The organism is Bacillus sp. JKS001846, assembly GCF_900176455.1.
Lineage (GTDB): Bacteria > Bacillota > Bacilli > Bacillales > Bacillaceae_G > Bacillus_A > Bacillus_A cereus.
On record NZ_FWYG01000001.1, the window covers coordinates 2,500,812 to 2,558,482 of the forward strand.

A 57,671-nucleotide genomic window follows, 5' to 3' on the forward strand; every position below is an offset into this window, starting at 1 on the left:
AAAACAAAATGATACGAAAGCAACTTTTTTCTTAATTGGTGCAAATGTAAAGCAGTATCCGGATTTAGTAAAACGTGAAAAAGCAGAAGGGCACTATGTAGGTATGCATAGTATGACACACAATTCCAAGAAGTTATATACAAATGGCGAGTATGTCAATGAAATGAAAGAAGACCAGGGGTTAATAGCAAATATTATTGGTGAATCGCCAAAACTAACACGCCCTCCATATGGTTCTTCGCCTGGATTAAATGAAGCACTTCGTAATAAGGTTGTAGAAAGTGGTTTAAGAGTTTGGGATTGGACGATAGATACTTCAGACTGGAGATATGGTAACATGCCAGTGGATGCTGCTGCGGCAAAAATTGCTGAAAGTGTAATTACAGGTGCAACAAAGTCCAAAGAGATTATTTTAATGCATGATATTCATCCACAATCTGTTGCAGCAATACCAGCAATAATAGAAGGATTAAAAGCAAAAGGTTATGAATTTGAAGCATATCATGAAGATGAGCATTTTTCGTTAAACTTTTGGCATGATAATCGTATATAGCATAGGAAGAAATGAAGTTGACTTATAAAAAAGAGTTCTGTTGCATATATTTCAAAAACACTTGTAGAATTCGAGTTTTTTGAAAATGCAGGTGTAATATCTCGTTATAATTCTTTGTCAAATGTTTGTAATTTATCTTAAATCATGTGATTCATAAAAAACGTTATTTTTTCTAATCTAGCTTATTTAGAAAGAATAACGTTTTTTGGTACTGTCTAAACAAAACAAGAGATCAAAAGGCTGCAAAGCGCTTTTTTAGGAAAGTGTTGCGGCCTTTTCATGTTTCAAAGCCACGTGTAATAACAGTCGATAAGAATGCGGCTTATTCTATAGCAATTGAGTAGTTGAAAAAAGAAAAAAGAAAAAGGCATACCTGATAGTAAGCAACTTAGACAACAAAAGTACTTGAATAATATAGTAGATGGACTTGTAACATAAAATACGATTCCGTTATATATATGTTTTATTCTCTTTTACTTTGTTTTTGCACCAGAACCAAAATACAAAGGGAGTAAGAAGAGCTACGTAACCGTCAAGAGAAAATAAAGAAAGAGACAGAAGAACGACAATATATTCAAATACAGAAAGCGTAGCTATATAGAAAAAAGCGCTATGGAACAAATGAAACTTGTATCATGTCTATATATTGAAACCATATTAAAAGTGAGGGCAGTTTTATGTTTATTCAAATAAGTTTGAGGTGTGGAAATGGAACAGAAGTTTACTGGAAAATGTAATCATGACGAGCTCGACTATGTTATTAAAGACTATTGGCAAGATGTATGGAATTATTCATTTATTATTACGAAAGATCCACACTTATCAGATGATATCACACAAGATGTCTTTATAAAGGTTTTTAAAAATTGGAATTCATTTCGAAAGGAGTCATCTATTAAAACGTGGATATTAAAAATCACAAGAAATACAGCAATAAACTATTTAAAATCCTCCTATTTTAAAAGGATATCTTTAATAGGATTTTTTAGTGACGATAAGCAATCCCTGTCAGCAGAACAACAGTTTTTTAAGCAAGAGGAACTAAATGAAGTGTGGGATGTTGTATTAAAACTACCTAAAAAACACCGTGAAATACTAATATTAGACGCAAAATATGAATTATCTTATGAAGAAATGGCTGAAACATTAGGTGTGTCAATTGGAACAGTCAAATCTAGATTAAGTAGAGCGAGAAGTAAAGTTTCAAAACTAATAGGGGAGGGAAGAAGTGATGAACAGTAAAAAAAATCCTGACTGGTATAGTAAATTGAAAAAAGGACCAATGGAGCATCGGAAAGATGAAGAAGAATATATTGATAAAATAAAGCAATCGGTATATCAAAATAGTGAAGTAGATTCTGTAACATATAAGAGACCATTTCGAAAAAAAGCATTGCCTGTTGTAGTTGTTTTGGTTTGTACAATGTTATTTTTCATTGTTCAACAACCTTGGCTTGATGATAATAAATCACCGGTACAAAGTAGTACTCAAATTGAGCCGAAAACAAAAGATGAATCTGCTCAAGATCCATCATTGAAACAATTTATGAATGATTTATATCAAAGTACAAATTCAAAAAATGAAAATGATTTGTATAGAGTATTAAATGATGAAGTTCTATTTAAAGGGAAGAGTTATAAGAAGGATGAATTGAAGTTTGATGAAGATATTTTTCATGAGTTGCAAGTCGCTCTTACAATGGGGGGAGAGTTTGCAAATGATACAAAGAAAGTATATAAAGTACCAAGTGGAATGACAGAAAGTAACCAATCAAAGCGAGACCATTATATATATGTAACTGTTACTGGAAATAAAACGAAAATTTTAGCTGAACCAAAACGAGAATCACAAATTTTATATGAAGTATCTAATGAAATTGTAAAAGCTTGGATTCCAGAAAAAGTGCAGAATGATGAATATATGAAAATATCGACATTTAACGGCAATACTGGGTATGTACAAAAAGAGTATGTTTTAACTGATATTAAATATTCATTTATGTTCGAAAAGAATAATGAAGGTATATGGAAAATAATAAATATAGATTCTATATGGTAAAAGAGGAAGGTTCATTAAAGTGAACCTTCCTCTTTATTTTTATTTTCGTTTTGAAGAGTATTCCAGTACTCTAAAATTTCTGATGTAACGAGAGCGGCAATGTTTTTTTCTGAATTACTACCAGGAATAACGACAGAAACGGCAATTTGTGGATCTTCCGTAGGAGCATACGCAATGAAAAGAGAATGATTTATCATTTTTGCTTGCTCATTCGGAGAACCTGTACTACCCGTTTTACCTGCGACATGAAAGGGTAAATTTTTAATCTCCTCTATATTCTGACTCATTCCCTCTTGCAAGACACTCCAAAATTCCATAGGATAACGATTTGAACTTTCTAAAATTGGTTTAAACTTTTTTGTTTCCTTACCGTCCTGACCAATAATCGCACTTACGATTTGAGGTTTATATTTATCACCTTTACTTGCCAAAGTTGCTGCATATTGAGCGAGTTGAAGAGGGGTATGCACTTCATTTTCTCCCCAAGAGGCATTTAATAAAGCGGAGATTCCCTTTTCAAACGTATTAGATGGATGGAATTCATATTGTCCGTCTTCTTCAAAGGGTAAATCAATCCCGGTTTTAGAACGTAGGCCGAATTGCATTAAATAATCTGTCCATATATGTGCCACTTTTTCTATATTCCCATTATTTTGGTTGAATAAGGGCAGAGCTACTTTTGCTGTCATAAATGTGTTAGATGAATTAATGATAGCCTGCCTCGGTGTAATCTCCCCTGTTGGTGTTCCAGGTGCATTCGAAATGTTATTTTGATTATCATACTGAAAAGTACCTTTATCTAAATAAGTATCTTCAGGTTGAAAAAGCTTTTCGCTTAATCCAATTAAAATAGTAAGCGGCTTTATAGTAGAGGACATATTTACATAAGATTCACCATACTTTAATTTTTGAATTGTTTTATTTTGCAAAAGTGATTTAAAGTTTTCATTTTTAGATGATACATGTGTATTTGGATTAAATACTGCCGAGTTGGCCATAGTTAAAATTACGCCAGTTTTTACATCGCTCACTACAGCATAACCAGCTTTAGCATCAGGTATTTTCTTAATTTGAGATCTTAATGCTTCCTCTGTTTTTTGCTGCAAGTTAGAGTCTAAGGCTAGCCGGACATCTTTTCCTTTTTGTACGCTTTGAATGTTCCAGAAGAACTTTTTATTACCAATCTTAAAAATAAGAGTTTTTCCTGGTTTTCCTTTTAAATCATTTTCATATTGTAGCTCAATCCCACTTTTTCCAACAAGCATATGGTTTGAATTAAGGTCATTTTCTACATACCCAATTACTTGTGAACCAATTTCATGTTTAGGATAATATCGAATCCATTCATCTTTAATTATTACATTATTGGGTTTATTTTTGTTTATGAATGCAAGTTCGTTCTCAGTTATATCAGAGTATAACGGTATATCATTCATAGTCTGCTTTTTACAAGATTGTTGTAATTGAGATTTTATGTTCTTTGTAGAAATATCATGTTGAAACTCGCTTGAAAATTGATTAAAAAAAGCTAATGTGTTTGATGTGTCTTGTTTCGATAGCTTTTCATAATTAGAAGTGCAATATAGAGACTTAACTTTCTTATTTGTAGCTAGTATTACACCATTTTGATCAAAAATCTTACCTCTTTCAGCTGAAGAAGTTGCGATAGTAATTGAAATGAAGTTGATTTTTAATAAAATTAGTAAAATCAAACCTACAATAGAAAGAACCGCAAAAAATCTCCATTTTTTTGTATGTAACATATAACCCTCCCTTGTGTAGCCTATTTCATCTTATATTTAATTATTTTTTTTGTAAATGTGGAACAACTTTATTGTTTAGGTTGTCTATTAAGTATTACAGCATGAAGAAAGGAATAATTAGTATGAAAAGTTACTAACAAGTCTATTTATAAGTTTAATATGAGTCATTATACAGTTTAGCATTTCTAATGTAAGCAACAAAAAATAGAGAGAAAAACAAGAAGGGCGATTTATCAATTACTGGGCTGTACCCTATGCGCATCAAGCTAATATTTTCAGGAACCCCCAAAACAATAATTCTATCTCTTGACAGTTATTTATGTAAATTCAGCTCGTATTTTTGAACGACATGACGATTTTATCTTATTCAGCCTTGTTTAAAATTACTTCCCTAACGGATAAATCCTACATCTGTTGCGAGCCTTTGAAAATTCAAAGCTTGATTGTTGTATTAGTAATCACTATATAAAATGCATATGTACAAAATTATATTCATAAAAACAGAGGTGTAAAATGAACATTATTTTCAATCTAATCGCTAGTTATGCGATTCCTACGATACTACTCACACTCTTGTTACTACTTGTATTTGTTTTTAGTTATTTTGTAGTATACAAAAAGATATATAAAAGAGAAAAAAAACTAACTGTAAAACAAATTATATTGTTTGTTTTAATAACAGGATACTATTCCCTTGCATTATCAGCTACTTCATTTGGTCGTTCAGATGATATGGCCTTTGCAAGAACCATTGATTTTGATGTACTTAGTGTTTATAAAAAAGCATGGAATACATTTTCATTTACTTCCTTTTTCCATATCATTGTGAATATAGGTATGCTTTTTCCTTTAGGAATTTTATTCCCTTTATTTAGTAAGGTTTTTCAAAAAACAAAATGGATGTTAATGATCTCAATTATAGCAAGTTTATTGATTGAAATTCTTGAATTTACACTGCAACGAGGAAGTATGGAACTAGCAGATTTACTTCATAATACTTTAGGCATGATGCTAGGATATTCTGTGTTAAACATAGTTCTTATATTTTTGAAAAAAAATGAAACAGATACAAAAATAATCAAATATTTATATCTGCCCATTACAGTAAGTTTCGTCGCACTCGGAATAATGATTTCGTATCAAATGAAGGAATTTGGAAATATGCCTATTGATCCTATTACCAAAAATGATATGTCTCAAGTTACTATAAAGACATCAATAGAGTTAAAAGATGAAGGGGAAAAAATGCCTGTTTACAAATATTATGGTACAAAAAAATCACATGTTCGAGATGTTGAAATTCTTTCACCAAAGGAAGCATTCCAAAAACTGAAACAAGGAGAATTTGATCCTATAGGATCTTTCAAAGCAGGTGATACATTATTCATCACAAAATATAATATAGATTACTATACTGATACAAAAGGTTTCGCACAGCCTATATATGTTTTTGAAGTTGACTTAAATGGTAGGGATAGTTGGTTTCAACCTATTTCTGCAAAGAAATAACGTAATTTGGGTTTTGTTGCAAGTCTTTTAAGAAATAAACAGAGATCTGAATGTATGAAGAAATATTATGAAGAGCATGAGGATTGGTATGAAAATGAGACGGAAGCAGTTAAGCAACGATATGAGTGGTTAGAAGAAGAGTACCGACTTGAAATAAAATCGTTTGAAGAATTGCAATATAAAACAATTACTGGAACAGATGGAGAAGATAGATAGATTCATTAGTGACTTTGGTGATTATTTTAAACATTACTGCAGTGGTAGGTTTATCACTACACGTTCTTGTATACCAACCTATGAAAAGGATTTGAAACGAATTTAAAAGAGACCTTCAAATAAAATAATTATATTTGAGGTACCATCACATCGCTATTGAGCTAAAAAAATATATCCATAAAAAAATACGCTATTCTTTCTGTAGAATTATAGAAAAGGATAACATATTTTTTCTTTTTGAGGAGATTTCTTTTTATTGGCTAGATAGCGATGAGGTACTTCAAAATCTTAAGCTGATGGGCATATATGGTCCCCCTAATATAAACTCAACATTAATTTGAGAAGACTCTTCAAAAAATCTTTTTTGATTATCTAGTTTTTGAAACAATGTACTTGCTTCTTGACCATAATCTCTAAATATACCTCCAGTAACAGGATCGTTTACTTCATTTAACTTTAATTTTTTTCAAGCCATATATTTGCTAATTTACAGATACCTTCAGTAATCTCATGTTCACTTAAGTTTCCTAAACCTAATTGAATATGTGGATATTTAGGTACTTTTTTAACAAAATATTGAGAGCATGGATAAACAGTAACGCCATTGCTAAATGCTTTATTTATCAAATCTTTCTCGCTCATTTGAGTTTTGACCTCAATAACTACATAAATACCAGAGTAGTAACCCTTGATTTTTATATTGTTTTTAAAATGTTTATTTATCTCTTCGCATAGTACTTTTATTTTACGTTTATAAAGAGTTTTCATTTTCCTTAAATGTGTATACCAATATCCCTCTGATATAAAGTGGGCTAGCGTTCTTTGATGAACAGAAGAAGCAGTTTGTTCTAGTAAAGGCCCAATTTTCTCATACGTAGGAAGTAATCGTTTAGGTAATACCATGTAACTTACACGGATTGAGGGTAATAATGCTTTAGAAAATGTGCTCAAATACACAGTTCTATCATTAGAATCTATACTCTGTAAAGAGGGGACAGGTTGATGAATATAACGAAATTCACTATCGTAATCATCTTCAATAATATATCCATTAACCTGTTCAGCCCAGTTAATGAGTTGTAACCTTTCACTAACAGGCATCGTTAATCCATATGGAAAATGATGAGTGGGTGTAACGTATACCAATCTTGTGTCTGTTGTACACAATTGATCAACGTCAAGGCCATTTTCAATAACAGATATAGGTTCCACGGTGAATGACTGTAAGGAAAAAATTTCCCTTGCTCCATTGTAACCAGGGTCTTCTACAGCTATCTTATGAAATTCTTTTTTTAAAAGAAGGGTTAAAATCAATAACAAATGTTGTGTACTGCTACCAATTAGTATTTGCTTATTAACAGCACTTACACCTCTTGATTGAAACAGATAATCTGATATAGCTGTCCTTAACAACATGTCCCCTTGTTTTTCCCCGTAGGAATACATGATAGGATCCATTAAGACTTTATTTGTTAGGCTTCTCCACTTTGCAATAGGAAAGTTCTCCCTGTTCACCGTACCAATTTTAAAATCAATAGTTTTTCTTATATCTTTTTGTCTTTCTCTAGGAGTTATTACAGTAGGCTCATATATAAGTACTTGATTAGACACATTTGCCTGTACAAAATAGCCCTTTTTATTTTCACTTCGTATATAACCTTCTGCTAGAAGTTGTTCATAAGCCACTTGTGTAGTATTTCTACTTACATTTAAAAGTTCTGCTAATTGTCGAATAGAAGGTAGTTTTGTATCATAGGTAATTTTTCCTGATAATATTTGCATCCGTATATAAACATATATTTGCTGATACATTGGAACATTACCACTCTGATCTATATTAAAAATGAGTTCTTTCACTTAATACCCTCCAACTGTCATTTTAAATTATTATAAACTGTACCTTTTATAAATGACAGTAAGGATTAGTATTAAGTATAGGAATTCATACGATATTTTTTAAGAGGAATGATGATAAGTTGGTTAAAATTATGTATTTATTTTGTTTAATTGTTTGGGGACTTAATTTTATTGTAGTTAAGATTCAAGGTACACCAGTTAGTCTAGAACTCTCGTTATTATACCGTTTAGTTCTAACGGCAATCTTATTTTTAGTTCTTATATGGCTTATTAAACCTAATGGAAAACCTAATAGAAAAGATATTCCATTTGTCGTTTTATTTGGCATTTGCAATTTTGCATTGAGTTATCTATGTCTCTATTATGCTACTATAATGAGTTCTGCCGCTATCGTAACTTTGATTTTTTCATTGAAAGTTATTTTAACTCCAATTGCCCTTCGAATTTTTTTGAAAGAGAAGCTACATTCTCGTGTTTTAATTGGAGGAATTCTAGGAGTGCTAGGCGTATGTATTCTTATCTATCCTAATATAAACAGTTTTAAAGGATTTGATGATGTAAAAGGAATTATGATGGCAATTCTAGGTACTATTCTTACAGCGATAGGAGATGCTAGCTCTGCAAGAAATTCAAAACATAAGGTTAATCCCATATATGCAAATTCAATTGGCTTTACAGCAGGAAGTGTATTGATAGGAGCGATTGTATTACTTCAAGGAGAAAAGCTAGTCTTTCCAACATCTATTTCATACTTATCTGCTTTACTATACTTAACCCTAATTGCTTCTTTTGCAGCATGGTTATTCTATTTGAAACTTGTAGATAGAATTGGAGGGGCAAAAGGTGGTTATATGGTAGCACTTTTTCCTGCAATTGGAGGAATAGCTTCTGTGATAATTGGCGAATCAGATTTATCTGTATACTTATTTGCTGGCTGTCTCTCAAGTTGTATTGGAGCTGCTATTGCTTTAGGATTTAGAACAAAATATCAAAATATGGAATTACGGATAAAAAAGACTAGTTAAAAATCAGAATTTAGTGTTGATAATGGTTGGAAGCGGAGCATGGTGATTTATTAGGGGGCACTATACATGCCCATCATGCTAAGGTCTTGAAGTACCCTCTAAACGGAATTTTTACTTTTCTACAGTTATTTATGTGAATTCAATTCGTTTTTTTCGTTTTGGGGTGATTGATTTCTTAGGTTGATAGACATGTGGTGATGCCCATCAACTTAAGAATGGAAAAAAAGTGTACTTTCATTTTGTGGGGTAAAGCATTCCTAAAATAGAAGCATACTCTTAATATTACGCATACCAAATAAACCCTACCGTTTTATTAAAAATCAAGGGAATAGTAATGAAATCCTATATTTATGCGATTGAATATAATGTCACACATTGTATAAGGTAAAAAGGAAAGGATAGATGAACAGAAGAGTATACCTGTTTACATCTATCCTTTTTTATAACAATATGACCACATTTACTACTACAACAAAGATTTTTACCACAACAAATTTTCATATAGTTATTGAACTATTTTTTGAATAACTAAATTAACCCCTTCGTTAACTTTAATTACGAATAAATGGTCCTCTTCACCTTCAATTGGATTAACTACATCTTCATTAAAAGATTCAGCATGTTGTCTACCATATCTATTAAACTAGCGGTTTTTATTTTCCCTGATTCCTTTCCATACCTAAGGTACCCAAAAGTCCACTGGATTCCCGAGGCTACCATCCACATTTGCGTCTTTGAAAAGGCATTTTGTGCCACTAGACATAACTGTAGATTCCTGAACAAGCAAAATCATGAAAATACACACAAAGTTAGATTATCATCCATTACATTACTGTTTTGCTTCGTTCGAATAGAAAAACTCGGAAGAACGCCACTTGTTCGCTATCTCCTCAATGTGATAAGGTGTCGTTCTGCAGCATCCACCTATTAAACGTGCACCTGCTCGGTACCATTCATCAGATTGAATATCCAACGCGTTACATTGTTCATGACCACGCCATGTTTTTGTTTCCGGATTATAAGTTTCACCAGAGTTTGGATAAACAATAATCGGTTTTTTGGTGTTTGCCCTCAACTCTTGGATTGCACCAGTCACAACGGTTACTGGCGCACAATTGATGCCTATCGCTACAATTTGTTCACTTTTCTCAAAAACTCGTGCACACTCCACGAGTTTCATACCTTCACTAATCTCTTTCTCATTTTTTAGCGAAAAGGAAAGCCACGCATATGTTTCTGGAAACTCCCGCAATAATGTATCTAATACTCTTGCTTCTTGCAGGGAAGGGATCGTTTCAAATGCCAATAGATCTGCACCTGCTTCGATTAACGCAGACATTCTCGAACGATGAAAGTCTGCTAATGTTTTATCTGTCACACCATAGCTACCTACATACTCAGAACCATCTGCAAGGTAAGCCCCGTACGGCCCAACTGATGCAACAACCAATGGTTTTGGCCTATTCGTTTGAATATTTTCCTTCCAAAAATCATCTCTTGCCCTTCTTGCAAGTAACACCGTTTTCTTAATTAATTCCAAAGCTTCCTGTTCTTGTATTCCACGCTTGGAAAAACCACTAATAGTAGCTTGATAGCTTGCTGTTATGGCACAGTCTGCTCCAGCACGAAAATAGTCCGAATGAACCTGATAAATTAGTTCCGGATTTTCTAGTAACACACGTGCCGACCAAAGGGGATCGTCCAAATTACATCCATGCGCCTCCAATTCAGTAGCTAATGCTCCGTCAAGAAGCATAATGGAATGTTGGGATAAAATAGCATCAATTGGGTTGGTTTTGTTCGACATAATCTACACCCCTCTTTTTTAGATTTTTTGTTAGATAATAACTTCCATAGCAAAATAAAATAAAAGGTATGCCGCAATATAAGGCAATTCTCTGTGTTGGATCGAATGCAATTCCAATACACGATGCCAGACAAAGGATAAAAGAAGCAATTGGTACTAATGGATATAGTGGTGTGCGATAAATCAAATCCTTTTCAGAATTTCCTTCTTTTAAAAATTGTCTGCGAAATAGGAACTGGGAAGCACTAATACTCATCCAAACTATAACTACTGCTAGACCGGAAATGGAAACAAGTACGATATAGACAGTGTCTGGTGCCACAATACTTGAGAGCAAAGCCAAAGCTCCACCCACCATGCTGAAAATGACGGCGTTGATTGGAACACCTTGCTTCGTCATTTTCCCAAAAATCGGGGATATCGTATTCTTATTAGCAAGCGACCAAAGCATTCTAGAAGAGGCATAAAGGCCTGAGTTTGCCGCAGATAAAATGGCTGTTAAGATAACGAAATTCATTATGTCAGCTGAATATGGCACCCCAATTCGTTCTAGAACTGCAACAAAAGGGCTCTCTAATACCCCTGCATCGGAAATAGGCAATAACGCAGATAAAACAACAATCGTTCCTACAAAAAAGATAATTAATCTCCACAGAGTAGTTCGAATGGCCTTCGGTATCATTTTTTCCGGGTTCGCTGTTTCTCCAGCTGCAATGCCTATTAATTCTGTTCCCGAAAAAGCAAAATTAACCGCAAGCATGGTCATCATAATGGCCGTAGCACCATGAGGAAATAAACCTCCACTTGTAAAATTAGAAAAGAATGGTGCTGCTTTTGAATGAGTCATCGGAAGAAACCCTAGCATTGCCGCTACTCCTAAAACAATAAAAAACACAATAGCTATAACCTTTATCGATGAAAACCAAAATTCGGATTCGGCGAAAAATTTAACAGTCAGGACATTTAATACAAAGATCAAAATGGCAAAAAGAGCACTCCATACCCAAACATTAACCGATGGAAACCATCGCTTCATAAGTAATCCTGCAGCTGTAAATTCAGAACCTAAAGCAACAGTCCAAGTTAACCAATACAACCAGGCTACTGTATACCCTGTACCCGGTCCAATGTATTTAACTGCATAACTATGAAATGCGCCCGTTTCAGGCATATGTACGGAAAGCTCGCCTAAACATAGCATAACTAGATAAACCACTAGCGCACCAACCAGATAGGATAGAATTGTTCCAAATGGGCCAGCTTGTTGAATAGTGTAACCCGAACTTAAGAATAAGCCAGTTCCAATCACCCCACCAAGTGATAGCATGACTAAATGACGTGCTTGCATTTTCCTTTGAAATTCTTGCCCATTTTTGTTCTCCATTTCTACTCTCCTTTAGTTACTATCCAGAAAAAACAAAAGCGCACTCTAAAAAAGAGGGCGCTACTGACAAATAAAAACGGAAGCTCTCATCTATCAGGATTATCACCCGCTGGAATTAGCACAGTGTCTACTTAAGCAGACCTGTTGCTGAGGTTTCATAAGGCCAGTCCCTCCACCTCTCTGGATAAGAAATATTTTTTATAACCTTATCAATCCATTTAATAACTGTCAAGATAATTCTGTTTTTTGAAAAAATATCTATTATAGAAATACAAAAAATAGAGTATTACTATAACTGCAACCCACTCCTGCTCGGGTGTTATTTAAAAATCGAACATACAAAACCTGATTTATTTATGATAGGGTTCACAAGCACTTCCTCAAAATTTAATGCATTTCTAAATATCTTCTTACTTTTTTGGCTATGGGGTCACCATACATAACCATCAACTCAGGAGATTTTAATATCTTCCAATATCATAAAACATTATCCTTTCTAAACAAGTTAAATTAGAAAGGATAATGTTTTCTTATGAATCTCTCGATTCAAGATGAATTATTACCATTTGCAGAAGAATTACAAAGATATGTTACACCTGTATTCCTAGAAGAACTTACAAGAGAAATAGGATTTATTAAGCGAAAACTTAAGTTTTCTGCATCAGAATTAGCTGCTATTTGCATTTGGATTAGTCAACGGGTGGCAAGTGATTCCTTGGTTCGATTATGTAGTAGGCTTCATGCAGCGACAGGCACATTACTTAGCCCTGAGGAACTTAATAAAACTCCTGTTGAAGTTTCTAATTGACTACAAAGTTGAGTAAGAGAGGTAGTAGCGATTTGTTGATTTAACCATACACACAAAGATAAAAAATGGTGCCTATGGCACTTGCATTTTCGTTCCATTCCGCCTGCTTCTATAGCTAATTGATTAAGTGTAGTGGGAGACATATATCGATATAACTCTTCAGCAAATAAAGAAAACTCTTGTTTTTGATGAATATTTATAAAAAGCACGTCACCCTTACTCATTAACATAAGAGAATAGTAACGTGCTTTTAACTTCAAGGATAGTCTAAATCCTTAAGTTGATGGATGTGGGGTACCGCCACATCCATCAAGCTAAAAATGGATTTTCTATGAAATTCCATTTTTTTGTTGTGCCACTAATACCGTTTCTGTTTCGTTATCAGATAAGCTCAAATTTCTTCCTCATCTTAAAGTGGAACAAATTTATTACTTAAATTGTCTATTTAGTACACTTTTTAAATATGAATATATTTCTTAAAGTGACTTCAATAATTTTAAGCAAATCAACAGGAGAATTGAAAGGCAGGAGAATATAGCATGTCAGAAAATTATCGTTCTCGAGAGGAGCGACGACAAGTTAAAAAGAAAAAACAGCCAGCAGCTAAAAAACAAAAACCAAAAGGCAAAACATCATTTTTTCGTAAGTTTTTAATTAGTTGTTTATTAGTTGGTATTGTAGGGTTAGTCACAGGGGTTACTACTTTTTTCGTTATGATCAAGGATGCGCCAAAACTCGAGAAAGCAAAACTTGTTAATCCGTTATCCTCAAAAATTTATGATAAAGATGGGAAATTGATATATGAATATGGGAAAGAAAAACGAACGAATATTATGTATGGTCAAATTCCTAAGTTAGTAGAAAATGCGTTTTTAGCGACAGAAGATGCACGTTTTTACGAGCACAGTGGCGTAGATTTTCAAGGTACTGCACGTGCAGTTTTAGTCAGCCTAAAAGGGGATTACGGCTCTCAAGGTGGAAGTACGATTACACAGCAAGTTATTAAAAATTACTTCTTATCGATGGAAAAAACGTCAAAGAGAAAGGCGCAAGAAATATATTTAGCATATAAGCTAGAACAACAGTATTCAAAACATGAAATTTTAGAAATGTATTTAAATAAAGTTTACTTAGGTAACCGTTCATACGGAATAGCAACAGCAGTACAAAATTATTATGGTAAGGAATTAAAAGATTTAACACTACCAGAAGTTGCAATGCTTGCTGGTTTAATGAAAGCTCCTAATAACTATGATCCAACGAAAGAACAAAATATCAAAAAAGCAACAGAAAGAAGAAATGTTGTACTTAAATTAATGAATCGACATGGTTATATTACAAAAAAGAAATGGAAGAAGCATCAAAAGTTCCAGTAACAGAAGGACTTAAGAAAGCAACTGCACAAAAAGAAATGCCCTATCCAGCTTTTATGGATGCGGTTGTGAAAGAAGTTGAAAAAGAGTTGCCAGATGTTAATATGGGATCTGACGGTTTAGAAATTTATACAACATTAGATCCAAAGGCACAGGATTTTGCGGACAAACTTTTAAATAAAGATATTATTAATTATCCAAATGAGAAATTCCAAGTGGCTTTCACATTTATGGATACGGAAACAGGAGAAGTACGTGCAATTGGTAGTGGGCGTGGTGAAAATAAAGCTGTTTTTAAAGGACATAATATTGCAATTGAATTAAATCGCTCAGCAGGTTCAACGATGAAACCAATTTTTGATTACGCTCCTGCAATTGAATATTTAAAATGGGCTACTTACCATCAAATTGATGACTCTCCATTTAAGTACTCAACGGGACAAGAAGTTAGAAATGCTGATAGAAAGCATTTAGGACCAATTACAATACGTGATGCATTGAAAACTTCCCGAAATATCCCGGCTATTAAAACTGCAAAAGAAGTAGGAATTGATAAATCAAAAGCTTTCTCTGAAAAGCTAGGTATTACATTTAATGTAGCACCGACCGAATCAACAGCGATTGGTACAAATGAAGCGTCACCAACTGAAATTGCAGGCGCTTATGCGGCATTTGGTAATGATGGTAAGTATACGAAACCACATTTTGTTAAGAAAATCGTTTATCCAGATGGTAAATCAAAAAACTTTGAGCCAAAGCCAAAACGAGTTATGAAGGATTCAACAGCATATATGATTACTGATATGCTTCGTACTTTTGTTTCATCCGGTTTAGGTACAACAGCTAATGTAGGTTATTTAGATATGGCGGGTAAAACAGGGACAACAAACTATTCTTTAGAACAAATAGCACAATATAATTTACCAGAAAGTGCAACTCGTGATAGTTGGTTTGCTGGTTATACACCACAATATACGATGGCTGTATGGACCGGATATACAAAGGATAGTAAAGATGATTATATTAGTAGTAAAAATACGAAAATAGCTCAATTGATTTTTAAAGAAATGATGAGTAAGTTTGCTACAGATAAGTCACAATTTAAAATGCCAAACAGTGTAGTTCAAGAAGGTAGCGAATTACGTATTAAAGGTGAGAAGCGTGATTCTTCTCCAAATACGAAAATAGTAAATACGGCTGAACAGCCGAGTGAAAATAAGCAAAAAGAAAAGCAAAAGAAACAAGAAGAAAAGCAAAAGAAACAAGAAGATCAAAAGCAAAGTGAGTCAAACAGTGGTAGTGGCGAAGGAAATACAAAGCCACCAAACAGTGGTAGTGGCGAAGGAAATACAAAGCCGCCAAACAGTGGTAGTGGCGAAGGAAATACAAAGCCGCCAAACAACGGTAGTGGTGAAGGAAATACAAAGCCACCAAACAATGGTAGTGGCGAAGGAAATACAAAGCCGCCAAACAACGGTAGTGGCGAAGGAAATACAAAGCCGCCAAACAACGGTAGTGGCGAAGGAAATACAAAGCCACCAAACAATGGTAGTGGCGAAGGAAATACAAAGCCGCCAAACAGTGGTAGTGGCGAAGGAAATACAACACTGCCAAACAATGGGGATGGCCATGGAACGCCAATGCAACCAAGTAATGATGGGAGTTCAGGAGAGCATCCAGCCAATAATAGTTAATAAGTAATATGAAGATATTGTTGGTCCTTTTGCAAATTTTAAAAAAGCATAAATAGATTAGTAAATGAGGAACAACGTTTAGGAAGTAGCTACTAGTCGTTGAAGTACATTGTAAGTCGAAAGGGTGAAGTCTCTTTATATAGTACCTTTTAAATGAAAAATGCGCTATTCTTTCTGTAGAATCATAGGAAAGGATGGCGTTTTTTATGTCTGTTTCTGTGTCTGACGAATTACAACTATTTGCTCAAGAGATTCAAAGTTTTTTATCTCCAAATACCTTACGGGATCTTGCTAGAGATGTTGGTTTTGTACAACGAGTGAACCGGCACTGACAGATATATCGGTGGAGATAAAACGTGGCGAGACTGTGGGAATTATCGGTGGTACTGGTTCAGGCAAATCTACATTTGTGAACTTGATTCCGAGATTTTATGACGCTACCTCTGGACAAATACTCGTCAATGGAATTGATGTAAGGAATTATAGTCTACATGAGCTACGCGGCGAGATCGGAATCGTTCCGCAGAAGGCACTGCTCTTCACAGGGACGATTGCCGATAATATCCGCTGGGGCAACGAATTAGCTTCGGATCAAGAGGTCAAACGGGCAGCTACCATTGCCCAGGCCGATGAATTTATAACGAAAATGCCAGAAGGCTATAACACTTTGTTATCCAGGGGCGGACTGAATCTGTCGGGTGGACAGAAGCAGCGCTTAACAATCGCTCGGGCAATTGTTGCCAGTCCCGATATTCTCATCCTTGATAATTCTTCGAGTGCACTTGATTTTGCCACAGATGTAGCGTTAAGAAGGTCAATCCGGGAAAACAACCAGGGAATTACGGTAATCATCGTCTCGCAGCGGGTTAGCACCGTGCAGCAGGCGAATAAAATTATCGTCATCGAAGACGGACGGATTGCTGGCATCGGCACTGATGCCGAACTCAAGCGAGATTGTAGTGTCTATCAAGAGATTTGCCGCTCACAGTTGCGCTAATGAGGAGGTAGGACAACAATGAACATGAAGCAAACATGGGGAAGACTACTAATTTATACAGGAAAATATAAAAGGTATACAATCTGGGCCTTCATTAGTGCGATTATTAGCGTAGCTTCCAGCTTAATCGGTCCATTTATGATTGGGATTACGATCGATCATATGGTCGGCAAGGTGCTGTTGAGTTCGCGGATATCTTCAGACTACTTATACAGCTTAGTCTGGTGTATCTCATCGGAGGCTTGTTCGGCTGGTTGTTGACATATCTTACGAATCGGCTTGCTAATCAAACAGTAAACGATTTGCGCAGCGAAATGTTCGACAGGCTGAATGTACTGCCACTGAAATATCATGATAATCATCCGCAAGGGGACAGCATCAGCCGATTCGTAAACGATATGGATGCCATATCGGACGGGTTGCTGCAGGGATTCTCCACATTATTAACCGGTGTTGTTACAATCATCGGAGCGATTGCGCTCATGTTGTATACGAATCCGCTCATGACCATCGTCGCGCTGTTATCTGCACCAGTGACTTTCTTCGTAGCGCGGTTCATCACGATGCGCTCCCAGCAGCTATTTCGTGATCAGGCCCGCATATTGGGTGGACTGAATGGCTATGTCGAGGAGATGATCGGCGGGCGGAAGGTTGTTCAGGCCTTCCGTTATGAAGATAACTCTTTTGCGGAGTTTACAGCACGAAATGATAAATTGTATCACACAGGGGTAAAATCACAATTCGTCAGCTCTCTGTCGAATCCATCCACCCGTTTGGTGAGCAATGTTACCTTCTCAATCATCGCCTTAATTGGGAGTATTATGGTCATTATGTCTAGAATATCGGTCGGGGGATTATCGAGTTTCCTGATTTATGCCAACCTGTTCGCTAAACCGTTCAACGAGATTACCGGAGTAATTACACAGTTGCAATTAGCTACGGCCTCGGCGCAACATATCTTTCAGGTACTTGATGAATCGGCGGAGTCACCGGAGGCTGAAGATGCAGTTCATATCCCAGCTAAGCAGGGGACGATTACATTCCATCATGTGAAGTTCGCTTACCAGCCTGACCGTCCCCTTATTACCGATTTGAACCTAGTTGTTGAACCAGGAACACGTGTCGCAATCGTGGGACAGACGGGTGCTGGCAAGACAACATTAGTGAATCTGTTAATGCGATTCTATGATATTGATGCCGGTGAGATTGCGATAGATGGTATTAACATTAACGATATGGCCCGTGACAGCTTACGCCATACTTTTGGGATGGTGCTACAGGATACTTGGCTGTTTGGTGGGACAATCCATGACAATATCGCCTATGGGAAACCGAATGCTAGCCAGGATGAGGTTATAGCAGCCGCTAAGGCAGCTAACGCCCACAGCTTCATCAAGCGGCTGCCGAAGGGCTATAATACAGTAATCAACGGCTCCGGCGACAGCCTGTCCCAGGGACAGAAACAGCTCTTGACAATCGCTCGAGTTATGCTGGTTGATCCGCCTATGCTAATTCTCGACGAAGCGACGAGTAGCATTGATACGCTGACGGAGATTCGTATCCAGGCGGCGTTCCTGAAGATGATGGAAGGCAGAACGAGTTTCGTTATCGCTCACCGTCTGTCGACGATCCGTGAGGCAGATATGATCCTCTACATGAAGGACGGGGATGTCGTCGAAAGCGGGAGTCATGAGCAGCTGCTGGAGCGGGGTGGGTACTACGCCAATCTGTATAACAGCCAATTCGCGGGTGTGAATGGTTAGTAGACTATTTGTAACATTATTCCGAAAGTGCTCACGATGCGTGGACCGGGTCTTGGCCTAAATAATTTCCATCATTTTATACTATATTTATCATATGTATTAGAAGATGGTGCAACATTAAAAATTAACTCTGATACAGTGTAGTCATATTGTATCAGAGTTTGTATTATTTTATAAAAAAACATAATATATTCAGTTGAATAAACTTTGCTGTAATGAATAATAAGAGTAATCAAGGTGTTTCAGTAAAAACACCTATTGCTTTTTTTAACTTATTATTTCTCCCCATAAATAATTCTCCCTTCTATCCATTCGGAAGAAAAGGAGGCGATATAACAAGGAATTATTGTTTGAACTTTTAAAAGAAATTGCCGGAGCAGTTGTGCGTGAGCTTTCAGCCTACATATTAAGATAGCAAATGCAAAAAAGATAACAAAAAACCCGCGCTTCACCGACCAAAGTACAAGCGTGGGTCTAAAAGAAAAAGGTAATGCATAATAACAACCACCTTGACAGTAGCAGTTATGAGACGGGATGTGTCCAGCATTTCGCCTATTTTATTTTATCATTATAAAGAATGAAGCAATAAGGCGTCTAACCGCAAGGACTGCGGGGTTAGCCTAATCAATTAGAGTTCGATAGAACTCTTTACTTAGGAATCCCCCACTTCTAAACGAAGTGAAAGTGGGGATAGTTCAATATATTGTAAATAGAAAGAGGATTAAATTTAGGAGAAAATTTGCATCTTGTAACTACAGTTTACTTTGCTGTAGAGAAACAAAAAAACACTTTTTTATTCAATAATTCCAATTTCTAGAGCCTTTTGAACAGCTTCTTCTTTGTTAGAGACTCCTAGCTTTGTATAAGCTGTAGAAGCATAATTTCTGACCGTACCATTTGACAAATATAACCTTGATGCTATGGTAGTGTAACGAAGTCCTTTTGCTACTAGCTGTAATATTTCTATTTCCCTAGCTGTTAGCTCATAAGCGGTTGCTTTTGATTGTGGTGTCTCTTTTTGCTCATCAAACTTCTCAAATATTTTGTGAGACATTCCCTGATCAATTAGTGTCCCACCTTTGTGAATAAGTCGGATCGTATTGGCTAGCTCCAACGTTTCAATAGATTTAAGTAAAAAACCATCCGCACCGTTGCGAAGTGATTCCACTGCCTGTTCGGTATCTTGAAACGTTGTAAAAATCAATACGCGGATATGTGGCCATTGTTGCTTAATCTTTTTGGTTGCTTCGATTCCATCCATGTGCTGCATATCTAAATCCATAAGTATAACATGGGGTTGAAGGCGCCCACACAAATCGATGGCTTCATTGCCATCCTCAGCCAAACCGACTACATTTAAATCTTCATATCTATCGAGTAGTGTCCTCAAACTTTCCCGAACAAATGGCTGATCGTCTACAATTAACAAACGAATAAGTCCATTTTTTATTTCAGTTTGTCGCGGTATGGTGCATGTAACAAGCATTCCTTCTTCTGGCTTTGTATATACAGACAAATGACCTTGCAAGTTCATTGCCCGTTCTTTCATCGCATTCATACCGAAGCCTTCCTGCCATTCTACATTTCCTTTTCCATTATCTTGAACTTCTAACCTCGTATATTGTTGTTCAAACTGCAATGAAACTATAATTTCAGTCCCTTGACCATGACGTACTGCATTCGTAAGGGACTCCTGTAAGCAACGAATGAATGTGATCTTCGCTTGCCGAGATAGTTGATATTCCTCTCCGAATGTCCTAAAACTTACATTTACCTGAGCGTGCTCCTGAAATTCGGCTCCAAGATTTTGTAGAGATTGAATCAAGGAAGGAGATTGACATGGAGAATCCATTTGATGTAGGTAACCTCTCACGTCCTCGATGCTTTTACGTCCCATTTCAAGCAGAGAATCTAGCCTCTGTATACCCATTTCAGTAGCAAGTTCGGTGCGCAACGTTTCCATCCCCATAATAATAGAAGTATAAGCGTGACCAACTGTATCATGAAGCTCACTCGACAGTCTGTTCCGTTCTTCTGCCAATGTAATGCGTTCAATTTGAGACATATATTGCTCAAGTACCGCGTTTTGTTTACGAATCGCTTCATTTTGCTTATGATTGACGATTAGTAAATGGAAAGCGAATCCCATTACATAAGCAAGTCCATAGTAGGTAACTAAAATCCAATAGCTATTACTTGGTGCAACCGCATAGAGAATTCCAGTTGTTATAAAAACTGTTGTTGGAGCTGTCCAATAATAGGACAAATGCTTACTATTCGCAGCAATTAGAAACACCGATATAAGAAATGTCTTGTTAGCTTCCGGAAATAAGGAGGTTAAATATATACACAGTCCACCATATAGCAGTATTTCTGTGGACAAGTAATATTTGTAATTGAACAGTAAGGCTACCCATGGAATAGAGAAGGCAACAACCTCCCAAAAAATAATAATCCAAAGCGGTAGTGTCAAACTATTCTGAAAATCTAATGTGATTACGACGATAGAGACACTAACAAGTATACGGACTCCTAACATAATCCAATCGTACCAAACCCAATACTTAACCATATCTAACAAGTTATCCCCCCCTAAGTAGCCTACCATTTTACTTCCTATATTATAAATTAATCCTTCATACATTGTTATACTTTTTAATTTTACACTACAATTTTCTCACAAAAGGGAAACTTCTATCGATTTAGTTGCCGAATCATGCTACGGGTATAGCCACCAATTTTCTTTGTCAAACGTTCTACTATTCTAATACTTATGGCGGTAAATACTATACCCATAAACATTACAAAGAGTGACTTGGCAAAAGTATCTATCTGTATGAATATAATATTCATTTCAATGTAGCGATACAGTAGTGGTGCCAACAGGAACATAAGTGGCATTACATAAAAAATGATTGTACTAATGAGACTGAAAATGCCAATCACTAATTTCTGCATTAACCAAAAGACAGCAGACCAAGTACGACGATCAGTAAGCACTAATTTCACCTGAGCCCAGTTCGATGTATCTATTGTTATACTTCTGTCATAAGAGTCTGTTGAAATATCTGTATAAATTTTCGTCTGTACGCGTTCGAATTGGATAAAAGGTGTAGTAGTCTGTAGTACACGTATAATTAGTGGAATCCCAATTACCGTAAATGAAAGGGTGAAGCTGAATAGCAGAGCTATTAGATAAAAACAAAAATAAAACAATCCTGTAACGAAAGTTAGCAATAAAAAATAACCATTCTGGATGAATCTTGATTTCATAAAGCTCATCGCTCCTATCTATATAATAACCGAATCATACTGCTCTTTTTGTCATTCTCACTAGTGTAAAAGTGTCATATGACATTTTTAAATGATGATAAAAAGGGGAGAGTAACCTACTTCTGGTTAAAAAAAGCTGCTTTTATTAGTCCTCTACAAAACAATCCCCTTCTTGCAGATGCAAGAAGGGATTGTTTTGTACTTTTATCCCACTTTAATGGGCAGTAAGACCCCCACCTCAAAATGCAGCGAAAGCAAAGAATTTAGGTGGGGGATCAACTGCCCATAAAAGTCCGATTGGTTCAACTAATAATCAGTGGGGGATGAAGAAAATCCCCACTGATTAAAGTTTCACTTTATTTAATATGAGATGGACTTGTTTTTCGAATATGAAAAATAATATCAAATTGCTCAAGCAATGACGTATCAAAGTATGCCGATTCGTTCGGTAAGAGTCGTGCCCCAATACTTAGTAATGGTCTTTTTGTTTTAACCCATTTCTCTGCTGGTCCTTTAAGGTGACGGTTATCCAATAAAAACATGTTATATGGTACTTTTCCAAAGGTATAATTGAAACTATTTACATCTTGTGGAATCGGATCTGTTTTAATCTTATCTTGGTTGTCGCTGTACAAGGTGAAATTCCCCTCCGTAGTTGTACTGCCAATTGTGACATAATTATTGTCTAAACGTTCCTTGAAAATCTGCCCCGCAACATAAGGGTATAATTTCTCATCGATAATTCCTTTAGCTATATGAATATTGTGTCCCCATACCATCGTTTTACCACCCAATGTCTCTTGTGCCCACATTGCATGATCGGTCAAGTATTGCTCATGTAGCTTTAACATACTTGGATAGTCGTTAGGAATTAGCATTGTTGTAAATTTCTCTATTGCACTTGCCGTTGCTTTCGCCCAGATGTACTCGGGTGAAGCTATTTCTGTGTTGGCTTGCCCATTCTCATCTTTTAGTAATTGGGCTACTCTTTCAGCGTTTGCTTTGAACTTTTCTTTTATTTCAGGAGCAAGGTCCATATATTCCTTTGTACTTCCATTAAAAGCTGACAATTCTTTATAATTTTCTTCTACTTCTGCCAGCAAATCTGGTCGATGCAGTCTTACATAATCAATTACTTTATTAAAGCAACCTTGGTCCATCTCTTTTAAGTCAAGCCCAATAAATTGGATCTTTTTTTTATTGGATGGATTAGCATTATAATCTTTCATCCACTCAATCATGGCTATAATTTCATCAGTAGGATATAACAAGTTTAAAAATTCCCTAGGGTTTCCTTTTCCAGTTTGGATATATTCATTTAGCTTTAAGCCGTTTCCCCAATCTTCTTCCATTGTGAAATTTGTAAAACCCATCTCAGTAACCAAATATTTCACAAGGCGAAACTTCATAGTAAAAACTTCAGAGCTTCCATGAGTAGGCTCTCCTAATCCTACATATTGTGCGCTCCCAATCATTTTCTTAAGTGGTTTTAAATCCTCAAATGATTTTGACGGCTCTATCGTTTTTAATGGGTAAGCCTGTGATTGTATGGATTTAACTATATTTTTTTGGATTGATTGACCTGAATTTTCGACTGCTACTGTTTGAGCCTTTCCTACTTCTACACACCCTGTGACTAATAAAGCTGTACTAACCATTGCAATGATTCTTTTCTTATTCATTTTTCCACCTCAATTGAATTATTTGTAAAAGCAAGATTGATTCATTGTACTTGCACGAATCAATTGCCTTAATTCAATTGTTATCTATCCCGTATCATATTTTCTAGTTACATATTGTCATAAAGTTAATTGACACAGATCATATGCTAATCATTACACTTTTGTACTATCGGCTATGACAACTTATAAATAATAATTACATTGATGAGTCGTAAGTAAGACTAGATTATACATGGGGGAGGGATTTTAAAGATGAATGAATTTGTATACAAAAATATTTTTATTCTAAGTTGTGTCTGTGGAAATGACAAGAAGTATATTCGATAAACAAGTGAATTATAGGGGAAGGGCGGATTACAATGATATTAAGCGCAAAATCGTTCCACAATAAAGATAAAATCCAACGTGCTAAAATAGGACTTCAACTTTTTCTGAGTATCTTAATCATTACTTCAATTATCCTAAATGTAGTAGTAATAATTACGAAAAGTATGCCACTTATTGTGGTATATATGTTTACCCCAGCATTATCTTCTATTTTGACTCGCATAATACTGAAAGAAGGGTTTAAAGATGTATCTTTTAGTCTCGGTAACTTAAAGATATGGAAGGGGATCGGTTTTGCTCTGCTAATCCCTATGATTATTTGTGGAATTACGTATTCTATCGCCTGGTTGAGCGGAATTGCGGGGTTTCAGTATCCCGAAGTTGGTATGTTTATTTTAGAACCGATCTACAATATGCTTGGGCTTCAGTATGTAACGGCACCATTCAGCTTCATTTATCTAGTAGTATTGAGCGGCATTTTCGGAAGCTTGCTTGGCTTAATCCCAGCTTTGGGAGAAGAAATGGGTTGGCGAGGTTATATGCTCACAAGGCTAGTCGATGCAGAGTTTTCACGGCCCATCCTTATTAGTGGATTGATTTGGGCAACGTGGCATGTTCCAATAGTTATTGCTGGTCTATATGTAGCGGGACCATCTGTCGTTCTTTCAGTACTTGGTATCTATCTTTGTATTGTACCATTCGGTTATATTATAGCTTATTTACGACTTATCACAGGTAGCATTTGGCCTTCGGTTATCATCCATGCTACTTGGAATGCCATTATTCAAGGACCTTTCACACGTGCAAGTACAGGGTATCAAACTGAGATTTGGATTGGAGAATCTGGCTTGATAACCGCTAGTATTATCTTGATTACTGCAATAATTACGTCTCGAATCGTAAATTTTACTAAATAGCATACGGATGTGTTTTAAATTCAATTAGTGAAATATGACGAGGGGAAATAAGATGCTCCTAAAAATATTAGAAAAAATCTAGTTGAACAGACTCTTACTTCATCTTAGGCTGCTGGATATGTGGGTACATCAAGCTAAGAAAATAAACTTGGTTGCCATAAAAAACATAATGTTTTCATTTAAAGGCTATGAGATGAAATTTCATCATCTTCATCAAGTTTGACCTTCAGGAAATAAAAACTTAAACGATTATACAAATACTCTAACTGAAAAAACGATAGTCCTTCTACATTTTAGATAGAAGGACTATCGTTTATTTTTTTGACAAAATTAGGAGGTGATGTTCATAAAATGGATAATATAATTCGTATTTGCGTAAAGAGAAAAAGTTTTCCAAAGAAGATGTAGTTAATTTCCTTGGTATAACGGTTGATTGAAATTTCATTTTATAACTTGTAAAGGGCTGTGCAATGCATCGTACTATTGAAAAATCTAAATTTAATCATTAAATTGCGATAAAATGTGGTCGGAAATAATGAAATTTTAGGAAAAATAAGGTACACTAGTTTATGATTTTAGTTGAAAATCGTTTGACGTTAATGCATACGGGGGAAAGATTGATGAACAACAATACAACAAATGAATCAGTTGAAGAAATTGATCAAAAACGAGTAAGATCAAAAAAACGTTATACAAATTGGAAGTTTATTGCAGCGGGTATTGGTGTAATTGCACTTCTTATTGGGGGAATGAGTTATTATCAGGCAACTCACTTCAATTCGAATGTTACAATTAATGACACAAAAGTTGGTGGTCTGAGCGCTGATCAGGCAATACAGAAATTAAAGACATCTGGACTAGCAAACAAAGTCTATGTTGATCAACAACAAATTTTAGATGAAAAAGATACAAAAACGGAACTTACGGAAAAAGATTTGCCTCAAGTTAAGAAACTATTAAAAAACCAGTGGACATTTTTCCCTTCCTCAAAGGTAGAAAATTATTCATTGCTACCAGAGAAGGCAGATCAGTATCGTAGTGAAACGTTGAAAAAACTTGTAGAAGAAAAGCTCATCTCTATGAATGAGAAATTAAAAGCGCCTCAAGATGCTATGGCGAAGCTAGAACAAGGGAAAATTGTTATTTCGAAAAGTGTTGAAGGAAAACAGTATGATGTTACTAGTCTACTGAAAGATTATGATAAGCAAAAATATAAAAGCGAAATTCATCTGAAGTCTGCATACATAAAACCTATTAAAGAAGACGATCCGATTGTCAAAAAAGAGGAGAAAGCACTACAGAATCTTCTTGGGCAGTCTGTTGAGTATAAAGTGCAGGATGAAGTTTATCCTTTAAAAGCGAAAGATTTAATTCAAAATGCCTCTATGTCAAAGGATATGAAAGTTACAATTGATGCGAGTGACATTAAGAAGAAAATTACTGAAATTAATAATGCCAAATCAACATTAAATAAAGATTTCTCATTTAAAACTCATTCCGGTTCAGTCATATCAGTAAAAGGAGAAGGATACGGCTGGGCACTAGATGTTGAAAAAGAAACTAAACAAGTTCAACAAGCCTTTGAGAAAGGCGAAAAATCGCTTTCTGCTTCTAATATTCACGGGAATGGTTGGGAGAAGGAAGGTATCGGTTATAAAACAACATCGAATAATGGCATCGGAGACACGTATGCAGAAGTTTCAATTGCAGAGCAACAAATTTGGATTTACAAAGATGGAAAATTAGTTGTTACAACAAATGTAGTAACTGGTAAACATAGTACTGGTGAAGATACATCACCAGGTGTGTGGTACGTCCTATATAAACGAACACCATATACGCTAAGAGGTAACGCAGTAGGAAAAGCTGATTATGCGGTTAAAGTAGATTACTGGGTTCCATTCACAAATAGTGGTCAAGGATTCCACGATGCCGGCTGGCGCAAAGACTGGGGAAATAATGCTTATTTAACAGGAGGATCAGGTGGGTGTGTGAACCTTCTTCCTAATGTTGCAAAAACTGTATATGATAGTTTGAACACGTATGATCCAGTTATTGTGTATTAAAAAATAGCTACGTATCAAGAAATAAACAAAGCAGGAAATCTTACCTGATGGTATATAAAAAAACACCTCTTGCATTCGCATACTAAGTGTGCAAATGTAATGGAGGTGTTTTTGTTTGAATATAAAAGTGTATTGCTTATAAGAAACAAAGTAGAAAGAAATAATAAGTATTCAAATAGTCAATAAAATTGACGATGAATATCATTTTCATTTAATATAGAATCGTTGCATGTAATTAGACATGAATTTTTTGTTAATATAATAGATTTCTATTAAGTTGTCACATTTAAGAACTATCATTAAATATTTTAAGAATTTAAACGTAGGAAAGGGTAATATAAAATGAACTGGAAAAAAGGCGGATTATGGGTTATTATTTTTTTCGTTGTAAAAGGCACGATTTCTACACTTTTAATCGTTACAGGTGCTAAATATTTTGATTTATCATTTATGCAACTTATCTTATTAATTCTGACCTTATTAGTGATTTCTCTAATAAGCCGAAAATTGCTGTATAGACATAAACAAAACAAAAAGCAAAAAGAGCTAAATATATAATGGAGCCCCAGAGACCTTTGGATTTCTGGGGTTTTATTTATTCAATAGTGAGTTTTCGGTCCGCGATACGAATGGTACATTCCATCAGTTTTATCGATTGTAAATCAAGAATTCGCTGATTTTATTGAATAAATAGAAAATGATTTTCTTTTTCTTGTGTTTCATTTAATATCAATAAGGGCACTAAAAAATAGATAGGGGTGCTAAAATGTACGGTATTATTAATTATGAAGTGTTTTTACTAACAGGAATTTTATTAAATCTAATTCCTGGTGCAGACACCATGTATATTGTGGGAAAAAGTATTTCACAAGGTAGAAAAGCAGGTGTGTATTCTGTTTTTGGTATTATTACTGGTTCTTTAGTCCATACGTTATTGGTTGCTTTTGGTTTATCTATTATACTTACAAAATCCGTTGTGTTATTTAACACCATTAAGATTATAGGTGTTATCTATCTTGTATATTTAGGAATGAAAATGATACTTGATAAGACAAATGTAGATTTTCAAGCCCCATCCAATAAATTGAACATTAGAAAGATATATTTACAAGGGCTCTTAACAAGTCTTACGAATCCAAAAGTCTCTTTATTCTTTATTGCGTTTCTGCCGCAGTTTATAGATACAAAGGCTTCAGGTCCTATACCTTTTATCATTTTAGGAATTACTTTTACAGTAACAGGACTATTGTGGTGTTTATTTGTTGCTTATTTTTCTTCCTATGTCACCAAAAAATTAAGAGGAAGTCAAAAGGTAGGAATGATTCTAAATAAAGTAACAGGACTAATTTTTATTGGGATGGGGTTAAAGTTGCTTCAAGCGAAGGCTCCTCAATAAACATGAATAATAAAAAAATGCCCCCTTCAAGAGATGTTATCTTTGCTTTAAGCTAATTTCTATATATTAAAAAGCCCCTTCAAATTTGAAGGGGCTTTTTGCTGGTTATTTTGGTTTATCTAAAAATTTATTTCATCGTGCATGACCTATTTTAATCAATTGTCATGTATATATGTGTCCTCTAATAACAAGGTTAAATCCATTCAGTTCGTCATCGTAGCTTCGTTATCTTGCTGTTACATTCCAAAATGCGTACAACAGCGTGCCTTCAAGGTTATACTGATGCTGGAGGTGATTCAAAGTGACATACAATCGGAAAATGAATTCGAAGCAAGCTAATTAATAACTAGATTCTTACAAATAAATCTCATCTGTATATCAATTGATTTATAAACGAATGCAGAATTATTTTTCGGAAAATGAGCTTTTTAATAGCCAAGAGAGCTCTAAAGATCAAGTCTTCATTTTGAAACTAAAATCGCTTTTATATTAGGCTTCGAATTTTTATGTGCTACAGACATTAGTTGAAAGATAGGCTTTTCCTGTTCTTATTTATATCGTTAACTTGATAATTTATAAATATGAATTTAGTGGGGGGATATTATGAAAGGTAGCAAATATTTTAATTTTCACAAGCTTTGGTTAGGACAGTCTATAAGTTTGTTGGGTACTCAGTTTACAATAGTAGCTTTGCCACTTTTTGCATTAGAGGTGTTACAAACAAGCGAAGCAAATGCTGCTATGCTTCGTGGGATTATATTCGTTCCTTATCTAATTTTCGGGTTAGTAGCCGGTGCTTTAATAGACATTTTTCATAGGAAAAATGTCTTGCTAATTTGTAGTTTATGTCAAGGAGTATTGTTTTTATCAGTATTCATACTGACTGTAACAAATATTATAACGTTCCCTTTATTGGTGTTTATCATGTTTTTAAATGGAATATTCACCACGTTTTACAACATTGCCATTCCTTCTTTTTTACCGGAAATAGTAACAGATAAAGACCACTTAAAAAAAGGAAATGCACAACTAGCACTTTCGGAGTCTCTTTCTATAGTAATTGGTCCTATGCTAGCTGGAATCGTCATTACTCTAGTTGGATTAACAGGCTCATTCACTGTTGACGCAGTAACGTATTTTGTTTGCTTTATGTTTGTATTAATTATTTCAAAGTTTAAACCGCATACAGAAGGTTCTTTAAAAGACGTAAATGTAAAATCTATATACCAAAACATATATGAAGGTTTGGTATATTTCAAAAAACACCCTGTATTGGAGCCGATTGTAACTTGTGGTGCTGTTTACGGTTTTTTTAAATACATATTAAATAGCATTTTAGTAATATTCCTTTATAAGGTAATGAATCTATCTGAAATTGAAATAGGATTTGTTATAGGTTCAGCAGCGGTGGGATTTTTAATAGGTAATACGATACTTATGAAAAAAAGTCAACAAATTAATAATGCAAAAATGCTTATTTATAGCGCTGCTGTATCAGTTACCGGTTTGGCTTTTATACCGATAATGGGGTATATGGGAACAGTTTACGGAATAGTAGCCGCAAGTATCATACATGGTATGGGAGAAGGTGTATTTGGCCCTTACGCTGCAACTATACGACAACTTGCCTCACCAAATCACATGCTAGGCCGAGTAAATGCTGTACAGCGTACGCTGAATTGGGGAGCTTGGGCATTAGGAAGTTTTGCTAGTGCATTTTTAATTTCTATATTTGGGCTTCAAACTACGTTATTTATAGGGGGCTTCGGAACAACATTGTGTTTAGTGGCGTTGTTAAGACGAGGCGTATCAAAAGGAAATGAAATTGAATATACGAGTTCATATTAGAGGAGATGATTATGATGCATAAGGTATTAAAAGGAAATGACATAGAAAATAAAACACACATTTTATTTATAGGGGGATGGACAAAGCCTATACAAGATGCATTAGACAGTGGGTATACTGTTTCGTATATAGGATCTTACGCTAAACACATATATTTTGATGGGGCTATCTTAGAAAAATGTTTCTATAAAAAAGAATTAGACACGACAAACATACCCTTGTCTATATACTACGCTGAAGGATTATTCAAAGAGAAACCATTTGATGTGGTTGTATCTTTCAACGAAACAGCATTAGATACGGCTTGCATAATTGCAAAGATTTTTAATGTTAAAGGACCTTCTTACAATGCTAATATGATAACCCGTAATAAAGACATGATGCGTGAAATGCTAGCAGGTAAAGACTTTTCTATAGATTCGAAAGTTTGCAATAACATTAAAGGTATTAATGAATTTTTGAACAAAAAAGATAGGATTATAATAAAGCCCCCGATTGGCGCAGGTGGTAAAGGTGTATCTAAGCTAGACACGGGAGATGACGTAGAGGTATTTATTAAAGAGAATGGTATTCAACTACCTGTTTTAGTGGAAGAGTATATTGAAGGTGATATAGTTTATACGGTTGAAACCGTTTCTTATAACAAAAAACATTCTATACTAGCGATATCAGCTGAAGTATTTAAAGAAGATACGTTTATAATAAACTATACTATTATGCCAGCACCTATAGATGAATCTCAAAAACAATTAATTATGGAAAAAGTAATGCAATTTTTGGACGACATGCAAATGGAAAACGGCATTACTCATACAGAAGTAAAGATAGACAAACAAAATAAGCCAATAATTATAGAATCTCAAGTTAGAATAGGTGGCGGCAACATCTGGAAGATGGTGGAACTAACAACTGGCATTTCTCAATTTGGATACTATTATGATGCGTTAGCTACTGAGACTATAGATGAATTTAGATGTGTACCTTCAAAATGTCAAGCTATGTCTTTAAGTCTGATCCCAAAACCAGGTTGCATAAAAGAAATCAAGTATAAAGAGTTAACTAACATATTGGAGGTTGTATTAATTGATCTATTAGTAAAAGAGGGTGACACCATACCAACTATTGTAGATAGCACTCAACGCAAAGGGTCTATAGTATTTACGGCTAATGATATAAAACATATGTACGAAGTTGCAGAGAGAATATGTAATAATATAACGTTTGTTTATCAGGATTTATCAGAATGGAAACCTTCTTTTAGAAAAAAATATAAAAATAAATGTGGAAAATGACTGGATCCAAATACCACTTCTTAACAAAAGAAAAAATAATAAAGAAACCGAAACCCTTAAGCGGTGGGATTCGGTTTCTTACTACAATATTTAACTGCAATTAGGAAATGATTGTAAACTTTAAAAGGTAATCAGTAAGCTTTACAGTTTCTTTTTCACTCTTACTTTCTTCCTCAAATACCTTATTCTTTTTCTCTAACTTTTCAATTCTTCTTTTAATAGAAGCAATGACGGCGTTTTGATTGTTCTCGTTCCGTTTGGTTACACAGTGTGGTTTTACTAATCAGGCTTCTTTTTGTCACACTCTTGAAGTTAATTATATTTTTCTACGTACGAAATAAAAAGCTAAGGACCCCATAATAACAGGTGCAACAAAGTCAAAGAAATGCGAAAAATTAAAAGGAAAAAGAACAAGAAATGGTATAATTGTATAGAGAGCTGCTTGTCCTATAAATACAGGGACTCCAAATTGAAATTCTCTACATCGCTTGATTTTCCTGTATAACACTTCCCCGATTAGACAAGCTATAAGAGCTGGTATACTACCATAAGTGAAGATCGTTTTAATGAATCCTAATACAACGTTCGGGTGAATAAAGCTAGGATGAGAAATATATGAAATCAAGAACCATCCAAAAATAAAAGCAAACAGACTTGCAGCATAACTAATTACAAATTTTATCAACGTAATCATCCCCACAGTTTTCTAATATTAACTCCATTGTATGACATGAAATCCTATTATTGGTACCGAGAAAAAAGCGGATCCCTACTCTAAAATGCATCCACTCATCCTTCTATACTTGTTTTATTTTCTTTGCTCTAGCAAACTTCCAAAAAGCTGCAAGTAGTATGAGCAGCGGTATTCCCTGAATAAAGAGAAATCCTCCCAAAAAATAAAGTGCACGACTAACTAGAGGAGGCGCTGTTGTCGACTCGCCCGCAAAATAAGCCCCATAATTAGCTGCTACACCTGCATAATCAGCTATCCCACCTATAAGAAAAGCCGCTGGACTTATGATTAGATTTATTCCTAAACAGATCATTATTGAAGATAGGTTTTTAGCCTTAATTTTTGGTGAAACAGACAAGAAAAATAACAATATTGCAGTGCCGTCTATAAGAAGTAGTGTTATTACAAAAAAATTCCCATAATATCCCTCCATGATTTTAATTGTACCATCAGCAAGGACAACTTTGTGTAAATTTGGATGAATAGGGTCTTCATGTGAGGTTAACATAACGTCTCATTAACAGTAGTCAATGATGCATATAATTTTCGTTTTTGCTTTCTTATCTGAGCTGGATAGCGGTGGGGGGAGTCATAAATTGTGGAACACACTCTTAAGTTATTTGATATGAAAAAATGAAATTCTCCTTCTGTAATTTATTCAAATGACTCAATCTCCGCATCTTTTGAATGCCCTTCAATAAAACATAAGCAAAATAATTACCAATCCTATGCAAGAAAGTTAGGCTAGTTAATCGCATATGTTTTATGGAAGGGATGTGATTGAATTATGGAACGGCCGAATTGGGGAATTGGAGGATTAGTATTCGTTGGCTGTATGTTTCTTGGTGGAGGAGTGGGATCTATGTTAGGTAATGCCCAAACTGGATGGCTAATAGGAATGGGCGCTGGATTTCTTGGTATGGCTTTAACGAGACTGTTCAGAAAATAATGTAACTGAGATTCTTCTTCTGGTAAATAAGGAAATATGTAAGTAAGTCATGGCATAAGAGTTCTATAAATTATAGTTAGAATCTTCTCTTTTGTATTTGTCTTTTCTAAATTTCTCCATACATAGATATAATTCTCAAGTCGGAGGATGGCACCTTAGGGTGTCTTTTTTATGCTCTTTAAAAATGTCTTACCATTATAATAGCTGAGTTTTGCTTTCAGTCTCCGATGTCCATTAAGCATAAAATAAAAATTCTGCACCATTTAAACTCTGATAACAATTCATACGATCAAGAATAATTGAGTTAATAGCTTTCGGTAGATCGCCATCATTTTTTTATAATAGATTAGATTCATTGCCGTTTCAGACCTATGTATGAATTCATAATCTAATAGTAAAAGGAGGAATGATTAAAGGTATGGCGGTTAATGAGGAATCAATTTGTCAACAGTTTGCAAGAATCATTGGCGGTCAAGAAGGATTCGCTGGTGGGAAATGCGTGGCAACAATAAACCGAGATGAAATACGAGCAACAATCTTGGGAAAACGTTTTAGAGTAACAACTTCCTTTTCATTCGAATCACGAGACAATAAAACTGGACGGGCATTATGCCTAGGCCGAGTAGCACTCTTACAAAAAGAAGTCACTGAATTTGTGGCGACAATTATTAAACAAGGAATAATCGTTTCGTCTATACACAATGAGTGGTTATGTGATGATCCAAATTTAATTTACGTTAATATCGAAGACGTTGATGATCCACTAAATTTTGCAAGAAAAGTGAGAAGAGCGTTATGCACGTAATCAATTTCTTTAGTTAAACGAGTGATTATATTAAATTGAAAAGTTCAGCGTGTTGGATGGTTTTATAAAACGAAAGAAGGCGTTTCATATTTGGAATGCCTTTTCTTTATGTGTTCGTTACTAATGTGGGTGGTTAACTGATTATATGCTGTTTATCTTGCAACAGCAAGAACTGGACGAGGTATCTTTAAAGGTGTTTGACTGTCTGTAGATACCGTATTTTACCAAATGTTATTAGCATATCATAAAACGATAAGGGAGAAATCGCCTTCATACCAACCAATCAAAATCTTGAGGTACTATTCTTTATGTTGTAAGGTTCCACTATTATTTTCATCAATTACTCAACGTACTGCTTCGATGTTTTCTGGAGTCATTTTAATAAATCCTTGCTTTTCATGAGATAATACTTTTTGATGAGTCATTTTGTGCATGGCATTGATTATATGACGATCAGAATTGAGGTCAAGTATTACCTCTTCACCTTTAATTCTATCAGTCTGCTTTTCCTTAAATCCTGATTATATTCTTAATGAAAAGCTTTAATAACATATAATCATTCTTAAGAATGTCATTGAAATGTACGAATAGATGTTAGTGCAGCAAAATAAATTGTGTTATGATATGAGGAAATATAAAGCTATGTAACGGAGGGAATAACATGCCGCATGTTGTGTTTCGTGGAATTACTACTGAACAATTAAAAAGCATAAGCAAGCCATTAGTAGAAGAACTCGCAGATATCTGTGAGTGTGGTACGGATAATTTCACCTTGGAATTACCAAGTTCTACGTTTGTATTCAATGGAGAAGAAATAGAAGCGTTTCCTCTTATTGAAGTGAAATGGTTCGAGCGTGGACAGGAAATTCGTGATCGATTTGCCAAGGCCATTACTACATATGTAATGGATTTTGGACTTCCAGAAGTAGAGGTTGTATTTACAGTTTTCACAGAATCAGCCTATTATATTAACGGGAAGCATTGTGCAAGTTAGAGCTATTAGAAAGATTTTTATTCCTATAATAAAATATGTTTCGTTAAAAACAAGGGCCGGAATTCCGGCTCCTTTTCTATCCCGCAAAATAAAGTCTTACTTTATCTCTCCGTCTCAAAAAACTCAATCCACTCTCCATCAGGGCCAGCGAAGAATATGTAACGTGTTCCATCTGGTAATGTTTCAATTTCTTCTCCTAGTAAAAAGGTTACTTTTTGTTTCTTTAGTCTTTCGATCTCATCCTCTAATGAATCCACTTTAAAGCAAATGTGATGTACTTTTCCTTCTGCCGGAAGAGAAGAGTTGTAGCCTTCAATGAGTTCTAGTATCGTTTCTTTTGATTCTTCTACACCTAAAAAAGCGAGTTTTAAGTCTGGATTCGGATGACCCATACGTTTCATGAGCTGTAAGCCGACTACTTCTTCATAAAATGAAATAGATGTTTCTAAGTTTGCAACCATAAGTCCAACGTGTTCAATTCTTCTAACTGGCATGTAGATTCCTTCTTTCTGAAAATTATATACAATATATTATTGAAAATTAAGAAAATAAGCAAGATAAAAACCTTACAAATTTTAGCGTGATATATGGTATAGTGAGAAAGTATGTTTGGGGAGAAGGAAGGAGATTATACGATGAATACAACTACTCAAACTCCTTCATTATCGGAAACGATGAAAGAGTGGCATTATGCATTAGCGTATGAAATTAAACATTGGAAAACGATAGGTGGTAGTAAAATTTCTATCATGAACGGTCGTTTTTTATATACAGATTATGAAAGTACAGTATACGTATTTCAGCTTATTTCGGAAGTAAGCTTACCTGAAGGTTCACCCATTCGAATTGAGTTCGATGGTGAGGAAGCGACAGGGGAAGTATTATCTATACATGGATTAGAAATAGAGCTGAAATTAAATGATTATATACAAGGTGAAATAAGAGAAGCGGTTTTATATAGTGAACCGTGGCAATTGTTAGAGCAACTACAAGAGCGATTGAAAGAAGCACGTAAAGATAAACTGAAACGTAATCGTATAAAGCGTCTTGTTGATGGGACGAGCAGTCCGAAACATATTGAGAAGATGAAAAATCCAAAAAATGAACTGGCATATCGTTCGTTTTATAATCCGACAACGTACGTATGGGGACCGCCGGGAACAGGGAAGTCTTACAATTTATCACGTATTATTTCGGCTCATTATCAAAAAGGAAAATCGGTACTTGTGTTAGCTCATAGTAATGCGGCAGTAGACGTATTAATGAGTGAAGTAACGAAGCAAATTGAGAAGAAAAAGAAATGGACGCCTGGTGAAATTGTTCGTTACGGTTATAGTCAACATGAACATATACGAAATCATGAAACGTTACTTGCGTCGAAGTTAGTTGAAACGACGAACGGATCTTGGGGTGAGGAAAGACTCTATTTAGAAGAGACACGACAAGATCTTCGTGAAAAAATCTTATCGTATAAAGCAACATCTGCTGATAAGAAGCGTATACAAGAGATTGAAAGTGATCTTCGAAAGCAAAAGGCTAAAATTAAAGAAGTAGAAAAAGAATATATTGAAAATGCAAAAGTAATCGGCGCAACTTTATCAAAATGTGCCATTGATTCACTTATTTATGAGCGTACATTTGATTTAGTTGTTGTAGATGAAGTAAGTATGGCATATGTTCCGCAAATTGCATTAGCTGCTTCACTTGGAAAACGTATCGTCGTTTGCGGTGACTTTTTACAGTTACCTCCAATTGCGATGGCAAATCATGAACTCGTTCGTAAATGGCTTGGGGAAGATATGTTTTACCATGCTGGGATTGTTGAGTCTGTTAATAAATCAGAAGCACACCCAAACCTATTTATGTTGCAGGAACAAAGACGTATGCATGCGGATATATCGAAGTTTACGAATTCGTTTATTTATAAAAATAGAGTACACGATCATCCGTCTGTTTCAGAGCGTAAAGAACTTGCGCAATTGCAGCCGTTCGCAAATGAAGCGAGTGTTTTATTTGATACGAGCCAAATGGGAGCTTTTTCGTTAAAAGATGCTGCTTCTGGTTCACGTTTTAACATTATGTCTGGTTTAGTAGCAATGCAAATGATGTTAATCGGATTGTTAGATGGTGTGCAATCAATTGGTATTGTGACACCTTACAGGGCGCAGTCACGCTTTTTATCAACGTGTATTAGAGAAATGTTGCAGAGAACGAAATATCAAAACATACCAGTTTTAGCGGCGACAGTTCATAAGTTCCAAGGCTCTGAAAGAGATATGATGATCTTTGATACGGTTGACAGTTATCCGCAAGAACGACCTGGCATATTATTCTTTGATCACAAAAACCATCGCCTCGTCAATGTAGCAGTGACAAGGGCGAGAGGGAAGTTCATTCAATTATCTGATTGCCATTATATGCGTAAAAACCTTTCGAGAAAACAAGCGTTATCACAATTAACAGCTCATATAGAACGTCACGGAGATGTGTATGATCGTACGACATCAAGACAATTGTGGGAACGGAAAATTACGAAACGTTTACGCTGGTTTATGGAAATGAATCTTGAGGAAACGAAAGGGGTATTAAAAGATATTTTAGCCTCAAAACGAAAAATTATTATTTCACTTCCAAGTACAAAACAAGTGGATAAGCGAGTATGGCAAGCGTTAATGCGTACAAATGCGCAAATAACAGTTTATAGTGATGGACCAGTTCCACTGAAAAATGTAAAGTTACAAAGACAAAATAAAGCATTCCCATTCTTAGTAATTGATGATGAAATCTTCTGGGCAGGCGCACCGCTTACATCTCAAATGATGTTTGAAGGTAGTACGGAATTTCCGTACGTATGTGCAAGACTGCAAGCACCTGAGACAATTGGTGTATTAAAAGGATTTTTAGATATTCGGTAAATTCGGATAGGAATTCCTTGACTTTTACTTGGAATGAACTTAGAATAAAAAATAATTTAATATAATTTTATGAAAATTCTTATCACGAGAGGTGGAGGGACTGGCCCTATGATACCTCGGCAGCGGATTCGTTATGAATACTGTGCCAATTCCAGCAAGGTAACTTGAAAGATAAGAAAGAAGCTCATTTTGACTGTATATACAGAAGCCTCTTTCTATCTTTAGAAAGAGGCTTTTTTATGTGAAAATAAAAGGAGGAAGAAAAATGGGAGCGACAGGAGTAACGTCACAAAGAAAAACAATTGAAGAGAGTATCGAAAGAAATAAGGAAAAGTACATAGAAACAAGTCATGATATTCATGCGAATCCGGAAATTGGTAACCAAGAGTTTTATGCATCTAGAACGTTAAGTTTATTGCTAGGCAGTGCAGGATTTCAGTTGCAGCACAATATAGCTGGACATGAAACGGGATTTATCGCGCGAAAAAGCTCTGGAAAACAAGGACCAGCAATCGCATTTTTAGCGGAGTACGACGCTTTACCAGGACTAGGCCATGCGTGTGGTCACAATTTAATCGGCACAATTAGCGTTGCAGCAGCAATTGCATTATCAGAAACGCTTGAAGAAATTGGCGGGGAAGTTATCGTGTTCGGAACACCAGCTGAAGAAGGAGGACCGAACGGTAGCGCAAAATCGAGTTATGTAAAGGCAGGTTTATTTAAAGACATTGATGCGGCGCTTATGATTCATCCGAGCGGAAAGACAGCGACAACGAGTCCTTCACTAGCAGTCGATCCACTTGATTTTCATTTTTACGGAAAAACAGCTCACGCTGCAGCTTCGCCAGAAGAAGGGATTAACGCATTAGATGCGGTTATTCAGCTCTATAACGGTATTAACGCACTTCGCCAACAACTTCCGTCAGATGTGAAAATTCATGGCATTATTACTGAGGGCGGAAAAGCACCTAATATTATTCCTGACTATGCCGCAGCAAGATTCTTCATCCGTGCAGCAACGAGAAAAAGATGCGCGGAAGTAACAGAAAAAGTAAGAAACATTGCACAGGGAGCAGCATTAGCAACAGGTGCAAAAGTAAAAATCCATCAATTTCAAAATGAAATCGATGAATTACTCGTAACAAAAACATATAACGATATCGTAGCGGAAGAACTAGAACTATTAGGTGAAGATGTAAATCGTAAAGAAAGAGTAGGGATTGGTTCAACCGACGCAGGAAACGTAAGTCAAGTCGTACCGACAATTCATCCGTACATTAAAATCGGACCAGATGATTTAATTGCACATACGAATGAATTTAGAGAAGCAGCACGTTCAGAACTTGGAGATAAAGCATTAATTACATCGGCAAAAGCATTAGCAAATACGGCGTATCGATTAATTACGGAAGAAGGGTTGTTAGAGAAGGTGAAGGAGGAGTTTAGAGAGGCGCAGAGGAATCAGGGGTAAGGGGATTAAGGTGCTTTTTTCGAATAGAGATCTAATTCATAAGTAGAGATATAAAAAAGAACATTGAAATATCAATGTTCTTTTTTTGTTTACTAATCATTGATTTCATTGGCTTTTCTCATAAAGGAAAAACTTTTACTGTTAGCCGGGGATAATACGTATCCTTTTATTAGAACGACAATTTCTCCTCAAACTCACTCTTTAAAACAATTAAAGGAGACGATAATCCAAATTGCATTAAAGAGTCTAAAAATGTAGCGAGAGAATCCATCGAATCGCTCATGACCTTCATCATATAATTAAATTCCCCGCTAATTCGGTATAAATCTGTTACTTCAGGAGCGGCATTACAAAATTGAATAAAATCAGAGCATTGGCTCGTTTTAAACATGATGAATGCTTGAATGTTTTTATTAATTTTTGCAGGCTCAAATTTCGTTCGATAAGCCGCTATAACTCCTTGATCTTCAAGCTTGTTAATACGTTCTTTTACAGCAGGTTGCGTCATGGATATAATTCGTCCTATTTCTGAAACAGAAATTCTCGCATTTTCATATAACAGGTTCATAATTTTATGATCGATTTCATCCAATTTTACAGCGTTTTGCATTGTGTAGCCTCCTTGTTGTGTTTTCTAAAGTGAATTGCGAATTATAACTATAATATCATAAGTGAACGAACTAAATTACCTATAAATCTATATTTAAAATGATTAGTATTTGCATGAAAATATAAGTATAGGGTTTATCAAAAGGGAATTTAGGAAGGATGGAAAAAATGAAGAATCTTGATGGGAAAGTAGCATTAGTAACAGGGGCAAGTCGCGGCATTGGTCGTGCGATTGCGATGAGATTGGCAAACGACGGTGCATTAGTTGCGATTCACTACGGCCGAAATAAAATAGCTGCAGATGAAACAATTAGTGAGATTGAATCTAATGGAGGAAAGGCATTCTTAATTGAAGCTGATCTCAATTTAATGGATGGTGTCAAAAAAATAGTAGAACAATTGAAGAATGAATTACAAATAAGAGTTGGTACATCAGAGATTGATATTTTAGTAAACAATGCAGGGATAGGTACACAAGGGACGATTGAAAATACGACAGAAGAAGTTTTTGATGAAATTATGGCCGTAAATATTAAGGCGCCATTCTTTTTAATTCAGCAAACATTACCGTTACTACGAGTAGAAGGGCGCGTTATTAACATTTCATCAGCGGAAGTAAGACTTGGTTTTACAGGGTCCATTGCATACGGTTTAAGTAAAGGTGCACTAAATACGATGACACTTCCTCTAGCTAAACATCTTGGAGAACGAGGTATAACAGTGAATACAATTATGCCTGGATATACGAAGACAGATATCAATGCGAAATTGCTAGATGATTCAGAAATACGGAATTTTGCTACGGATTCATCTGTGTTCGGACGAATAGGGCAAGTTGAAGATATTGCAGATGTAGTAGCATTCCTTGCTTCTTCTGATAGCCGCTGGGTAACAGGGCAGATTATAGATGTCTCTGGAGGGTTTTGTTTATAGGGGCACTACTCCATAACCAGCAAGCTAATTAAGTAAATTACTAGTTATGAAACGATCCTCGTTTCATAACTAGTAATCTATAGAAAGGTAGAGATGATAAAGAAATCTATTAAAACGTGATTTTTTCGCTAGGCAATTTGAATAAGGGGGCTATTTTTAATTATTCATAATCTAAAATAATCCAATTTTATTTTACAGTAACATTAAAACAAAATTATTGACCGCGTGGTACAAAAAGGAGTATTCTATTCATGTTATCTTTAAAATGAGAGGAGGATACGATTGAATAAACGCGGCAGACCTCGAGAGTTTGATTATTCCTCAATTGTAGATGTTGCAATGAAAACATTTTGGTTAAGAGGATATGAAGGATGTTCTACACAAGATTTATGCAGTGATACAGGACTTGGAAAAGGAAGTTTATACAATACTTTCGGTAGTAAACATGAACTGTATAAACAAGTATTAGAACGCTACCATGAAATTGGGATTAGGGAACAAAAGAAATTGTTACATACTCCAATTCCAGTTAAAGAACGATTAAGTAATTTTTTTGAATGGGCATTGAAAGAAGACTTTGAGAATATGGATCAAAAAGGATGCTTATTGATTAATGCCAGTATAGAACGTGCTAAAAACGATTTAATGGTACAAGAAATTTTCTCGAAGCATGTTGAACTTCTTAAACAAGCTATTGAAACAGTGATGGAGGAAGGATTGCAAACAGGTGAAATTTCAAAGAAGCAATCAGCTGAAGAATTAGCTAGTCTGCTTTTAAGCAGTTATTACGGATTCCGTGTTCTTAATGTATCGATGCAAAATCGGATGTTGTCTGAACAAGTTATCAAAGGAACAGTAGAGTCTATTTGTGGCGCTTAGTGCGCCCTTTTTTCGCACTATTTTTGTACCGATCATTACAGTAATGGATAAGGAGTGTTTTTATGCCATCGATTATTTATTTATTAGCTTTAGCAATCTTTTGTATGACTACATCAGAATTTATGGTTGCAGGTATGATGAATGAACTTGCTCTTGCATTCCAGGTTTCTGTATCATCCATTGGGTATTTAATTTCAGCTTATGCAGGAGCAATGGTAATAGGAGGCCCCATTTTAACTGCAATCCTCTTACGAATGCGCAGCAAACAAGCATTATTGTTTTTAATGTTCATATTTTTAATTGGTCAATCGCTCGGAGCTATTGCTTGGAACTATGATATTATGATGATTTCACGTATTATAACTGGTATTGCTTCAGCTTCAGCTTTTGGAGTTGCGATTTCCTTTTCTGCGACATTGGTTCACTCTGATTCAAGGGGAAAAGCTGCATCAATTGTACTTGCAGGTTTAATGTTCGCAACTGTATTAGGTTTACCTATAACAACCGTTATTTCGCAATATTTTGGCTGGCGTATTAGTTTTGGGGCTGTTTCTGTTCTTGTGCTAGTATCAGCAATTATGATTCAACGGTTATTACCATCTTCTTCAAATAAAGAGCAATTAAATTGGAAAGATGAACTTCTGCGATTTAAGAATATTCATCTTTGGGCAGCGTACGTAACAAGTATGTTCATTATTGGTGGTACGTTTGCAGCATTTAGTTATTTCACTCCTATCTTTACAAATGTTACAGGGTTTTCAAGTGCAAGTATTCCATATTTACTTGCTCTCTATGGTAGTGCGACGGTAATTGGGAATATAATAATTGGCAAGTTCGCTGATAAATTTACAATGAAAATACTTATGGGTGGATTAATTATATTAATCATAGCGTTGTCTTTATTTGCTTTAAGTGCAGAGAATAAATACATTGCAGTTATTTCTATGATTTTTATTGGTTTAACTGGTGTAGCATTGAATCCAGCTATGGTTGCGAGGGTGATGAAAACAGCTAGTAATGGAATAATGATAAATACCGTTCATAGTTCTTTTATTACGCTAGGTATTGTTATTGGTTCGTCACTAGGTGGTCTTGGGATTAGTAAAGGATATGGTTTTGTATCTCCGCTATGGATTGGAGCTTGTTTAGCTATCCTTGGGGTAATTTCGTTATTCCCATATTTACATAAAGGAAAGGCAGATTAAGATGTTTAAAATTTCTTTATATGAGGTACTGCCACATTACCATCAAGCTAATACTTTCATATCCCCCTAAATTAAATTTTTCTTTCTCTACAGATAGCTATTCTGAGAAGCCGCTCATTTTTTCGTTTTGGGGGCATTTCTTTTTCTTAAGTTGATGGGCATAGGGTACCGCCCCACAACCATCAACTTAAGGATTAAAACTATTTTTGTAATTAAAAGCATGTTACTATTCTCATTAACATAAGAGAATAGTAACGTGCTTTTTATGAATATGCACCAAAAACAAGAGTTATATCAATTTTTCTCATTTTGGGGTATTTGTTTTTCTTAGATTGATGGTGATGGGGCACTACTCTATAATGATCAAATTAAAATTTAAAATAGTTATAGAGACTCCATTTCTCGGAAATATTGTAACTATTAAGTTGTAAAAAGAGCCGTAGTTTTTCATTTTTGAAAAGGCTGGGGTCCTTTTTAGTTGTAGCAAAGATATAATGGGAGGAAGTTTTTCTAAATCACAAAAAATTGATTAATAAGTTGTATAATAAACTCAATAGCGTATATACTATAAGCATCAAAAAAAGTTGATGAAGGGAAGTGAACTACAGTGACACAAGATTTTAAGTTATATGAGAAAAAGTTTAAAGCGTTGGCTGATCAGAAGCGTTTAGAGATTATGTATGAACTTTGCCAGCGAGGCCAGACTTGCGTATGTGATTTAACAGAGATTTTTGAAATGACGCAATCTAAGTTGTCATATCATTTAAAGATTTTATTAGATGCAGGTTTAATTGTAAAAGAAACAAAAGGCACGTGGAGTTATTATGATCTAAATGATGCGGAAGTAAATAATTTATTATCAGAAGAATTATGTTGTATCTTTAGAAAAACAGGAAAGGGTAGCTGTTGTTAAAATTTTGCACTATTAATCAAAAAAAATTGATTAATAACATATAAAGAGGAGGAATAAGCTATGATATATGTTCACGTTGGTATAAACGTTACGAATTTAGAGAAGTCTATTGAATTTTACGAAAAGGTATTTGGTGTGTCACCAGTTAAGGTGAAAGTAGATTATGCAAAATTTTTATTAGAGACGCCAGGACTTAATTTCACGCTAAACGTACGAGATGAAGTGAATGGAAATCAAGTAAATCACTTTGGTTTTCAAGTGGATACAGCTGAAGAAATTACATTACATAAAGAACGATTAGAAAAAGAAGGTTTCTTTGCGCGTGATGAGATGGATACGACTTGTTGCTATGCAGTACAAGATAAGTTTTGGGTAACGGATCCCGATGGTAATGAGTGGGAGTTCTTTTATACAAAAGCAGATAGTGATGTTCACAAAATAGAAGATCCATCTTGTTGTACGACTTCTAAAGTAGTAGAAAAAAATTCTTGTTGTTAATAGGAGCTGGAAAATAAAATGAAACGTTTATCTTTTCTAGACCGCTATTTAACACTATGGATCTTTCTAGCGATGGCTGTTGGGATTGGTTTAGGGTTTGTGTTTCCTAGTGTAGTAGACGGACTACATACATTACAAGTTGGAACGACGTCTATTCCACTTGCTGTTGGTTTAATTGTAATGATGTATCCACCATTAGCGAAAGTTCGCTATGAGGAAATGGGCCGAGTATTTAAAGATGTAAAAGTGTTAGTTCTATCTTTAGTACAAAACTGGATTATCGGTCCGGTACTTATGTTTGTGTTAGCAATTATTTTTCTTCCTGATAAACCAGAATACATGGTTGGTCTCATTATGATTGGATTAGCACGTTGTATTGCAATGGTTATTGTTTGGAACGATCTTGCTGATGGGGATAAAGAGTATGCGGCAGGTTTAGTTGCTTTTAATTCGGTATTCCAAATGCTTTTTTTCTCAGTTTATGCATACGTATTTGTAACTGTAATTCCAGAATGGTTAGGGATTGAAGGGGCTATTGTCGATATTACAATGATAGAAGTAGCAAAATCAGTATTTATCTATTTGGGAATTCCTTTTATAGCAGGTATGTTGACACGCTTTGTACTAGTTAAGTTAAAAGGAAGACAGTGGTATGAAAAGGTGTTTATACCTAAAATTAGTCCACTTACATTACTTGCATTGCTATTTACGATCGTCATTATGTTTTCTTTAAAAGGAGAGATGATTGTTAGCGTGCCACTAGATGTGGTAAGAATAGCGATTCCGTTATTAATCTATTTTATTGTAATGTTTTTTGTATCTTTCTTTATGGGAAGAAAAATTGGTGCAAACTATCCGGTGACGACAACGTTAGCATTTACAGCAGGTAGTAATAACTTTGAGTTAGCAATTGCTGTAGCAGTTGGGGTGTTTGGTATTCATTCAGGCGCAGCATTTGCAGCAGTTATCGGACCATTAGTTGAAGTACCTGTAATGATTGCACTTGTAAACGTCGCTTTTTGGTTTAAGCGTAAATATTTTAATGATCAACCAGCATAATTTAAAAACAAAGGCGGAAAACAACATGGAAAACAAAAAGACAATCTATTTCTTATGCACAGGAAATTCATGCCGAAGCCAAATGGCAGAAGCATGGGGCAAACAATATTTAGGTGATAAATGGAATGTATATTCTGCAGGAATTGAAGCACATGGAGTAAATCCAAATGCAATTAAAGCAATGAACGAAGTAAATATCGACATAACAAATCAAACATCAGATATAATTGATGCAAACATTTTAAATAGTGCTGATTTAGTCGTTACGCTGTGTAGTCATGCGGATTCTGTTTGTCCATCTACTCCGCCGCATGTAAATCGTGTTCATTGGGGATTTGATGATCCAGCAGGAAAAGAGTGGTCCGAATTTCAACGTGTTCGTGATGAAATTGGTGAACGTATAAAGCGATTTTCTGAAACAGGGGAGTAAATAAAGGAAAGAGTCAATCTTCTATCTTATAGGGGATTGGCTCTTTTTTATTATGTATTTCATTTACTTATCGCATCGCTTTAAAACCACTCTTGAAAATAATACAGAATATTATGTGAAAGTGGTAAAGTTAGAATAGAACAGTTTAAAAAAGGGGATGTAACGTATGATCTGTGAACTAAGCAAGAATGATTTTTATAGGTGTAATAGTTTAGTGAATGAACAAGGTCAATTAGAGGTACGTGCTGTAATTGCAGGAGTGAACCCTGGTCGTATATTTGTAGATAATAGTACTGCTCCTAATTCGGGACTTATTTGGTTAGGTAATAATGATGGATTCTTCTTCATTGGAGATTCTGCAAATGAAGAGTTTAATAAAGAAATGAATCATTTTATTAATAATGTAATAGTACCTGAGGCGAGGAAGGTAGGACTAGATTGCTTTGAAGGAATCGGTAATCATTCAAAATGGAACAAAACAATTGAAAGAATATTTCAGCACCGTAAATTAAAGAGTTGGAATCAAAGAGTGTATACGCTAAGAAAAGAGGATTATGACAATCATCATGAGCCTAAATTTGAACAGGGATATACTGTGCTGAAAATGAGTAAAGCTCTCTATGAAAATAATAACAATACATTTAAGAATATTGATTTTTTACAATCAAAAATTTTAGAGTTTTGGTCTTCACCGGATTGTTTTTTCGATGAGGGAATCGGTTATTGCGTTGTTTATGATGATCTAATTGTAAGTGTATGTTTTTCAGGTTTTGTATTTGCAAATATCCATTGTATAGATATTGAAACGATAAAAGGTCACCAAGGGAGAAAATTAGCTCAAAAGATAGCGCATAGTTTTGTGAAAGATTGTTTGGAGAATGATATTATTCCATATTGGGACTGTATGGAATTGAACAAGCCTTCTGTTGCAGTTGTGGAAAATGTAGGGTTTACAAATGTATTTAACTATGTGGGATATTATTTTTTATTTGAATAATCTAGGTATACTTTACAATTTACACTTTGAGGTTGCCCAATCATTATATATATCTACAATTTAAAAAAGAAAGCATATGAGGTGTCCGAAAATGAAAATACAAATAGTATTGTTTGATGGTTTCGGAGAACTTGTCTCTTTCGCACCGTTTGAGGTACTGAAAAGAGCGATAGAAGAAGGGGCTCCATTTACAATTGAATTCGTTTCGAGTGAACAAAAACAAGAAGTTACGACTTCATTTGGAGTTACGGTTAAACTACATGATTTTTTACGAATGGATAATAGGCCAGATTTGTTAATTGTACCTGGTGGTGGCTGGAATCATAAAGCAGAGCATGGGGCATGAAAGCAAGCAGAGCTTGGTACTTTGACCGAAATGATTAGCGAGATGCACAATGCAGGAACAATTGTTGCTGGTGTGTGTACAGGAGGTATGCTATTAGCTGCCTCTGGTATATTGAACGGTCGAAAGGCAACGATGCACTATTTGGCACAGGATGAAATGAGTGAATACGGGGCAGAGCTTCTTCATTACAGAATTGCGGATCAAGGGGATATTATCACTGCAAGAGGAGTTACTTCAGGAGTTGATTTGGGACTTTGGATCACGGAAAGATTCGCAAGCCCTAAAATTGCGGCTGCCGTTGAATACAGAATGGAATATGAGAGGCGAGGTGTTGTTTGGAAGTAATTTGACTTCTTTTTTATCCCGCATTAACGGGCAGTAAGACTCCCACCACAAAATTCAACGAATGGGAGGGCTGCCCGTAAAAAAACAATGGATATGTACTAATAATCAGTGGGGGTGACAAAATTCCTACTGATTAAAGTTTCATTTTATAATTTTTCACCTTATTAAAAGTTGATTTGTTAGAAAGGATAATCATTTATTGATATAATGAATGGATGCGTGGCAGGAAATAGATAGAAAGATACTGCTAGTAATTTATACTTAAAATGTAGGGAGATTGAACAGAGTTATGGGGACAGAAAAAGAAATTAGTTCCGCTAAATTAATATGGAAGATGACGCGCCCGCATACATTAACGGCGACGTTTTCTCCTGTAATTTTAGGAACAGTGGCATCACTTTATGTTGCCAAAATTGATTGGCTGTTATTTATTGCGATGATGGTTGCATGTTTAGCATTGCAAATAGCAACGAACTTATTTAATGAGTACTATGATTTTAAACGTGGATTAGACACTGCTGAATCCGTTGGCATCGGTGGCGGAATTGTCCGTCATGGATTGAAGCCAAAAAATGTTTTAACAGTTGCGCTTTTATTGTATGTCGTAGCAGCTTTTATTGGCATTTATATTTGTATGAATAGTAGTTGGTGGTTAGTGGTTATTGGTTTAATTGGGATGGCAGTTGGCTATTTATATACAGGTGGTCCACTACCAATTGCGTACACCCCGTTTGGAGAATTAGTTTCTGGATTGTTAATGGGGACATGTTTTGTACTCATTGCTTTCTTTATTCAAACGAATACGATAACGATTGAAAGTGTATTGATTTCCATTCCAATTGGAATTTTAGTCGGTGCAATCAATATGTCGAATAACATCAGAGATATCGAAGAAGATATTAAAGGTGGAAGAAAGACATTAGTAATCCTCCTTGGGAGAGAGAAAGCTGTGGTAACACTAGCGGTAGCCTTTTTCATTGCGTATTTATGGATTGCCGTAATTGTATTAATGGGTTATATAAGCCCTTGGGCATTAGTTATGTTCCTAGGTTTGAGAAAGCCGATTTCTGCGATTCAAAGTTTCCAAAAAGGGGCAAAGGATCCTGGGTATATGCGCATCGCAATGAAATCAACAGCGATGACAAATACGATTTTTGGCTTCTTATTATCAGCAGGGTTATTAATTAGTTATTTGTTTTAAATAAAAAATATGGTTAAATAACTTAACCCCAGTTTCTCAATTTTAATATAGAGAAATTGGGGTTTTTATTTTGACTTTGTTTAATGTTAAAAACAGTTTCATTTGAAATGCAAATACCAATAAATTGCAACTTCATCATTTTCAATATCCAAACCTTTATAAACAAGAAAATCACACCCACCAATTACAAATCCGCATTTTTCATAGAACTTACATGCTGCGACATTATTATTTTGCGTTTCAAGCATGATACCTGGCATATTGCCTTTTTTTGCCCACTGCTTTGCTTGATCAACTAATCTTTTACCAACTCCGAGTGTACGATATTTTTTATCTACCGTTATATCTTCTATGTAAGCATAGTGGTTCCAATTCTTTTTCAATACCATTAATCCAATGATTTGGTTATGTAACAGTGCTATGTAAATGACTTGATTAGGTTTATTTATATATTCATTGTAAGCCAGTTCTTCATTATCATCTTGATTTTGTAAATAACTTTTTTCATAACTCGGAACGTCTTCTACTGTATATTCTATACGTTTATTTCCTTTGGAAAGAGAAAGAATTAACCGAGCATTCACTATAAAACTGTCATCAATCTCCGGGAGATTATCTAAATCATTTGTTTCTAACTCTCTAATTACAAGGTTCATCGGGGCACCTCCACATAATAATATTTCTTCTAGTTCTTCATTTGGTTCAAATGAATTCCAATTACAAAATTATAATAGAATTTCAATAGTACGGCTATCTTTGTATTTTATCTTTATACCAGCATGTTGTTATCTTGATATGAAAATATTGTTTAGAAAGAGTAGTATCTTTTATTTTGGATGTATATCCAGTTTTCAAATTTAACTGTAGTAGAGAAACAAATATTTTTTTAAAGAGTGGATGCCATACGTTATTCTTTAACTAAATTCGACATTATCTGCATTTTATCTTCACCTTCCTCTATTAATCTATTTATTGTAAACATCAGCTGGAGTTAATGCTCAGCTGTATAAATAATGAATATAAAAATTAATAGGGAAAGGATCGAAAAATAATGAAAGAATCACAAAGTAAGAAAAAAACAAGTCGACTAACTAAGGTAATAATATCTCTAGGAGTTGTTTTAGCAACGACCTTTTTCACCTTCTTTTTAATAGGAAAATGGAACTCTATCCCAGCGAAGGGAATAGCTAACGAAAGTAGTAATCAAGTTAACACGCAACAACAAGAAAAGAAAAAAGAAACACCACCAGCAAAACAGAAAAGACCTGATGGAAAACCGGTGGGAAAGGTTGTTTATTTAACATTCGATGATGGTCCTAGCGAACTAACTGGGAAATTTTTAGATGTACTAAAAGAGCAAAATGTCGCCTCGACATTTTTTATGCAAGGTAGCAATTTACAAAATACAGGTTTTCAGGAAAACGTAAAGCGAGCAGTAAAAGAAGGGCATTATATTGGTGCACATAGTATGACACATAATAGTGATAAGCTATACAAAAAAGGACAATTTGTAACGGAGATGAAAGAAACGTTAGCTCTTATTCATAATATTACGGGTACAACTCCTAAATTAGTTCGTCCGCCATATGGATCTGCACCAGGATTAAAGGGCGAGGAAATTCGTAACCAAATTGTAGAAGCAGCAATAAAAGTTTGGGATTGGACAATAGACTCAAATGATTGGAAATTAAAAGATAATCCAACTCAGATTATCGATAATGTAAAGAAACAGACAACAGAAGAAGTAGAAGTTGTTTTAATGCATGAAAAGGCGCAAACATTACAAGCTCTTCCTGAAATTATTAAATTTTATAAAGAGAAAGGGTATGAATTTGGTGTATATAATGACGAGGATCATTTTCGTCTAAACTTCCAAAAAGATCAACGTCTATAGTATAAACATAGTTATTTTAAAAGGTGTTTTTATTACTAAATCAATAATTAAGCAAAAGTCGATTTCCTATTTTATAAAGAAATCGACTCTTTCGTTTATGTATTATGTCACAAGAGTTTCCTTATTTTCTCCGGAATGTCCTTTTTAGAAATCTATGCAACAGAGCCTTTATAGTAAGAGTATCTTGTTGGGAATGATCAAAAAAATCTATATTGTAATATAAAAAATCGCTATGATATGAAAGGATACTATACAACAATCCCAATAAATTCTTCTCAATAATTGAAAATAAAATCAATCCGGATTATTATATTGTTATTGTAAATTTATTTTATTGAAGGAGGATACATAGATGAAAAGCTCAAAAGGCTCTATTGAATCAGAGATAAGCAAAGCAATTACTCACTGGGAAAAGGACTACCTAGGACGCGGGTCTATATCCGTTAAGACAGATATATTACGGGATATGATTATCGTAAATTTACAAGGTGTTTTAACGCCGGCTGAATATAGTGTTTGCGAAACAAAAGACGGGATGCTAACGATAAAGAAGAATCGTTCGGAGCTAGTTGAATCTGGAATTGATGATCTGAAAGAGATTATACTAGAATTAACTGGAGAGAAAGTGAAAAGCTTTCATACGGATATAAGCTCCCGTACAGGTGAACGAGTAATGATTTTTAAATTGCTTCATAATCTTGAGGAGAAATTTTAAAAATACCTTAAGGTTAGTGGAAGGATTAAGAAACCTACAAGTTTTACACTTTATTAACAGGCTAATAATTAAAAACTTGAAGTTATTTAGGTATAATAAATCTTAATTCTGATAACTCTTAAAAAACGGATAAAGAAATTGACAAACTGCTTAATATGGTTTATCTTATAATTGTTTTAAAAAATTGATAGATGCTCATTTTAACAGTTTGCTATAATTAAGGCTTTAGCATTTTTTTAATATGTAATATTGACTAAATGAAAAAGTTTCTTAATTAAAAGATAGCGTATAACATAAATTGATATATTGATTGCATAATCTAGGAGATCAGAAATATACATTTCTTTTTAATAGGAGTAATACATACATTATTATCCTCTATAAAATGGGAGCTCTTCAAAAAACTTTATTGAAGTTAGTTGAAGGGAAACCGACAATCTCCATAATTCAATGATGATATAAAATCATTGAATTATGGAAGTTGTCGGTTTTTTTTATGGGAAAAAACGATGCACTAAAAAGAGTGAATGAAAATTGAAATTTAAAAAACTATCGTAATTAAAAGGAATTTTTATAGGTTATTTTCGCTTAGAAGGGAGTATTTAACATGTTAATTTCGCTGAGTTCATCAACACTGTTAACTTTATTTTTTATGGCGCTTAGTGCTTCTTGGCTAAGTGGATTATTGTTTTTACATGCAAGGATACCTTTACGTTTTGTTCATATCCATATTGGTATCGCTGCTTTACCTTCATTGGTTTCTTTGCTCGCACTTGTTAATAACAATGGAGATAGAGTTGTGGGACCTTGGCATCTAGATACTTTAGCTTGGTTAATGGCTTTCTTTGTTCTTACAATTGGTTTAATCATTCAGCGTTTTTCTGTACGTTACTTAATGGGAGATCGCTCATATCGAAAATACTTTGTACTTTTTACATTTACTACAGGTGTATCTTCGGTTGCATGGTTAAGTGATGATCTTCGTTTCATGATTATTTGTTGGGGAGCAACGCTTATAGGATTGGTTCTACTCATAGGGCTAAATAAAGGGTGGAAAGTAGTTAGTGAAGCAACTAAAATCTCTGGCTATTTATTTACAATAAGTTGGATTGCGTTGCTATCAGCTATCATTTGGCTTTTTCAAGTAACTGGACAGTGGCAATTAACATCAGTTTTAACGAATGAAAATGTAGCGCTACATGGAACATTGGAGAGAACAGGAATTAACTTATTAATTATATTAGCGGTGATGATTCCAGCAGCACAATGGCCTTTTCAAAGATGGTTAATTGAGTCCGCTGTTGCTCCAACTCCTGTTTCTGCTATTATGCATGCGGGTTTAGTAAATGCTGGCGGTATCATGTTAACTAGATTTTCACCTCTTTTTCATGATGATATTGCACAAATAATTTTACTAATTTTCTCTAGTATTTCTGTCTTGATAGGTACAGGAATTAGTTTAGTCCAAGTTGATTATAAACGTCAGCTAGTAGGTTCAACTATTGCACAAATGGGATTTATGCTTATTCAATGTGCATTAGGCGCCTATTTAGCGGCTGTTATTCATTTAATTTTACATGGTTTGTTTAAAGCTACACTGTTTTTACAAGCTGGTTCTTCAGTGCAACGTTTTGGGGTAGTGAATCAGTCTAATGAAAAGATGTCCAATTTATGGATTAGAGTCGGGCGTGTTTTAGGATTATTTATAGCAATTACTTTCTGGTTTATGACTTCTGGAGAGGGGTATCAACTAGTTAGTGCGTTAATCTTAGGCTGGTCACTATACTTTTCATGGAAACAGCTTGTTGTTTTTGGAGAGGGAAGAATGGGACGAATTGCTGGCGTAATTGTTTTGATTGGATTTTCTCTCATTTACTTTACCGTTCATAATTCTCTTTATAAATGGTTGCATACTGATATTTATCAAAGTGTTCAACCTTCAGCTCCAGCCGTTATCTTTGTTATATGTATTTTACTATTTAGTAGTGTTACTAGTACTTTCGTTACTCGTCATCAATCTTCTACTTTATTCGCTGTACTTTATCTTTGGTTAGTTCGAGTAGGTGAGGCGAGAAGAAAATCAGTAGAAAGTCACCCAAGCTATCTGAAACATTATGTATCAAAGGGAGGTAATTCGTGATGAGCATATCGTCAATATTAAAGAAAGATACAAACATTGATATGCAAGAAAATAATATAAATGATTTAGTTGCATCTGCTAGCCGAGTTATTGCACCACTTTGGCCTATCTCTACGTTTGCAGCTCACCACCCTTGGATGGGACTTGAAAAGCAATCATTTGAACAAGTCGCAAATTGGCTAAAAGAAGCTCGTAATGTGGATATGTATCCTAGTACTTCCATGATTCATTCGGCAAAAGCGAAAGGTGAGATTGAGGAATCATTTTTACAAAGTAGTTTGTCTCGTTGGCTGGATTCACAATCTTTTCATATTCCGCGAGAGAAAGTAGAGCGATTTTGCCAAGCGGCTTTAAAGTTAGAAAAATTACCTTCTAGTCTATTATCATCGCCAGAATTAAATAAATTGGCAGAAGAAATGAGTTATATAAATACAGCAAATATGAAAGCCTCTGTTATGCAGCCAATAAGTTCGCTTATAGAGAATCAAAATAGTGAAAACCTATCTGATATTCTTAATTATCATATCATTAAATGGTGTAAATTATATCTTGATGACTCCGGATCAAGTTGGACGATGCCAAATCGAGAGAAAGGTTTTTATCGTGCATGGCAACACCTTATTACATTTGATCCAGCGCTCAGTAAAAATGAGCGTAAAGTTTTAAAAGATTGGCCACAAGATGCCGAAGTAGCTTTAGCGAGAGCGTTATTTGAACTAGGAATTTCTGAATCTAACATACAAGCTTATCTTGAAGGGCACTTACTTTCTTTACCTGGGTGGGCAGGAATGATACGATGGCGCTCACAACAATCAATTCAGGAACAGGGGCTTTTAATAGAATATTTAGCAGTTCGAATTTCTATGGAGCTGGCTATTGCAAAACCTTATTTATCTTTAAAAAATCAAAAGGTTGAGAAAAAAGTTTCGATCGTCCCACTTATAGCTTCTTGGATCTATTGGGGGAATATTTCAACACGGGAATGGTCACAAATGTCTGCAGCTGAACAAAGCGAATTGTTAGCATTTGCATATCGTTTTGATGAAAATATTCGCAGGAAACTTTGGCTGGAAGCTTGGGAACAAACGCATGCAGAGCAATTAAGAGAGAAGATTGCTTCTAAACAACGCGCAACCAATGATAAAAAGCGTGTATTAGCTCAATTAGCATTTTGTATTGATGTACGTTCAGAACCGTTTCGTCGCCACTTAGAAAAACTAGGTCCGTTTGAAACGTTTGGAATAGCTGGTTTCTTTGGGTTACCAATTGCGACTAGTGAACTAGGTAGTAATGACAGCCATCCTTCCTTGCCAGTTATACTGAAACCGAAGCATCAAATAAAAGAGCTTACAGATGAAAATGAATTTAAATCTTATGAGCAACGTAAGAGGGTAGGCAGTTCGGTGCGTTATACATTTAAAACGATGAAACAGAACGTACTGACAAGTATGGCGCTACCTGAGTTAAGTGGTCCTTTACTTGGTCTACAGATGGTGACAAGAAGCTTTGTCCCAAGAGGAGTTGGTGGTTTCATTCGTAAACTTCGTAAAACTATGTTACAAAAACCTGATACAACATTCTCGCTTAATCATGTTCATGACACAAAAGGTGAGATACCTATCGGTTTTACGAAAGAAGAAAAAGTGAACTATGTGCGTCAAGCTTTAAAAATGGTGGGACTGACAGAAAAATTTGCTCCTTTAGTTGTAATGTGCGGACATAGTAGTCAAAGTACGAACAACCCTTATGCTGCAGCACTTGAGTGTGGTGCTTGTGGCGGAGCAGCAGGAGGATTCAATGCAAGAGTTTTTGCGACTTTATGTAATCTTCCAGAAGTGAGAGAGGCGTTGTTTGCTGAAGGCATTAACATTCCTAAGGATACCATTTTTGCAGCAGCTGAACATAAAACAACAGTGGACGAATTGGAATGGATTTACGTCCCAGAACTTTCGAAAACTGCGCAAGAAGCGTTTGATTGTATCGAGACGATTATGCCAAATGTGAGCCAACATGCAAATAGAGAACGTTTAACGCAATTACCTAATTTTAAAACGAAAATAAAAAATCCGAGTAAAGAGGCACATCGATTTGCAGAAGATTGGAGTGAAATACGTCCAGAATGGGGATTAGCGCGTAATGCATCTTTTATTATCGGACAGCGTGAATTAACTCAAGATTGTGACTTAGAAGGCAGGGCTTTCCTTCATAATTATGATTGGAAACAGGATGAAAGTGGCGATATATTAGCTAACATTATTGCAGGACCAGGAACAGTTGCACAGTGGATAAATCTACAATATTACGCATCAACTGTAGCTCCTCATTATTATGGTAGTGGAAATAAAACAACCCAAACCGTAACGGCGGGTCTCGGTGTTATGCAAGGGAATGCTAGTGACCTGTTGCCAGGCTTACCTTGGCAATCGGTTATGCAGTCAGATAGTGAGACGTATCATTCACCACTTCGTTTACTAATTGTCATTCAAGCACCTATTGAATATATAGAACGTTTGTTAAATAATGATTTCACATTTCGAGAAAAAGTTCAAAATGGATGGGTTAGACTTGCAAGTGTTGATCCAGAGGGAAGCTGGAAAAACTGGTAACAATTATTATTGTTACTAGCTTAAAAGTTTCATAAATACAATAATGAAGAAGGAGTGCTCCATATGAATTCAAAGAATAAAAAAGTTTTATTATTAACAGACATTGAACACGGAATAGAGCCTAGTATCCAACAAGTAACTAACATTCAACAAGAAAACATGTTGACTATACACAGCTATGATTCTGTAATTGTACATCCTTATGGAGATATAATGAGATCTATTATTATTGCTATTTATCAAGAAAATGTTAAAGAAATTTTTGTTGTCGGAATAGAGGATAAAGAAACTTCTTCAGTTAATCTACAAACTCAACGTGATTTCATAAAAGATAATATAGAATTAGACTATCTCTTTAAAAATTGCATGCCTGAATTTTCAAGTGGTAGCCTTAATCAATGGCTGAGTGCACAAAAAAATGTTAGTGAAAATATTGAAAAGAGTATAGATATGATCCGTCATCATCCATTAGTACCTTCTGATATTGAAGTTCATGGTTTCATAATTGATAGAACGGGTGAAAAAGAAACGGTTGTTAAAGTTTTTGCTAATAAAGTACTGAAACAAATGCATTCTTATGTGTAAGTTATCGATAGATAAGCAACTTTTATTTGGACTTGTGTCCTTTACAAAGAGCAAAAGAAATCTTCTATAAATGGGGATCTTTTGCTCTTTTTGTTTGAATTTTTAATGTGTTTTATAGGAGATACCTAATATGTACATAATAAAAATATATAACTTTTTGCATAAAATTTTAAGGACGGATTAGCAGGTGATAATAAAGTTAATCGTAAAATAGAAGTGTATATTGTGATTGATCCCGCATTAACGGGCAGCCCTATTGGTGAGGGCTGATTAAAGTTTCACTTTATTTTAAGATTATTACTAAAAAGAATGGAGATTCTTTAATTATGAGAATAAAACAGTTAAAACCTAAAGTGATATGGAAAAAAAGAATGTTGCTAACTCTTTTTATTGTTTTCGGATTGATTATTGCGGGGGTTGTTTTTTGGAATGTTTCACCTATTCCGAAAGCGTTTCTCATAAAAAAAGCATTTGAAGGTGGAATGTTTGTTCAATCTAATAATTATAAAAACGCTCTAAAAGAGACACGAATTGTTAAAGATATCAATTATAATTCTAAATTTCCTGATGGTACATTAGACATTATTTATCCCAAAAATTTTATAGGGAAAACACCTGTTATTTTTTGGGTGCACGGGGGTGGATTTGTAGGTGGAGATAAATCAGACATTACTGGTTATGCAGTAGAATTAGCTGCTCGTGGTTATACAGTGATAAATATAAATTATGCTCTTGCTCCTAAAAGAAAGTATCCTACACCAGTACTACAACTTGGTGAGGCTTATGAATATATAAAAGCAAATGCAAAGAAATATAATGTAAAACTAGATGACCTATATT

At 35.0% G+C, this 57,671-nt stretch carries 46 protein-coding genes, 8 pseudogenes and 2 riboswitches (2 of these 56 cut by a window edge); of the genes and pseudogenes, 40 read left to right on the top strand and 14 right to left on the bottom strand.

What is annotated here, in order from left to right:
• The 4 genes and pseudogenes from B9A45_RS13525 to B9A45_RS13540 all read left to right on the top strand — a co-directional run.
• On the top strand, positions 1–553 hold the 3' portion of the coding sequence (locus B9A45_RS13525; protein WP_084064135.1) for a peptidoglycan-N-acetylglucosamine deacetylase. It extends 269 nt beyond the left edge of the window; 553 of the gene's 822 nt are visible here — the last part of the coding sequence; its start codon lies beyond the left edge, outside the window; it ends in the stop codon at positions 551–553.
• Between the two features lie 209 nt (positions 554–762).
• Positions 763–973 (top strand): annotated as a pseudogene (locus B9A45_RS13530) (DDE-type integrase/transposase/recombinase); the annotation flags it as partial.
• A 288-nt stretch (positions 974–1,261) separates the two neighbouring features.
• Complete coding sequence (locus tag B9A45_RS13535; protein ID WP_141552428.1) at positions 1,262–1,795, top strand: RNA polymerase sigma factor; 534 nt, start codon at positions 1,262–1,264, stop codon at positions 1,793–1,795.
• On the top strand, positions 1,785–2,612 hold the full coding sequence (locus B9A45_RS13540; RefSeq protein WP_084064137.1) for an anti-sigma factor: 828 nt from the start codon (positions 1,785–1,787) through the stop codon (positions 2,610–2,612). The genes B9A45_RS13535 and B9A45_RS13540 overlap by 11 nt, the downstream gene beginning before the upstream one ends.
• Positions 2,613–2,626: 14 nt before the next feature.
• On the opposite strand, the gene B9A45_RS13545 is transcribed toward B9A45_RS13540, so the two are convergent.
• Complete coding sequence (locus tag B9A45_RS13545; protein WP_084064138.1) at positions 2,627–4,375, bottom strand: peptidoglycan D,D-transpeptidase FtsI family protein; 1,749 nt, start codon at positions 4,373–4,375, stop codon at positions 2,627–2,629.
• Between the two features lie 513 nt (positions 4,376–4,888).
• Between B9A45_RS13545 and B9A45_RS13550 the strand changes: the two genes are divergently transcribed.
• Positions 4,889–5,884 carry a VanZ family protein gene (locus tag B9A45_RS13550; protein ID WP_084064139.1) on the top strand — a complete coding sequence of 332 codons (996 nt, stop codon included), beginning with the start codon at positions 4,889–4,891 and terminating at the stop codon, positions 5,882–5,884.
• Positions 5,885–5,938: 54 nt separating this feature from the next.
• Positions 5,939–6,100, top strand: coding sequence for a hypothetical protein (locus B9A45_RS13555; RefSeq protein WP_255301785.1), 162 nt, complete (start codon positions 5,939–5,941; stop codon positions 6,098–6,100).
• 456 nt (positions 6,101–6,556) lie between these two features.
• On the opposite strand, the gene B9A45_RS13560 is transcribed toward B9A45_RS13555, so the two are convergent.
• Positions 6,557–7,957, bottom strand: coding sequence for a MocR-like pyridoxine biosynthesis transcription factor PdxR (locus B9A45_RS13560; RefSeq protein ID WP_084064140.1), 1,401 nt, complete (start codon positions 7,955–7,957; stop codon positions 6,557–6,559).
• 119 nt (positions 7,958–8,076) lie between these two features.
• Here B9A45_RS13560 and B9A45_RS13565 point away from each other — a divergent pair, with 119 nt between their 5' ends.
• Complete coding sequence (locus tag B9A45_RS13565; protein WP_097919657.1) at positions 8,077–8,982, top strand: DMT family transporter; 906 nt, start codon at positions 8,077–8,079, stop codon at positions 8,980–8,982.
• Positions 8,983–9,811: 829 nt separating this feature from the next.
• Here the strand turns inward: B9A45_RS13565 and mmuM are convergent.
• The gene (gene mmuM, locus B9A45_RS13570; RefSeq protein ID WP_084064141.1) at positions 9,812–10,789 is read right to left on the bottom strand and encodes a homocysteine S-methyltransferase; all 978 of its coding nucleotides are present in this window, start codon (positions 10,787–10,789) and stop codon (positions 9,812–9,814) included.
• Positions 10,764–12,173 carry an S-methylmethionine permease gene (gene mmuP, locus B9A45_RS13575; RefSeq protein WP_065229978.1) on the bottom strand — a complete coding sequence of 470 codons (1,410 nt, stop codon included), beginning with the start codon at positions 12,171–12,173 and terminating at the stop codon, positions 10,764–10,766. Before mmuP ends, mmuM begins: the two co-directional genes overlap by 26 nt.
• A gap of 83 nt (positions 12,174–12,256) precedes the next feature.
• Positions 12,257–12,364: riboswitch (SAM riboswitch) on the bottom strand.
• A gap of 341 nt (positions 12,365–12,705) precedes the next feature.
• Between mmuP and B9A45_RS13580 the strand changes: the two are divergent.
• A pseudogene (locus tag B9A45_RS13580) lies at positions 12,706–12,957 on the top strand (IS4 family transposase); the annotation flags it as partial.
• Here B9A45_RS13580 and B9A45_RS13585 read toward each other — a convergent pair.
• A pseudogene (locus tag B9A45_RS13585) lies at positions 12,933–13,181 on the bottom strand (IS4 family transposase); the annotation flags it as partial. The pseudogenes B9A45_RS13580 and B9A45_RS13585 sit on opposite strands and share 25 nt — an antisense overlap.
• Before the next feature lie 339 nt (positions 13,182–13,520).
• On the opposite strand from B9A45_RS13585, the pseudogene B9A45_RS33160 reads away from it, so the two are divergent.
• From B9A45_RS33160 to B9A45_RS33215, 5 genes and pseudogenes are all read left to right on the top strand, one after another.
• A pseudogene (locus tag B9A45_RS33160) lies at positions 13,521–16,048 on the top strand (PBP1A family penicillin-binding protein).
• Positions 16,049–16,254: 206 nt separating this feature from the next.
• Entirely contained in the window at positions 16,255–16,380 is a 126-nt protein-coding gene (locus B9A45_RS32685) for a hypothetical protein (RefSeq protein WP_255259072.1), read from the top strand.
• Positions 16,362–17,045: pseudogene (locus B9A45_RS13595) on the top strand (ATP-binding cassette domain-containing protein); the annotation flags it as partial. The gene B9A45_RS32685 and the pseudogene B9A45_RS13595, both read left to right, overlap by 19 nt.
• Positions 17,046–17,287: 242 nt before the next feature.
• Entirely contained in the window at positions 17,288–18,808 is a 1,521-nt protein-coding gene (locus B9A45_RS13600) for an ABC transporter ATP-binding protein (protein ID WP_256891709.1), read from the top strand.
• 310 nt (positions 18,809–19,118) lie between these two features.
• Positions 19,119–19,299, top strand: a pseudogene (locus B9A45_RS33215) (hypothetical protein).
• Positions 19,300–19,601: 302 nt separating this feature from the next.
• On the opposite strand, the gene B9A45_RS13610 reads toward B9A45_RS33215, so the two are convergent.
• From B9A45_RS13610 to B9A45_RS13625, 3 genes are all read right to left on the bottom strand, one after another.
• A complete protein-coding gene (locus B9A45_RS13610; protein WP_084064143.1) occupies positions 19,602–21,389 on the bottom strand; it encodes a helix-turn-helix transcriptional regulator in 1,788 nt (595 codons plus the stop codon).
• Positions 21,390–21,502: 113 nt separating this feature from the next.
• On the bottom strand, positions 21,503–22,081 hold the full coding sequence (locus B9A45_RS13615; RefSeq protein WP_084064144.1) for a sensor domain-containing protein: 579 nt from the start codon (positions 22,079–22,081) through the stop codon (positions 21,503–21,505).
• Positions 22,082–22,437: 356 nt separating this feature from the next.
• Complete coding sequence (locus B9A45_RS13625; RefSeq protein ID WP_058839494.1) at positions 22,438–23,763, bottom strand: erythromycin esterase family protein; 1,326 nt, start codon at positions 23,761–23,763, stop codon at positions 22,438–22,440.
• A 359-nt stretch (positions 23,764–24,122) separates the two neighbouring features.
• Between B9A45_RS13625 and B9A45_RS13630 the strand changes: the two genes are divergently transcribed.
• The 6 genes from B9A45_RS13630 to B9A45_RS13660 all read left to right on the top strand — a co-directional run bounded on the left by B9A45_RS13630 (position 24,123) and on the right by B9A45_RS13660 (position 31,609).
• On the top strand, positions 24,123–25,007 hold the full coding sequence (locus B9A45_RS13630; RefSeq protein ID WP_058839495.1) for a CPBP family intramembrane glutamic endopeptidase: 885 nt from the start codon (positions 24,123–24,125) through the stop codon (positions 25,005–25,007).
• 620 nt (positions 25,008–25,627) lie between these two features.
• Positions 25,628–27,073 carry a L,D-transpeptidase family protein gene (locus tag B9A45_RS13640; protein WP_001064059.1) on the top strand — a complete coding sequence of 482 codons (1,446 nt, stop codon included), beginning with the start codon at positions 25,628–25,630 and terminating at the stop codon, positions 27,071–27,073.
• A gap of 342 nt (positions 27,074–27,415) precedes the next feature.
• On the top strand, positions 27,416–27,631 hold the full coding sequence (locus B9A45_RS13645; protein ID WP_001104104.1) for a hypothetical protein: 216 nt from the start codon (positions 27,416–27,418) through the stop codon (positions 27,629–27,631).
• 208 nt (positions 27,632–27,839) lie between these two features.
• Positions 27,840–28,469: a LysE family translocator gene (locus tag B9A45_RS13650; protein ID WP_000274241.1), complete on the top strand. Its 630-nt coding sequence runs from the start codon at positions 27,840–27,842 to the stop codon at positions 28,467–28,469.
• A gap of 603 nt (positions 28,470–29,072) precedes the next feature.
• Positions 29,073–30,317: an MFS transporter gene (locus B9A45_RS13655; RefSeq protein WP_084064145.1), complete on the top strand. Its 1,245-nt coding sequence runs from the start codon at positions 29,073–29,075 to the stop codon at positions 30,315–30,317.
• A 14-nt stretch (positions 30,318–30,331) separates the two neighbouring features.
• Positions 30,332–31,609 (top strand): ATP-grasp domain-containing protein, encoded by a 1,278-nt coding sequence (locus tag B9A45_RS13660; RefSeq protein WP_142263058.1) that lies wholly within the window; start codon positions 30,332–30,334, stop codon positions 31,607–31,609.
• 316 nt (positions 31,610–31,925) lie between these two features.
• Here the strand turns inward: B9A45_RS13660 and B9A45_RS13665 are convergent, their stop codons facing one another.
• A complete protein-coding gene (locus tag B9A45_RS13665; RefSeq protein ID WP_030026376.1) occupies positions 31,926–32,303 on the bottom strand; it encodes a hypothetical protein in 378 nt (125 codons plus the stop codon).
• A gap of 103 nt (positions 32,304–32,406) precedes the next feature.
• Positions 32,407–32,775, bottom strand: a complete 369-nt coding sequence (locus tag B9A45_RS13670; RefSeq protein WP_033685804.1) for a hypothetical protein — start codon at positions 32,773–32,775, stop codon at positions 32,407–32,409.
• A gap of 354 nt (positions 32,776–33,129) precedes the next feature.
• Between B9A45_RS13670 and B9A45_RS32185 the strand changes: the two genes are divergently transcribed.
• The gene (locus B9A45_RS32185) at positions 33,130–33,291 is read left to right on the top strand and encodes a hypothetical protein (protein ID WP_000441008.1); all 162 of its coding nucleotides are present in this window, start codon (positions 33,130–33,132) and stop codon (positions 33,289–33,291) included.
• A 418-nt stretch (positions 33,292–33,709) separates the two neighbouring features.
• Positions 33,710–34,096 (top strand): DUF1259 domain-containing protein, encoded by a 387-nt coding sequence (locus tag B9A45_RS13675; protein WP_001986336.1) that lies wholly within the window; start codon positions 33,710–33,712, stop codon positions 34,094–34,096.
• A gap of 302 nt (positions 34,097–34,398) precedes the next feature.
• On the opposite strand, the pseudogene B9A45_RS31620 reads toward B9A45_RS13675, so the two are convergent.
• Positions 34,399–34,608, bottom strand: a pseudogene (locus B9A45_RS31620) (DUF6241 domain-containing protein); the annotation flags it as partial.
• 149 nt (positions 34,609–34,757) lie between these two features.
• On the opposite strand from B9A45_RS31620, the gene B9A45_RS13685 reads away from it, so the two are divergent.
• The gene (locus tag B9A45_RS13685; RefSeq protein ID WP_001120970.1) at positions 34,758–35,090 is read left to right on the top strand and encodes a DUF1904 family protein; all 333 of its coding nucleotides are present in this window, start codon (positions 34,758–34,760) and stop codon (positions 35,088–35,090) included.
• 101 nt (positions 35,091–35,191) lie between these two features.
• Here B9A45_RS13685 and B9A45_RS13690 read toward each other — a convergent pair whose 3' ends face one another.
• Entirely contained in the window at positions 35,192–35,584 is a 393-nt protein-coding gene (locus B9A45_RS13690) for a VOC family protein (RefSeq protein WP_001145286.1), read from the bottom strand.
• 111 nt (positions 35,585–35,695) lie between these two features.
• Between B9A45_RS13690 and B9A45_RS13695 the strand changes: the two genes are divergently transcribed.
• Both B9A45_RS13695 and B9A45_RS13700 read left to right on the top strand, forming a co-directional pair.
• Positions 35,696–38,005, top strand: a complete 2,310-nt coding sequence (locus tag B9A45_RS13695; RefSeq protein ID WP_142263059.1) for an AAA domain-containing protein — start codon at positions 35,696–35,698, stop codon at positions 38,003–38,005.
• Between the two features lie 76 nt (positions 38,006–38,081).
• A riboswitch (SAM riboswitch) is annotated at positions 38,082–38,183 on the top strand.
• An 87-nt stretch (positions 38,184–38,270) separates the two neighbouring features.
• A complete protein-coding gene (locus tag B9A45_RS13700; RefSeq protein ID WP_084064148.1) occupies positions 38,271–39,476 on the top strand; it encodes a M20 family metallopeptidase in 1,206 nt (401 codons plus the stop codon).
• 169 nt (positions 39,477–39,645) lie between these two features.
• Here B9A45_RS13700 and B9A45_RS13705 read toward each other — a convergent pair whose 3' ends face one another.
• Complete coding sequence (locus B9A45_RS13705; RefSeq protein ID WP_001178562.1) at positions 39,646–40,086, bottom strand: Lrp/AsnC family transcriptional regulator; 441 nt, start codon at positions 40,084–40,086, stop codon at positions 39,646–39,648.
• A gap of 167 nt (positions 40,087–40,253) precedes the next feature.
• On the opposite strand from B9A45_RS13705, the gene B9A45_RS13710 reads away from it, so the two are divergent.
• The 10 genes and pseudogenes from B9A45_RS13710 to menA all read left to right on the top strand — a co-directional run bounded on the left by B9A45_RS13710 (position 40,254) and on the right by menA (position 48,891).
• Positions 40,254–41,018 carry an SDR family oxidoreductase gene (locus B9A45_RS13710; RefSeq protein ID WP_016111604.1) on the top strand — a complete coding sequence of 255 codons (765 nt, stop codon included), beginning with the start codon at positions 40,254–40,256 and terminating at the stop codon, positions 41,016–41,018.
• Between the two features lie 282 nt (positions 41,019–41,300).
• On the top strand, positions 41,301–41,897 hold the full coding sequence (locus B9A45_RS13715) for a TetR/AcrR family transcriptional regulator (RefSeq protein WP_001042191.1): 597 nt from the start codon (positions 41,301–41,303) through the stop codon (positions 41,895–41,897).
• Between the two features lie 62 nt (positions 41,898–41,959).
• Positions 41,960–43,102, top strand: coding sequence for an MFS transporter (locus tag B9A45_RS13720; protein WP_084064149.1), 1,143 nt, complete (start codon positions 41,960–41,962; stop codon positions 43,100–43,102).
• 607 nt (positions 43,103–43,709) lie between these two features.
• Positions 43,710–44,015, top strand: a complete 306-nt coding sequence (arsR, locus tag B9A45_RS13730; RefSeq protein WP_002101104.1) for an arsenical resistance operon transcriptional regulator ArsR — start codon at positions 43,710–43,712, stop codon at positions 44,013–44,015.
• 60 nt (positions 44,016–44,075) lie between these two features.
• Complete coding sequence (locus B9A45_RS13735; RefSeq protein WP_000640876.1) at positions 44,076–44,513, top strand: ArsI/CadI family heavy metal resistance metalloenzyme; 438 nt, start codon at positions 44,076–44,078, stop codon at positions 44,511–44,513.
• An 18-nt stretch (positions 44,514–44,531) separates the two neighbouring features.
• Positions 44,532–45,572, top strand: coding sequence for an ACR3 family arsenite efflux transporter (gene arsB / locus B9A45_RS13740; protein WP_000826532.1), 1,041 nt, complete (start codon positions 44,532–44,534; stop codon positions 45,570–45,572).
• 25 nt (positions 45,573–45,597) lie between these two features.
• Positions 45,598–46,002 carry an arsenate reductase (thioredoxin) gene (arsC, locus tag B9A45_RS13745; RefSeq protein WP_000428354.1) on the top strand — a complete coding sequence of 135 codons (405 nt, stop codon included), beginning with the start codon at positions 45,598–45,600 and terminating at the stop codon, positions 46,000–46,002.
• A gap of 166 nt (positions 46,003–46,168) precedes the next feature.
• Positions 46,169–46,999, top strand: coding sequence for a GNAT family N-acetyltransferase (locus B9A45_RS13750; RefSeq protein ID WP_000562836.1), 831 nt, complete (start codon positions 46,169–46,171; stop codon positions 46,997–46,999).
• A 91-nt stretch (positions 47,000–47,090) separates the two neighbouring features.
• A pseudogene (locus B9A45_RS13755) lies at positions 47,091–47,690 on the top strand (DJ-1/PfpI family protein).
• 289 nt (positions 47,691–47,979) lie between these two features.
• Positions 47,980–48,891 (top strand): 1,4-dihydroxy-2-naphthoate polyprenyltransferase, encoded by a 912-nt coding sequence (gene menA, locus B9A45_RS13760; protein ID WP_000536384.1) that lies wholly within the window; start codon positions 47,980–47,982, stop codon positions 48,889–48,891.
• A 98-nt stretch (positions 48,892–48,989) separates the two neighbouring features.
• On the opposite strand, the gene satA is transcribed toward menA, so the two are convergent.
• The gene (satA, locus tag B9A45_RS13765; RefSeq protein ID WP_001054991.1) at positions 48,990–49,547 is read right to left on the bottom strand and encodes a streptothricin N-acetyltransferase SatA; all 558 of its coding nucleotides are present in this window, start codon (positions 49,545–49,547) and stop codon (positions 48,990–48,992) included.
• 395 nt (positions 49,548–49,942) lie between these two features.
• Between satA and B9A45_RS13770 the strand changes: the two genes are divergently transcribed.
• The 6 genes from B9A45_RS13770 to B9A45_RS13795 all read left to right on the top strand — a co-directional run.
• A complete protein-coding gene (locus B9A45_RS13770; protein ID WP_000665177.1) occupies positions 49,943–50,785 on the top strand; it encodes a polysaccharide deacetylase family protein in 843 nt (280 codons plus the stop codon).
• Between the two features lie 352 nt (positions 50,786–51,137).
• Complete coding sequence (locus B9A45_RS13775) at positions 51,138–51,500, top strand: Na-translocating system protein MpsC family protein (protein ID WP_000842548.1); 363 nt, start codon at positions 51,138–51,140, stop codon at positions 51,498–51,500.
• A gap of 607 nt (positions 51,501–52,107) precedes the next feature.
• Positions 52,108–53,640: an NADH dehydrogenase subunit 5 gene (locus B9A45_RS13780; RefSeq protein WP_000908921.1), complete on the top strand. Its 1,533-nt coding sequence runs from the start codon at positions 52,108–52,110 to the stop codon at positions 53,638–53,640.
• The gene (locus tag B9A45_RS13785) at positions 53,640–56,246 is read left to right on the top strand and encodes a DUF2309 domain-containing protein (protein ID WP_000028356.1); all 2,607 of its coding nucleotides are present in this window, start codon (positions 53,640–53,642) and stop codon (positions 56,244–56,246) included. Before B9A45_RS13780 ends, B9A45_RS13785 begins: the two co-directional genes overlap by 1 nt.
• A gap of 63 nt (positions 56,247–56,309) precedes the next feature.
• On the top strand, positions 56,310–56,831 hold the full coding sequence (locus B9A45_RS13790) for a carbonic anhydrase (RefSeq protein WP_001086248.1): 522 nt from the start codon (positions 56,310–56,312) through the stop codon (positions 56,829–56,831).
• A 326-nt stretch (positions 56,832–57,157) separates the two neighbouring features.
• Positions 57,158–57,671, top strand: the 5' portion of a protein-coding gene (locus tag B9A45_RS13795; protein ID WP_001220683.1) for an alpha/beta hydrolase. Its footprint extends 512 nt past the window's final position; 514 of the gene's 1,026 nt are visible here — the first part of the coding sequence; it begins with the start codon at positions 57,158–57,160; its stop codon lies off the right edge, out of view.

Coding starts and splice junctions, on each gene's coding strand:
- B9A45_RS13615 (WP_084064144.1), bottom strand. CDS start 22,081: ATGAAATCAAGATTCATCCAGAATGGTTATTTTTTATTGCTAACTTTC.
- B9A45_RS13540 (WP_084064137.1), top strand. CDS start 1,785: ATGAACAGTAAAAAAAATCCTGACTGGTATAGTAAATTGAAAAAAGGA.
- B9A45_RS13705 (WP_001178562.1), bottom strand. CDS start 40,086: ATGCAAAACGCTGTAAAATTGGATGAAATCGATCATAAAATTATGAAC.
- B9A45_RS13685 (WP_001120970.1), top strand. CDS start 34,758: ATGCCGCATGTTGTGTTTCGTGGAATTACTACTGAACAATTAAAAAGC.
- arsC (WP_000428354.1), top strand. CDS start 45,598: ATGGAAAACAAAAAGACAATCTATTTCTTATGCACAGGAAATTCATGC.
- B9A45_RS13545 (WP_084064138.1), bottom strand. CDS start 4,375: ATGTTACATACAAAAAAATGGAGATTTTTTGCGGTTCTTTCTATTGTA.
- B9A45_RS13710 (WP_016111604.1), top strand. CDS start 40,254: ATGAAGAATCTTGATGGGAAAGTAGCATTAGTAACAGGGGCAAGTCGC.
- B9A45_RS32685 (WP_255259072.1), top strand. CDS start 16,255: ATGTCTGTTTCTGTGTCTGACGAATTACAACTATTTGCTCAAGAGATT.
- B9A45_RS13640 (WP_001064059.1), top strand. CDS start 25,628: ATGAACAACAATACAACAAATGAATCAGTTGAAGAAATTGATCAAAAA.
- mmuM (WP_084064141.1), bottom strand. CDS start 10,789: ATGTCGAACAAAACCAACCCAATTGATGCTATTTTATCCCAACATTCC.
- B9A45_RS13550 (WP_084064139.1), top strand. CDS start 4,889: ATGAACATTATTTTCAATCTAATCGCTAGTTATGCGATTCCTACGATA.
- satA (WP_001054991.1), bottom strand. CDS start 49,547: ATGAACCTTGTAATTAGAGAGTTAGAAACAAATGATTTAGATAATCTC.
- B9A45_RS13555 (WP_255301785.1), top strand. CDS start 5,939: ATGAAGAAATATTATGAAGAGCATGAGGATTGGTATGAAAATGAGACG.
- B9A45_RS13785 (WP_000028356.1), top strand. CDS start 53,640: ATGAGCATATCGTCAATATTAAAGAAAGATACAAACATTGATATGCAA.
- B9A45_RS13660 (WP_142263058.1), top strand. CDS start 30,332: ATGCATAAGGTATTAAAAGGAAATGACATAGAAAATAAAACACACATT.
- B9A45_RS13700 (WP_084064148.1), top strand. CDS start 38,271: ATGGGAGCGACAGGAGTAACGTCACAAAGAAAAACAATTGAAGAGAGT.
- B9A45_RS13720 (WP_084064149.1), top strand. CDS start 41,960: ATGCCATCGATTATTTATTTATTAGCTTTAGCAATCTTTTGTATGACT.
- B9A45_RS13770 (WP_000665177.1), top strand. CDS start 49,943: ATGAAAGAATCACAAAGTAAGAAAAAAACAAGTCGACTAACTAAGGTA.
- B9A45_RS13790 (WP_001086248.1), top strand. CDS start 56,310: ATGAATTCAAAGAATAAAAAAGTTTTATTATTAACAGACATTGAACAC.
- B9A45_RS13775 (WP_000842548.1), top strand. CDS start 51,138: ATGAAAAGCTCAAAAGGCTCTATTGAATCAGAGATAAGCAAAGCAATT.
- B9A45_RS13780 (WP_000908921.1), top strand. CDS start 52,108: ATGTTAATTTCGCTGAGTTCATCAACACTGTTAACTTTATTTTTTATG.
- B9A45_RS13750 (WP_000562836.1), top strand. CDS start 46,169: ATGATCTGTGAACTAAGCAAGAATGATTTTTATAGGTGTAATAGTTTA.
- mmuP (WP_065229978.1), bottom strand. CDS start 12,173: ATGGAGAACAAAAATGGGCAAGAATTTCAAAGGAAAATGCAAGCACGT.
- B9A45_RS13535 (WP_141552428.1), top strand. CDS start 1,262: ATGGAACAGAAGTTTACTGGAAAATGTAATCATGACGAGCTCGACTAT.
- B9A45_RS13690 (WP_001145286.1), bottom strand. CDS start 35,584: ATGCCAGTTAGAAGAATTGAACACGTTGGACTTATGGTTGCAAACTTA.
- B9A45_RS13625 (WP_058839494.1), bottom strand. CDS start 23,763: ATGAATAAGAAAAGAATCATTGCAATGGTTAGTACAGCTTTATTAGTC.
- B9A45_RS13735 (WP_000640876.1), top strand. CDS start 44,076: ATGATATATGTTCACGTTGGTATAAACGTTACGAATTTAGAGAAGTCT.
- B9A45_RS13650 (WP_000274241.1), top strand. CDS start 27,840: ATGTACGGTATTATTAATTATGAAGTGTTTTTACTAACAGGAATTTTA.
- menA (WP_000536384.1), top strand. CDS start 47,980: ATGGGGACAGAAAAAGAAATTAGTTCCGCTAAATTAATATGGAAGATG.
- B9A45_RS13675 (WP_001986336.1), top strand. CDS start 33,710: ATGGCGGTTAATGAGGAATCAATTTGTCAACAGTTTGCAAGAATCATT.
- B9A45_RS13695 (WP_142263059.1), top strand. CDS start 35,696: ATGTTTGGGGAGAAGGAAGGAGATTATACGATGAATACAACTACTCAA.
- B9A45_RS13630 (WP_058839495.1), top strand. CDS start 24,123: ATGATATTAAGCGCAAAATCGTTCCACAATAAAGATAAAATCCAACGT.
- B9A45_RS13665 (WP_030026376.1), bottom strand. CDS start 32,303: ATGATTACGTTGATAAAATTTGTAATTAGTTATGCTGCAAGTCTGTTT.
- arsB (WP_000826532.1), top strand. CDS start 44,532: ATGAAACGTTTATCTTTTCTAGACCGCTATTTAACACTATGGATCTTT.
- B9A45_RS13670 (WP_033685804.1), bottom strand. CDS start 32,775: ATGGAGGGATATTATGGGAATTTTTTTGTAATAACACTACTTCTTATA.
- B9A45_RS13645 (WP_001104104.1), top strand. CDS start 27,416: ATGAACTGGAAAAAAGGCGGATTATGGGTTATTATTTTTTTCGTTGTA.
- B9A45_RS32185 (WP_000441008.1), top strand. CDS start 33,130: ATGGAACGGCCGAATTGGGGAATTGGAGGATTAGTATTCGTTGGCTGT.
- B9A45_RS13655 (WP_084064145.1), top strand. CDS start 29,073: ATGAAAGGTAGCAAATATTTTAATTTTCACAAGCTTTGGTTAGGACAG.